This is a genomic window from Streptomyces sp. Je 1-332 (assembly GCF_040730185.1).
Lineage (GTDB): Bacteria > Actinomycetota > Actinomycetes > Streptomycetales > Streptomycetaceae > Streptomyces.
In genome coordinates, this window is sequence record NZ_CP160402.1 from 4,604,923 (window position 1) to 4,659,663 (window position 54,741).

A 54,741-nucleotide genomic window follows, 5' to 3' on the forward strand; every position below is an offset into this window, starting at 1 on the left:
CGTGCTCTTCGGCGCCATCGCCCTCGGGGGCTACGCCTTCGCCCGCGGCTACTTCCGCGGCCACGGCCTCACCCCGAAGAAGCTCGGACTCGCTGCGCTCGGCGGCGCGTTCATCGTCTTCAACTGGGTGTTCCTCTTCAAGGCGTACGAGGCGACCTCCATATCCCTGGCCACCGTCGTCTACCACACGCAGCCCTTCCTGCTCGTGCTGCTCAGCGCGGTCATCTTCCGCGAGCGGCTGACCAGGCATCAACTCCTGTGGCTCGCGACCGCCTTCGCGGGGCTCGTCCTCGTGTCCGGCGTGCGGCCCGGCGACCTCGGCTCGCTCACGGGTGTCGGATTCGCGCTCATCGCCGCCCTGCTCTACGGCCTCTCCACCCTCGTCACCAAGCGCGTCACCGGGGTCCGGCCGCACCTGATCGCTCTCGTCCAAGTACTCGTCGGCATACCGCTGTTGCTGCCCTTCGCCGACCTCGGCGCGATGAGCGGCACGGGCGCGGGCTGGGGCTGGCTCGTCGGGCTCGGTGTCATCCACACCGGGCTGATGTACGTCCTGATGTACGCGGCGTACGCCAAGCTGCCCACCGCCAAGATCGCCGTGCTCGCCTTCACCTACCCGGCGGTCGCGATGGTCGCCGACTGGGCCGTCTACGGGCACCACATCGGGCTCGTCCAGGCACTCGGCGTACCACTGATCGTCCTCGCGAGCCTGAAGGTCAACCGCGCCAAGTCGGCCCGAGCGCGAGTTAGTTCGCGTACTCCGCTGCCTGCTCCCGCACCAGCCGTACCGACTGGTCGATGAACAGCCGCACATGGGCGGGAAGCCGTTTGCCCGACCGCCACGCCAGCTGCGTGTGCAGCACGAACGGCGGCTCCCACGGCAGCGCGACGAGCACCCCCGAAGCCAGCTCGTCCCGCACCGCCATCCGCGGCAGCAGAGCCACCCCGAGGCCACCGGCGACCCCCCGCTTGGTGGCCTCGATCGTGCCGAACTCCATGAAGGGCGGCGGGGATCCGTTGCGCGTCCGGAGTTCGTCCTCGAACAGATCCCGGTAGGGACAGCCCGGCTCCGTGCCCACCAGCTGCACCGCCGCCAGATCACCCGTGACGAGCGACTGACCCCCGTGCGCGGCCAGCGGATGCGTCGGCGCGCAGACCAGGACCAGCGGCTCCTCGGCGAGGACCTCGGTCTCCAGGCCCGCGTGCTCGGTCTCCCGCTCCATCAGGAAACCGACGTCGTACGTCCCCGCCCGCAGCGCGTGGCGCGTCTCGTCGCCCAGCGTGGGGCGCAGGGAGAGCTGCACCTTCGGGTAACGGTGGTGGAAGAGTTCGAGCAGCGGGGGCAGGCGGTAGGACGTCAGGGACTCCATCGTGCCGACCGCGATGGCACCGCTCGGCTCCCCGGCGTCGACGACCGCGGACCGCGCCTCGTCCGCGAGCTCGATGATCTGCCGGGCGTAGGGGAGCAGGCGCTCGCCCGCCTCCGTGAGGCGGATACGGCTGCCGAGCCGGTCGAAGAGCTCGGCGTCGAGCGAGGACTCCAGGGAGCGGATCTGGCTCGTGACGCTGGACTGTGCGTACTTCAGCTCGGCCGCGGCCTGCGTGAAGCTGAGTACGGAGGCGACCTTCTCGAAGGTCGCGAGCAGCCGCAGTTCCATCATCGGACTCCCGTTCGCCAGGCCCTAGCTCTCCGTGCCCCGGTCCCGCTTCTTGTCGTCCGGGTCCTCGTCACCGAGGGACTTCAGGAACTCGGGGTTGTCGTCCGGCGCCACCCACTGTCCGCGCCCGCCGCGTCCGACGCGCGGGCCACCCCCGGCGGCGGGCGTCTTGCGCACCTTGCCGGTGGCGAACCAGGCGATCGGTCCGAGGAGAACCTCGCCGAAGAGCAGCACGATGATGACCCAGACCACCTTCGGCAGATGTCTGATCTCCTTCTCCGGAGTGTTCAGGACATCGATGAAGGCATAGATCCACACGGCCAGGACCAGCAGGAACGGCAGATACCTGAGCATGGTTGCGCGATTCCCCAAGCGACGAAGGAGGGGCGGCGTGCGGGCCCCGCTGTCCGGGCCAGGGTAGCCGGTGGCCGATACTGGGACGCATGGCTTATGACGATCTTCGCTCCCTGCTCCGTGCACTGGAGCGCGAGGGCGATCTCAAGCGCATCAAGGCAGAGGTCGATCCGTATCTGGAGGTCGGCGAGATCACCGACCGGGTGCAGAAGTCCGGCGGCCCCGCGCTCCTCTTCGAGAACGTCAAGGGCTCCTCGATGCCCCTCGCGATGAACGTGTACGGGACGGACCGCCGCCTCCTGAAGGCGCTGGACCTGAAGTCGTACGCGGAGATCAGCGACAAGATCGGCGGACTGCTCAAGCCGGAGTTGCCGCAGGGCTTCGTCGGCGTGCGCGAGGCGTTCGGGAAGCTCGGCGCGATGACGCACGTACCGCCGAAGAAGGTGAAGTCCGACAACGCGCCCGTGCAGGAGACCGTGCTCACCGGCGACGACGTCGACCTGGAGAAGCTGCCCGCGCTCTTCACCTGGCCCGAGGACGGCGGCTCCTTCTTCAACCTCGGCCTGACCCACACCAAGGACCCGGACACCGGGGTGCGCAACCTCGGCCTGTACCGCCTGCAGCGCCACGACAAGCGCACCATCGGCATGCACTGGCAGATCCACAAGGACAGCCGCAACCACTACCAAGTGGCCGCCCGCAGGGGCGAGAAGCTCCCCGTCGCGATCGCCTTCGGCTGTCCGCCCGCCGTCACGTACGCCTCCACCGCGCCGCTGCCCGGCGACATGGACGAGTACATGCTGGCAGGGTTCATCCAGGGCAAGCGCGTGGAGATGGTCGACTGCAAGACCGTGCCGCTCCAGGTCCCCGCGCACGCCGAGGTCGTCATCGAGGGCTGGCTGGAGCCGGGCGAGATGCTCCCCGAGGGCCCCTTCGGCGACCACACCGGCTTCTACACGCCGCAGGAGGACTTCCCCGCGCTGAGGATCGACTGCGTGACGATGCGGAAGCGTCCGCTGCTCCAGTCGATCGTGGTCGGCCGGCCGCCCACGGAGGACGGTCCGCTGGGCCGCGCCACCGAGCGCTTCTTCCTGCCGCTCCTCAAGGTGATCGTCCCGGACATCGTGGACTACCACCTGCCGGAGTCCGGCGGCTTCCACAACTGCGCGATCGTCTCGATCGACAAGAAGTACCCGAAGCACGCGCAGAAGGTCATGCACGCCATCTGGGGCGCCCACATGATGTCGCTGACCAAACTGATCGTGGTCGTGGACAAGGATTGCGACGTCCATGATCTGCACGAAGTGTCCTGGCGCGCGCTCGGCAACACCGACTACGCGCGCGACCTGACGGTGGCCGAAGGTCCCGTCGACCACCTCGACCACGCCTCCTACCAGCAGTTCTGGGGCGGCAAGGCGGGCATCGACGCGACGAAGAAGCTGCCCGAGGAGGGCTACACCCGGGACGGGGGCTGGCCGAACATGGTCGAGTCCGACCCGGAGACGGCGTCGAAGGTCGACCGCCGCTGGAAGGAGTACGGGCTCTAAAGATGAGTGCTGATTCAGCGACCCCGGAACTCTTCGGGCCCGAGCCCGCCCCGCCCGGCAAGGTCAAGGCGTTCCTGCGCCTCGTCATGATCGAGCACTCGGTCTTCGCGCTGCCCTTCGCCTACATCGCCGCGCTGACCGCGATGTTCCAGCTGGACGGGAACATCCACTGGGGCCGGCTGCTCCTCGTCACCGTCTGCATGGTCGGCCTGCGGACGTTCGCCATGGCGGCGAACCGCATCATCGACCGGGAGATCGACGCCCGTAACCCGAGGACCGCGCACCGCGAACTCGTCACGGGCGCGGTGTCGGTGAAGTCCGCCTGGACGGGCGCGCTGGTCGCGCTCGTGGTTTTCCTGGGCTCGGCCGCGCTGCTCAACCCGCTGTGCCTGGCGCTCGCGCCGGTCGCGGTGATCCCGATGGTGGTCTACCCCTACGGCAAGCGGTTCACGAACTTCCCGCAGGCGATCCTCGGCCTCGCCCAGGCCATCGGCCCGATCGGCGCCTGGCTCGCCGTCACCGGCGAGTGGTCCTGGCAGGCGGTCATCCTCGGCCTCGCGGTCGGGATCTGGATCGGCGGCTTCGACCTGATCTACGCCTGCCAGGACGTGCAGACGGACCGCGAGGTCGGCGTGATGTCGGTGCCCGCGCGCTTCGGCATCCCGGGCGCCATCTGGGGAGCGCGCGGCTGCCACCTGGTGACCACCGCGCTGTTCGTCTGGTACGCGGCGGACACCGGGGCGGGTGTCTTCTTCTGGCTGGGGCTCGCGGTGGTCGCCGGGGCGTTCGTCTACGAGCACAGCATCGTCAGGCCGCACGACCTCTCCCGGCTCAACCGCGCCTTCTTCCAGGTCAACGGCTTCATCGGCATCGCGCTCTTCGTCTGCGCGCTGCTCGATCTGCTGGTGCGCGGGCTGACCGTCTAGGCTCACGGTGTGAAGCCAGGAGATACACAGCGTAAGCCTTGGATCGTGGGGGTGTCGGGGGCCTCGGGGACCCCGTATGCCGCCGCAGTGCTGCGGGCGCTGCTCGCGGCCGGGGAGAGCGTGGACCTGGTGGTCTCGCGGGCCTCGCGGCTGACGATCCTCGACGAGACGGGCATCGCCTTCCGGGACGCGCACTGGCAGGAGGACCTGCGGGAGTGGCTCGGGCGCGGTGCCGACGGCAAGCCGGGGACCTTCGACGTGCCGGTGGACGACGTGCGGTACTGGGCGGCGGGCGATCTGGCCGCCGGTCCCTCGTCGGGGTCGTACGCGACGAAGGGGATGCTGATCGTGCCCGCTTCGACGGCGTGCGTGGCCGGGGTGGCGCTGGGGCTCTCGAAGGATCTGCTGCAGCGGTCGGCGAGCGTGACGCTCAAGGAAGGCCGCCGGCTCGTGGTCTGCGTACGCGAGACGCCGCTGAACGGACAGACGCTGAAGCACTTGGTGACGCTGGACGAGGCGGGCGCGATCGTGCTGCCCGCCTCTCCGGCGTTCTACGCGGGGGCGACGCACATCCAGGATCTGGTGGACTTCGTCGCCGGGCGGACGCTGGACGCGGCAGGGGTGCCGCATCAGCTGTACCGCCGTTGGAAGGGGGAGCTCGGTGGAGGCTCGGCCCCTTCGGGGGACTAGCGCTTCTTGGCGGCGCGCTTCGTGCTGCGCTCGGCCTTGGGCGCGGCGGGCTTGTGGGCACGCGAGCGGTTGGCCAGGTCCTGCAGCTCGCGCATCCGGGCGTAGGCCATCTCGATCGAGTACACGGGGTGACTCACTCCTGAAGTGTCGTTTTCGTCTGAAGAATCAACGCCGATCGGCGCAGATTCCGAAAGATTCACAGGGGCTAAGCCCTGTTGCACCTTAGATTCTACACATAGACTCGCGGTATCGCTGAATAATGAAAGGCATCGCACCTATGGACGCCGTGGACAGGCAGCTCATCCAGGCCCTGCGCGAGAACGGCAGGGCCTCGTACGCCGAACTCGGCCGGCTCGTCGGCCTCTCGGGACCGAGCGTCACGGACCGGATCAACCGCCTGGAGGCGGCGGGTGTCATCACCGGCTACCGCGCGACCGTGGACTCCGCGTCGCTCGGCCTCGGCGTCATCGCCCTCATCGGCATCTCCCTCTCGGACGCCGCCGACCACGAGGACGTCGCCCGGCGCTTGAAGGATCTGCACGAGATCGAGGACTGCTGGTTCATCGCGGGCGACGACTCGTACATGCTCAAGATCCGGGCCACGGACGTGGACGGCCTGGAGAAGACGATCCGCAGGCTGAGCGGCACCAAGGGCGTCTCCAGGACGCGTACGACGATCGTGCTCTCCACGAAGTGGGAGAACCGCGTCGGGGAGCTGCCCGAGGAGGAGTGACCTCCGGGGCGTACCGTGGGCGGAGGTTTGTGGTGGGTCGTAGGGAGAGGTAAGGGCGAGGGCATGGACGCAGGTCTCAAGCGCGAACTTGAGCAGAAGGTCCGGGACGGTGAGCGGCTGTCCCGCGAGGACGGCATCGCCCTCTACGAGTCGGACGATCTCGCCTGGCTCGGCGGCCTCGCCCACGAGGTGCGCACGCGCAAGAACGGCGACGTCGTGCACTTCAACGTCAACCGCCACCTCAACATGACGAACGTGTGCACCGCCTCGTGCGCGTACTGCTCGTTCCAGCGCAAGCCGGGCGAGAAGGACGCGTACACGATGCGCATCGAGGAGGCCGTCCGCCTCGCCAAGGCGATGGAGGGCGAGAACCTCACCGAGCTGCACATCGTCAACGGCCTGCACCCCAACCTGCCGTGGCGCTACTACCCGCGCTCGCTCAGCGAGCTCAAGAAGGCGCTCCCGGACGTCTCGCTGAAGGCGTTCACGGCCACGGAGATCCACCACTTCGAGACGATCTCGGGGATGTCGGCCTCCGACATCCTGGACGAGCTGATCGAGGCGGGCCTCGAATCGCTCACCGGCGGCGGCGCGGAGATCTTCGACTGGGAGGTCCGCCAGCACATCGTCGACCACCGCACCCACTGGGAGGACTGGTCGCGCATCCACCGCCTCGCGCACGAGAAGGGTCTCAAGACCCCGTGCACGATGCTGTACGGCCACATCGAGGAGCGCCGGCACCGGGTCGACCACGTACTGCGGCTGCGTGAACTCCAGGACGAGACCGGCGGGTTCCAGGTCTTCATCCCGCTGCGCTACCAGCACGACTTCGTGGACATGAAGGACGGCAAGGTCAGGAACCGCCTCCAGGCGCGCACGACCATGGCGTCGGGCGCCGAGGCCCTGAAGACCTTCGCGGTCTCGCGTCTCCTCTTCGACAACGTCCCGCACGTCAAGGTCTTCTGGGTCATGCACGGCCTGCAGACGACGCAGCTCGCGCTCCAGCACGGCGCGGACGACATGGACGGCTCGGTCGTCGAGTACAAGATCACGCACGACGCGGACAACTTCGGCACGCCGAACAAGCTGACGCGTGAGGACCTGCTCGACCTCATCCGCGAGGCGGGCTTCCGCCCCGTCGAGCGGAACACGCGCTACGAGTCGATCCGTGAGTACGAGGGTCCGGACCTGTCGCTCAGGGAGACGCCGCAGGCGATGCGGGTCTGAACCGCCGCTTTTTCCGCACGTGCGAGCCCCGGCCCCTTCGGCCGGGGCTCGCTTGCGTTGTCCGCGATGCGGAACGCGGTTGAGGCAGGTGGCGGTAATAGTTAATCTGCCTCTATGACGCTTACCTTCCGGCTGGACCCGGAGATCGATCCCGCCCTCCGTGACGGTGTCCTCGCGCTCTGGGCCGACGTGTCCAACGCCGGCGGGGCCGTCGGTTTCGTACCGCCCGTGACGGTCGACGACATCCGGCCCGAGTGGCTCAAGCGCCTGGCCCAGCTGAGCAAGGGCGAGACCCGGCTGCTCGTCGGGTACGACGAGGACGGCGCCGTCGCCGCGACCGCCTTCCTCGCCTACAACACGCACCGGCTGATGACGCACTGGATCTGGCTGTACGTGGTGATGGTGCACCCCAAGCACCAGGGCAAGGCATACGGGCGCGACCTGATGGCCGCCGCGGCCGACGCGGCGCGCGGCATCGACGGCATCCAGGCGATCCGGCTGACCTGCCGCGGCGGCACCGGCGTCGACCGGTTCTACGAGTCCTGCGGATACAAGGAGGTCGGGCGCGTGCCCGGCGCGATCCGCGTCGCCCCCGGTGACGACCGCGACGACATCACCATGCTTCTGCCGCTCGGCTGAGGATTCGCGCGAGGTTCCGTGCGGTTCCGTGAGGGCTCACCCCCTTGCTGGAGGCGCCCCCTCCCATGCTTCACTGGAGGGGCTCGTCCTACTCGGGCCTATTTCGGAACGGAAGAGTGGATTGACATGCTCCGCTACACGCTGATGCGCCTCGGGGTCTTCGTGGGCTGCTTTTTCGCGGTCTGGGGGCTTGTCTACATCGGGGCCCTGCCGAAGGGGCTCGGCGACTCCAACCTCCTGTGGGTCCTGCTGCTCGCCCTCGTCATCTCCGCACCCATCAGCTTCGTGGTGCTGCGTGGGGAGCGGGACCGGGCCTCGATCCAGGTCGTCGAGCGCGTGGAGCGCACCAAGGCCAACCTGGAGGCGAACCGCACCCAGGAGGACCTCGCCGACGACGCGGCCCGTGCGAAGTCATAGGCGTCCTGCAGCAGCGGACGTACGTGTCGTAAGTTTCGTCACAAAGCACCCAACCCCGGCAATGGAGCGGACGCTCCGGGCCGGGGTTTCTTGCGTTCCGGGGGTGACTCTGCCTCTGATTGGCCTCTTCTGACCCAAACAAGACCTTTGATGTTCTCAAAGTTCAAGTGTTAACGTGTTCGACATGAAGACAGCAGCCGCGCACCGCATCGCCATGAGCGTTCCGCTCGTGGCGCGCCTGCATGTCGATCTCTGCCGCTGCATGTCCGCGGCCTGTCGTTGCCGTCGTTGAAAAGCGCGAGCGACAAGCAACAAGTGACATCTGCACTGCAGCGGCGCCGTTACGGCCGTTCCCTCTGACCTCTCGCGGTCGCCGCTCCCTCACGTCCCCCTGCCATTACCCGGAGTGTGTCCGTGTCCGCGAACTCCCCCGTATCCCCGGCCGACAAGGCCGAGCAGCCGAAGTCCGGCTCCCGGATACCCAAGTTCCTCAAGCTGCCCTTCTGGGCCCAGATCCTCGGCGGTCTGGTCCTCGGTGTCCTGCTCGGCTGGCTGGCCCGCAGCCAGGACGTGTCCTGGCTCGTCACCACCCTGGACAAGGTCGGCAGCACCTTCATCGGGCTCCTGAAGCTGGCGGTCGCCCCGCTCGTCTTCTTCGCCATCCTGGTGTCGATCACCAACCTGCGTAAGGTCAACAACGCCGCACGGCTCGCCTCGCAGACGCTGGTCTGGTTCATGATCACGTCGCTGATCGCGGTCGTCATCGGCCTCGCGATCGGGCTCATCACGAACCCGGGCGCCGGCACCGGCCTCACCCCGAAGGACGGCGCCAAGCCGGACCAGGCGGGCTCCTGGATCGACTTCCTCACCGGGATCATCCCGACGGACGTCATCACGCCGTTCACCCAGCTCAACGTCCTTCAGATCGTCTTCATGGCCGCCGTCGCCGGTATCGCCGTACTGAAGATCGGGGACAAGGCGCAGCCGATCCTCGACCTGAGCGAGTCGGTCCTCGCCCTCCTCCAGAAGGCCCTGTGGTGGGTCATCAAGCTGTCGCCGATCGGCACCATCGGCCTCATCGGCTTCGCCATCGCCGACTACGGCTGGGACCTGATCAGCAAGTACGCGACGTTCACCGCCGACATCTACGTCGGCTGCGCCCTGGTCATGTTCGGCGTCTACCCGCTGCTGCTGTCCACGGTCGCCAAGGTCAACCCGCTCCAGTTCTTCAAGGGCGCCTGGCCCGCGATCCAGCTGGCCTTCGTCTCGCGCTCCTCGGTCGGCACGATGCCGGTCACCCAGAAGGTCACCGAGCGGCTCGGCGTGCCGAAGGAGTACACCTCCTTCGCGGTGCCGTTCGGCGCCACCACCAAGATGGACGGCTGCGCCGCGATCTACCCCGCGATCGCCGCGATCTTCGTCGCGCAGATCTTCGACGTGCAGATGGGCATCAAGGAGTACCTGCTCATCGCCTTCGTCTCGGTGGTGGGTTCCGCGGCGACCGCCGGTCTCACCGGCGCCACGGTCATGCTGACCCTGACCCTGTCGACGCTGGGCCTGCCGATGGAGGGCGTGGGCCTGCTGCTCGCCATCGACCCGGTCCTGGACATGATGCGTACGGCCACGAACGTGGCCGGGCAGGCGGCCGTGCCGGTGATCGTCGCCGCCCGCGAGAAGATCCTCGACCGTGAGGCCTACGAGAACGCGTCGGCTTCGCCGCTCGACGACTTCGACGGGTCCCTCGACGAGCCGCAGACGGTGCCTGCCGCCGCCTGACGTCCCCCGGCTCGCGTGACGTGCCCCCGTATCCGATGTCTGGATACGGGGGCACGTCACGTGCCGGGCGGGGGTGTTCCGGCTACTTCGGGTCGCGGTTGAACTGTGCCGTCGACCAGCGGTAGCCGAGCGCGATCAGGGCGAAGCACCAGGCGAGGGCGATCCACCAGTCGTTGCCGATCTCGGTGCCGAGCAGGAGGCCGCGCAGGGTTTCGATGGCCGGGGTGAAGGGCTGGTACTCGGCGATCGGCTGGAACCAGCCCGGCATCGAGCCGGCCGGGATGAAGGCGCTGGAGATGAGCGGCAGCAGGATCAGCGGCTGGGCGCTGTTGGCGGCTGCCTCGACGTTCGGGCTCGCGACGCCCATCCCGACCGCGATCCAGGTGAGCGCCACCGCGAACAGCGCGAGCAGCCCCAAGGCGGCAAGCCACTCCAGGGCCGTGGCGTCGGTGGACCGGAAGCCGATGGCCACGGCGACGGCGCCGACGAGGACCACGCTTGCGAGGCACTGCAGCACGCTGCCGGCGACGTAGCCGATCATCATGGAGCCGCGGTAGATCCGCATCGTGCGGAAGCGGGCGATGAGGCCCTCGGTCATGTCCATGGAGACGTACACCGCGGCCCCGATCACGGTGGAGCCGATGGTCATCATCAGGATGCCCGGGACGATGTAGGCGACGTAGTCGGAGCGGTCCGCGCCGCCGCCGCCGATGCCCGCGCTCATCACGTCGCCGAAGATGTAGACGAAGAGCAGCAGCATCATGATCGGCGCGAGCAGCAGGTTCAGGGTCGCGGACGGATAGCGCCACGCGTGCAGCAGGTTGCGGCGCAGCATCGTGTTCGAGTCGCGCACGGCGAGGGAGATGGCGCTCATCGGACGTTCTCCTTGGTCTGGGTGGGGACGCGGGTGTCGCTGCCGGTGAGGGCGAAGAAGACGTCGTCGAGGTCGGGGGTGTGGACGGTGAGTTCGTCGGCCTCGATGCCGGCGGAGTCCAGCCAGTCGAGGATGGAGCGCAGTTCGCGCTGGGTGCCGTCGCTGGGGAGTTGGAGGGTGAGGGCCTCGTCGTCGCGGGTCGCTTCGGTGAGGGTGCTGGTCGCGTGCTGGTACGCGGTCGGGTCCGAGAACCTCAGCCGTACGTGGCCGCCGGGGATGAGTCGCTTCAACTCCTCGGCGGTGCCTTCTGCTGCGATCTTGCCGTCGTTCAACACGGCGATGCGGTCGGCGAGTTCGTCGGCCTCTTCGAGGTACTGGGTGGTGAGAAAGACGGTCACCCCGTCGGAGACCAGCTCCCGGATGATGGCCCACATGTTGTGGCGGGAGCGGGGGTCGAGGCCGGTGGTGGGCTCGTCGAGGAAGATGATCAGCGGGTTGCCGACCAGGGTCATGGCGATGTCCAGGCGGCGCTTCATGCCGCCGGAGTAGGTGGAGGCGGGCTTCTTGGCGGCCTCGGTGAGATCGAACCGCTGAAGGAGTTCGGCGGCGACGCGGCGGCCTTCCCCTCGGGGCAGGTGGTGCAGGTCGGCCATGAGGAGCATGTTCTCCTCGCCGGTGATCAGGCCGTCCACGGCGGAGAACTGACCGGTGACACCGATCGCGGCGCGTACCCCGTCCGGGGAGGTGGCGATGTCGTGGCCCGCGACCTGGGCCTGGCCGCCGTCGGCCGTGATGAGCGTGGAGAGGATCTTCACGGCGGTGGTCTTGCCCGCGCCGTTCGGGCCGAGCAGCGCGAACACCGACCCTGCCGGGATGTGCAGATCGATGCCGTCGAGGACGACCTTGTCGCCGTACGACTTGCGCAGACCGAGGGTGGAGACGGCGGCGGGCGACTGCGGAGCACCACTCTGGCTGGATGTGGACATGACAGATGAAGGCATGGAGCCCTCCCGTTCGAGGGGGTGAAGTGGCTGGGGGAGCAGGCGAGTTGTGGCCGGGTCTGCCGGGAGAGGTGTCAGGCCTTCGCGCGGACGATGTCGATGTTTCCGTGGCGGGTGCGGGCGCGGACCTTCACGGTGTCCTCGGTCTCCTCCGGGCCCTCGGACGAGGTGAGCAAGTTGCGCACCTGGCCCTTGTCGGAGCTGACGTCGAGCCAGGCGGCCGTGCCGTTGCGGATGCCGACCTCGATGGCACCGTAGTCGGTCTCCAACTGGACGGTGCCGCGGACGGCTTCGGCGACGCGCAGGGCGCCGTGTGCGTTGGTCGCGGTGACCGAGCCCTCGGCGCGGGCGATCTCGATGGCGCCGTTGGCGCCGCTCACCCGCAGGTCGCCGGTCGCGGCGCCGACGGTGGTGGCGCCGTGCGAGTTCTTCAGCACGGCGGGACCGTCGACGAGACCGACGCGGATGCTGCCGGAGCTGGTCGTGACCTCCGCCGCGCCCTCGACGCGGTCGACGGTGATCGAGCCGTGGGAGACGGTCAGGTGGACCGGCCCGGTCGTGTCGAGGCGGACGTCTCCCCCCGAGGACTTCACGCGGACCTTGCCGAGCCTGCCCTCGCCGAGCACCTGGGTCCAGGAACCGCCCACCTCGACGTGTGAGCCCGTGGGCAGTTCGACCGTCACGTCGACGGCGCCGGTCGGGCCGATCACGAGGCGCTCCTTCGTCCTGATGTTCAGAACGCCGCTCGCGTACGTGACCTGGGTCTGCTCGGCGGCCCGTACGTCCTTGTTGCTCTTCGGGTTCTGGGCCGCGACCTCGACGAGGGTGTCGGGCCGGTCGCCGGCGGTGAACCGGATGGAACCGGCCCCTACGTGTGCCGCGACCGAGATCGCTTCGGGAGTGTCGAAAGAAGGCATGGCTGTCCCGTCCTCTTGGGTCCTTGGGTCCTCGGGGCGTCCCCGCTGGTGGGACGTGGTGTGGGTGAAGTGGTGGGAGAGGTGGAGGCGGGGGCGTGGCTAGCGCACCCAGCCCGTGATGCTCTGTCCGGCGGTCCTGGTCCTCTCCGGTGGAGGGGTCCGGGTCCCGCCGCCGTCGACCGCGGCCGACACGGCGCGGATCAGCCAGGCGTTGACCGAGAGGCCCTCGCGGGTGGCGGCCTCCTCGGTGCGGGCCTTGAGGTGGGCGGGCAGGCGCAGGTTCACCCGGGCGGTGCCGCCCTCGTCGCCTTCCGCGGGCACCTGCGTCCTGGGGGGTTCGTGGGCGGCGACCGGCTCCGCGGGGGCGCCGCTGTCGGTGGGCGGCAGTGTCACCACGAAGTCGGGGTCGAGCCCGCGCAGCCGTACGTCGACCGAGCCGGGGGCGAGGTCGCGGGTGATCTCGTCCATCGCGGCGGAGAGCACGTTGAGCATGGTCAGGCGGGTCGCCGACTCCAGCGGGGCGGTGAGGCGCTCGGCCAGCTCGCGGGCATCTTCCCCGCCGGTTTCGGCGGCCACCGCGAGTTCGCGGCGGAGGGAGTCGACGTACGGCGTGAGGTCCATGACGTCATCATGGCACCATAGTGGTGCCATATGCAAGGCCGGTGGCGCTGCTTGGCGCCGCATGGCGCTGCTTGGCGCCGCATGGCGCCGCATGGCGCCGCGTGGCGCCGTTTGGCGGTGCCACGGGGTGGGGGGCGGGGTGATCGTAGGCTGGGCTCTTCTGTGCACAGGGGTGTGGAAGGGGGGCCCGGTGGGTGACGCGGTGGGTGGCGCGGTGGGGAAGCGGCAGAAGCGGATGCCGAGGGCCGTGCGGGAGCAGCAGATGCTGGATGCCGCCGTACGGATCTTCGGGCAGCGGGGGTACCGGGCGGCCTCCATGGACGAGATCGCGGAGGTCGCGGGGGTATCGAAGCCGCTGGTGTATCTGTACCTGAACTCCAAGGAAGAGCTGTTCACGGCGTGCATCCGGCGGGAGGCCGCGGCGTTGGTCGCGGCGGTGCGGGGCGGGGTGAGTGGCGGCGGGGTGAGTGGCGGCGCGCCCGCCGACCGGCAGTTGTGGGCCGGCCTGCGGGCCTTCTTCACGCATACGGCGGAGCGGCCCGACGCGTGGGTGGTCCTGCATCAGCAGGCGCGGACGCAGGGGGAGCCGTTCGCTGCCGAAGTCACCGTGATGCGCGAGGAGATCGTGGCGTTCGTGACGTCACTGATCGCGGAGGCGGCACGGGAGGCGCACCGGAAGCCGGAGCTCGCGGATCGTGAAGTGGCGGGGCTCGCCCAGGCGTTGGTGGGGGCGGCGGAGTCCCTCGCCGGTTGGGCGAACGGGGACCCGTCGGTGTCGGCGAAGGAAGCCGCGGCGACGCTGATGAACTTCGCGTGGGCGGGGCTGGGGGAGCTGATGGAGGGGCGGAGGTGGCTGCCGTAGCGGGAGGGGGAAGGGGAGGGGTGCGGGAGGGGGGGATCAGCGGAGGGTTCCGCTGAGGTGGATCGCGCCGGTGGCCGGGTTGCGGAGCTGGAAGGCGGGGCCTTCGGCGGCGTAGGTGACGGTGCTGGGGAGCAGGACGGGTGCCCTGAACTCGACGGTGGCGTGGGCGGCTTCGGGGGCGGCTTCGGGGGTGGTTCCGGCTGATCCGAGCTCCGCGAGGCAGCGGGCCGCGGTCCACATGCCGTGGGCGATGGCGCGGGGGAAGCCGAGGAGGCGGGCGGTGAGGGGGTACAGGTGGATGGGGTTGCGGTCACCTGAGACGGCGCCGTAGCGGCGGCCGAGGTCGCGGGGGAGGGGCCACTCGCCGAGGGCGGGAAGCGGCTCGTCCTTGCTCGCGCGCGGGGTGGCCGGTGCGGTGGTGGTGCGATGCCGGGCCAGATAGGTGCTGCTGGAGGTCCATACGGCGGCGCCGTCGACGCGTGCCTCGGTGACGAGGGTGGCTTCGGTGCCACGGCGGTGGGGCGCCAACTGGCTTGCGTACACGCACAGTTCGAGGCTGTCGTCGGTGGTCAGGGCGCGGCGCTGGTCGATCTCGATGGAGGTGTGGACGAGGCCGAGGAGCGGGAGCGGAAAGGCGCGGGTGGTCATGAGCCGCATGGCCAGGGGGAAGGCGAGGACGTGGGGGTAGGTGAGGGGCAGGACGCGGTGCCCGTGGCCCGTCCCGGGGGTGGGGAACCCGCAGAGCCGCGAGTAGGCGTCGAGCCGCTCGACATCGGCCCGCAGCTCACTGACCGCGGGCCGCGAGTCGGGGAGCGGGGCGTCGAACGGGGCCCGCTTGAGGGGAGAGAGGATCGCACCGCGGAGGAGCTGGGGGGCGAGCATGGGGGGTCCTTTCGGCTTACGTACGACACCGCGGGCAATTGGGCGGGTGGGCGGGAAAGGCTTGTTCGGGGCGGGCAACGCCGCGGGGGGACAGCGCGGCACCGTTTCGCTGAGGGCTACGAACCGAGCAGACTCTGGCCGCAGACCCGTATCACCTGGCCGTTCACCGCCGTTGACGCCGGGGAGGACAGCCACGCCGTGGTTTCCGCCACGTCCACCGGGAGTCCCCCCTGCCCGAGGGAGTTCATCCTGCGGCCCGCCTCGCGGATGAAGAGAGGGACCGCCGCCGTCATCTTCGTCTCGATGAACCCGGGGGCCACCGCGTTCACCCGTACCCCGTACTCCGCGAACGCCCCCGGCGCGAGCCCCCGGACGAGCCCGATGATCCCCGCCTTGCTCGCGGCGTAGTTCGTCTGGCCCGCGTTCCCCGCGATCCCGGCGATCGACGCCGTGGCCACCACACTCCCACCCCGCTTCAACGTCCCGGACGTGAGCAACGCGTCCGTCGTACGCAGCACGCTCGTCAGGTTCACGTCCAGGACCGGGTCCCAGCGCTCCGCGGGCATGTTGGCCAGCCTGCGGTCCCTCGTGATCCCCGCGTTGTGGACGAGGATGTCCACACCGCCGGGCGCCAGCGCCGAAGCCATGCGCTCCCCGGCGTCGTCCGCCGTGATGTCCAGCGGCAGCGCGGTGCCGCCGAGCCGGTCGGCCACCCGTACCAAATCCGCCTGCGCGGACGGCACATCGAGTACGACCACCCGCGCACCCTCCCGCGCGAGCACCTCCGCCACCGCTTCGCCGATCCCCCGCGCCGCCCCGGTGACGAGTGCCGTGCGCCCGGACAGCGGGCGGTCCCAGTCGCACGCGGCCGGCTCCGCCTCCCCCACCTCGATCACCTGGCCGCTGACATACGCCGACCCCGGTGACAGCAGGAACCGCAAGCTCGACTCCGCCGCCACCGCCGACCGCGTGCGGACCAGCGTCGCCGTGCGGCCGCCGCCCAGCTCCTTGCCCAGGGAGCGTACGAAACCCTCCAACGCCTGTTGCGCCGCCGCCTGGTGGTGGTCCGAGGCCGAGACGGGGGCGCCGAGCACCACCACGCGGCCGTTCTCCGCCACCGAGCGCACCACGGGGTGCAGTTCCGCGTGCACGAGGGCGAGGGACGGGGTGTCGCGTATGCCCGTCGCGTCCAGTACCACCGCCGTCGGGCGTGCGGATTCCGGTACGAGTTCGAGGTTCGTCCGCTTCAGGACCGAGGTCAGGTCCGGCAGGGCGGACGCCTCGTCGCCCGCCCGTAGCGCCAGCAACTCGCCCTTCAGAGTGGGGTGTTCCTTGCTCCAGCGCCGCAGCGCCGACGGCTGCGGCAGGCCGAGCCTGCGGGTGAGGAAGCGGCCGGGTGCGGTGCCCGTGAAGTTCAGATAGCGGTCGGCCATTGTCCAACTCCCAGCTCGGTCGTAAATTTACTTCAGAGTAAGGTTACTCAAGGGTCAGGAGCTGGTCGAGACATGAAACTGCCCACCACCCGCCGCGTGGCGGTCATCGGCGGCAGCCGCATCCCCTTCGCGCGCTCCGACGGCCCGTACGCCACCGCGTCCAATCAGGAGATGCTGACCGCCGCGCTGGACGGGCTCGTGGAGCGGTACGGGCTTGAGGGCGATGGTGTGATCGGCGAGTTCGTTGCCGGCGCCGTCCTCAAGCACAGCCGGGACTTCAACCTCGCCCGCGAGACCGTCATCGGCTCGCGCCTCGCGCCCACGACACCCGCGTACGACATCCAGCAGGCCTGCGGCACCGGGCTGCAAGCCGTCATCGCCGCCGCCAACAAGATCACGCTGGGGCAGACGGAGTCCGCCGTCGCGGGCGGAGCCGACACCGCGAGCGACGCCCCGCTCGGCGTCAACGACTCCCTGCGGAAGATCCTCCTGTCCGCCCGCCGCGCGAAGTCGGCAGGCGGGCGGGTCAAGGCGCTCGCCCGCGTGCGGCCCTCGCACCTCGTGCCCGACATCCCGCGCAACGCGGAGCCCCGCACCGGGCTTTCGATGGGCGAGCACGCCGCCGTGACCGCCCAGGCGTGGGGCATCACGCGCGAGGCGCAGGACGAACTCGCCGCCGCCAGCCACCAGCGGCTCGCCGCGGCGTACGACAGAGGGTTCCTGGACGGGCTCGTCGTGCCGTTCCGTGGGCTCGACCGGGACCAGAACCTGCGGCCCGGGTCGAGCGTCGAGAAGCTGGCGAAGCTGCGGCCCGTCTTCGGCGTGCGGGGGCAGAACCCCACGATGACCGCCGGGAACTCCACCCCGCTGACCGATGGCGCCGCCGTCGCCCTGCTGGCCAGTGAGGAGTGGGCCGCGGGGCATGGGCTCGAACCGCTCGCCTACCTCAGCGCGTACGAGAGCGCCGCCGTCGACTTCGTCGGCGGTGATGTCGCGGGTGGCGACGACGGGCTGTTGATGGCGCCCGCGTACGCCGTGCCGCGCATGCTGGAGCGGGCGGGGCTCGGGCTCGCGGACTTCGACTTCGTCGAGATCCACGAGGCGTTCGCCTCGCAGGTGCTCGCCACGTTGGCCGCCTGGGAGAAGCGGGGGCTCGGCGTCGTGGACCGGGAGCGGCTCAACGTCGCCGGCTCCTCGCTCGCCACGGGCCATCCGTTCGCCGCCACCGGTGCGCGGATCGTCGCCACCTTGGCGAAGCTCCTCGCCGAGCGGGGCGGGCCCGGGCGCGGACTGATCTCCATCTGCGCCGCGGGCGGACAGGGGGTGACGGCGATCCTGGAGCGGGCGTGAGTCGCCTCTGCCGGCCGAAGTCCCTCCCCGTCCCCCTGACCCCCAAGGAGCCGCCACCCATGCCCCCCAGCCCCGTCACCCCTCCCCCCGCCCTCGTAGAGCCCCGCCTCCGTCACCTCGACGGCGTCGTACGCGAAGTTTCCGTGCCGGCGTTCGCGGACGCCGTTCGCAGTGGGTCCCTTGCCGACATCCCCTTCGACAACGCCCGTGAGGCACCCGCCGAGGCCGTGCTCTCGCGGAAGGGTGGCGACGGGCGGTGGCGGGATGTGTCCGCCGTGGAGTTCGCCGGGGAAGTCCTCGCCGTGGCCAAGGGGTTGATCGCCGAGGGGCTCGCCCCGGGGGACCGGCTCGCCATCATGGCGCGTACGACGTACGAGTGGACGCTGCTCGACTTCGCGGGGTGGGCGGCCGGGCTCGTGACCGTGCCCGTGTATCCGACCTCCTCCGCCTATCAGACCCGGTGGATACTCCAGGACTCCGGAGCGGTCGCGCTCGCCGTCGAGACCTCGGCGCTCGCCGCCTCGCTCGGGCCCGAGCGGGACCGGATGCCCGACCTGAAGCACCTGTGGACCTTCGAGAAGGGGGACCTGGGGCGGCTCGCCGAGCTGGGGCGCCAGGCGGGCGTCGCGGATGAGGAAGTGGCGCGCAGGCGAGCCGAGTTGGGGCCCGGCTCCGCGGCCACGCTCATCTACACCTCCGGCACCACCGGGCGGCCGAAAGGCTGCGTCCTGACCCACGGCAACTTCTTCGCCGAGGTCGACAACGCCATCGAACTCCTCCATCCCGTCTTCAAGTCCGTCAGCAAAGAGCCCGCGTCCACCTTGCTCTTCCTGCCGCTCTCCCATGTCTTCGGACGCATGGTCGCCGTCGGCTGTCTGCGCGCGCGGGTGCGGCTCGGGCACGCGCCCAGCATCCAGACCGAGGATCTGCTGGGGGACCTGGGCGGGTTCAAGCCCACCTTCCTGCTCGCCATCCCGTACGTCCTGGAGAAGGTCTTCAACACTGGGCGTGCCACCGCCGAGAAGATGGGGCGTGCCTCCTCCTTCGACCGCGCGGCCCGCATCGCCGTCCGGTACGGCGAGGCGGTCGAGGCGGAGCAGCACGGCACGGGTCCCGGGCCCGCCTTCGGGCTGCGCCTGGCCCGCGCGCTGTACGACCCGCTCGTCTACCGGAGGATCCGCGCGGCCCTCGGCGGCAAAGTGCGCTACGCGATCTGCGGCGGCTCACCGCTGGGGCGCCGCCTCGCCGCGTTCTACGCGGGCGCCGGCATTGAGATCTTCGAGGGGTACGGGCTGACCGAGACCACCGCGGCGGCGACCGTCACCCCGCCCCTGAAGCCGAAGCTCGGCACGGTGGGCTGGCCGCTGCCGGGCACGCGTGTGCGGATCGCGGACGACGGCGAGGTGCTGCTCGCCGGCGGGCAGGTCTTCGGCGGCTACTGGGACGGGCAGGCCGGGCGCGCGGTCCCGGTGCGGGGGGAGTGGTTCGCGACCGGGGACATCGGCGCCCTCGACGCCGACGGCTATCTGTCCATCACCGGCCGCAAGAAGGACATCCTCATCACCACCGGCGGCAAGAACGTGGCGCCCGCCCCGCTGGAGGACTGGCTGCGCGCCCACCCGCTGGTCGGCCAGTGCATGGTCGTCGGCGACGACCGGCCCTACATCACCGCCCTGCTCACCCTGGAGGCGGACGGCATCGCGCACTGGTGCCGCATGAAGAAGAAGGAGCTCCCGCAGCACACGGGCCTGGCCGCTCTGGTGGACGACCCCGATCTGCGCGAGACCCTGCAGCGCGCCGTCGACGAGGCCAACAAGCTCGTGTCCCGCGCCGAGTCCATCCGGCGGTTCGCCGTCCTGCCCGTGGACTTCACGGAGGAGAGCGGCCATCTGACCCCCTCCCTGAAGCTGAAGCGGGACGCCATCGAGCGCGACTTCGCGGCGGAGATCGAGGGGCTCTACGGACACACCCGGTAGCGGACACGCACGGTAGTCATCGTCACTCGCTGTCACCTGAACGGGCGGGGCCGCCGACCCGCGCTTAGGGTGAGCGAGGGGCAGACCCAGGGAGGTTGCCGTGCGTGGAGCCGTAGCACTCGCCGGCGTGACAGCGCTGGCCGTCATGGGGACAGGGGCCTGGTCGGCGGAGGCCAAGCCGTCGCCCGACCTCTCCCGGTTCTACGCGCAGAAGATCAAATGGGGACCCTGCGAGGACGACGGGGCGGGCCTGATGACCGAGCCCGGCGCCACCGCCGCCCCCAAGGACAAGAGCATCCAGTGCGGCAAGATCACCGTCCCCCTCGACTACGCGAAACCAGGACGCGGCACGCTCAAGCTGGCCATGGTCCGCATGAAGTCCAGCGGCGAACCCCGAGGGTCCCTCCTGCTGAACTTCGGGGGTCCCGGCGGCGCGGGCGTGTCCGGGCTGCTCAGCTCGCAGAAGGAGTTCGAGTATCTCGGCAAGGGATACGACGTGGTCTCCTTCGACCCCCGCGGCGTGGGCGAGAGCTCACCCGTCAGCTGCGGGGACGCCGGTGCCGAGGAGCCGGAGATGAAGGAGGACTCCGACGACCCCGGCGCCGTACTCGACGAGATGCGCAAGATCGCCGAGGAGTGCAAGAAGAACTCGGGCCCCGTCCTCCCCTACATAGGCACCGTCAACGTCTCGCGCGACCTGGACGTCATGCGCCAGGTGCTCGGCGACAAGAAGCTCAACTACCTCGGATTCTCGTACGGGACACGGCTCGGTGCCGTGTACACCGCCCAGTTCCCGAAGAACGTCGGACGGATGGTCCTCGACGGCGTGGACACGCTGACCGAGGATGTCGCGCAGCAGGCCCTCGTGAGCGCGGAGGGACGGCAGACCGCCCTCGACAACTTCATCAACTGGTGCACGGACAACGCGGGTTGCGTGCTCGGCACCGACTCGCGCGCGGCACGCGACAACATGTCGGAGCTGATCAAGGGCCTCGACACGTATCCGCTCCAGTCGTCGGACGGCGCGGAGTTCACCGGCCAGGACGTCGTCGACGTACTCGGTCAGGCGCTCTACAGCAGGCAGTCGTGGCCCGCGCTCTCGCAGGCACTCGGCGCGCTGCTGGCCGACGGGGACCCCAGGGCCCTGCTGCGGATGAGCGGGTCCTTGGCGCACCAGCATCCCGGCAGCGGGCTCGCGGGCGTGCGCGGACGGGCGCCCGAGGACGTTCCCGCCGACAACATGGCCGCCGCGCTCATGGCCGTGAACTGCGCGGACGACCCGGACCGGCCCGACGCCGACCACCTGGAGAAGGAGGTCGGCAAGCTCCAGGAGGAGTTCGAGTCGACGTCCGCGATCTTCGGGCAGTCGATGCTGACGCCGGTGCTCTTCTGCTACGGCCGACCCCCGGGCACCGACTACATCCGCGATGACGTACGCGACGTGCAGAGCCCCGACTTCCTCCTCGTCGGCACCCGGGGCGACCCGGCCACGCCGTACCGCTGGACCGAGGAGACCGCGGAGCGGCTCGGCTCGGCGGCGGTCGTCCTGGACAACAAGGGCGACGGGCACACCGGTTACGCCGGGTCGAAGTGCGTGCGGGACAAGGTGGACGGATTCCTGCTGTACGGGGAGATGCCGAGGACCGGCAGTTCCTGCGGGGCGGACGAGGAGGACTAGCGCCGCGAAATCGCGTGCGGGCCGGGCCCGGCCGCGACTACCGTCCCCCTCCATGCGCCGACAAGCCGAACAAGACGCCGCCAGCCCCGGCCCCAGCCCCAGCCTTAGCCCCAGCCCCGCGACCCCCGGCCCCGTGACTCCTGACGACCTGGACCGGGTCGTCCAGCTCGCCCTCGCGGCCCTCCGCGACGCGCCCCCGGCCGCCTGGGGCGGCAAGGCGGGGACGCTGGAGTGGGACTGCTGGGAGACCGTGGAGCACCTCGCCGACGATCTCTTCGCCTACGCCGCCCAACTCGGCCCGCGGCAGCCTCCCTTGACGGACGAGGTGCCCTTCGTCTGGGAGCCGCGCAGGCCCGGAGGCCCCGCCAACGCCATCCACGCGGACCGGGCGGCGGGCCCCGCCGGGCTGCTCCAGGTCCTTGAGGCGAGCGGGGCCCTGTTGATCGCCATGGTCCGCACCGCACCACCGGAGACCCGCTCCTACCACGGCTACGGGGTCTCCGACCCGGAGGGCTTCGCCGCGATGGGGGCCGTGGAAACCCTCGTCCACACGTACGACCTCGCTGCGGGCCTGGGCCTCGACTGGGCCCCGCCCGCCGACGTGTGCGCCCGCGTCCTCCACCGCCTGTTCCCCGACGCCCCCGCCGACGAAGAACCCTGGCCCACACTGCTGTGGGCGACGGGACGGGGAGAGCTGCCGGGGCGGGAGCGGCGCACGTCGTGGCGCTGGTACGGGGAGCCGCGGGGGTAGGGGCCTAATCCGTGGCGTTGGCGGTCTGCGCGAGGAAGGCGGACCAAGCGGCGGGCTTCACCGCGAAGTTGGGGCCTTCGGGGTTCTTGGAGTCGCGGACGTGGATGGCGTGCGGGCAGGGGGCCACCTCTACGCATTCGCCGCCTTCGCCACCGCTGTGGCTGGACTTGCGCCAGGCGTAAGCGACTTCGAGGCATTCGCCGCCGCCTCCGCTGCTGTGGCTGGACTTGAACCAGGTGAGTTCCTCGGTGCTCATAGTTCTCCCAGCATCTTCTCGATTAGGGCCAGCGAATCACGGGGCGTGAGAGCCTCCGATTGCAGGATCCCATAGCGGACGGCGAGCACACGCACTTCTTCCAGAACGGTGATCAAGCGCGGGTAGGTGTGGATCTCCATGTACGCGACTTGCTGCTGCTTCTTGGGCGTAAGGAGCGTGAAGGGGCCGTCCAGGCTTGGTTGTTCCTGACGGTCCAGCGGCATCACCTGTAGTTGTACCGTCCGCATCCCCCCGATACGCAGCAGCTTTCGCAACTGCTCCTCGTGCACGGCTTTCCCGCCGATCGGCCGCAACAGCACGCTCTCGTCCAGGATGAAGCTGAACGTCGGCGAGGGCCAGGGCTCGAAGATGTGCTGACGAGCAAGGCGGTCCGCCACCCGCTTCTCGATGGTTTCCTCGCTCAGCAGTGGCTTCCACTGGGTGAACATGGAGTGTGCGTACGCTTCGGTCTGGAGCAAGCCTGGCACGGACTGGTTGGTGTACACGTACAGCTGGACGGCCTGCGCCTCCAAGCTGGCGTAACCCCGGTACCACTCCGGATGCCGCGTACGAGACTTCTTCTGCGCCTCCCGTACGTCATCGATCGCCGCGATCAGCACCCCGTCGGCCCCCAGCAACGGGTCCGCCAGGTCGAGGAACTCCGGCTGCGGAGTGCGGACTCCGCGCTCCATCGCGGAGATCAGGTCCTCGCCGCAATGCGTACGCGCGGCGAGTTCCTTCTGGCTCAGGCCTGCCCGGATGCGCAGCACCTTGATCTGTTTGCCGACGGCCCGGAAGAGATGGGCCGTGCCGTCCTCCTCGGCGGGCCGCTCCGGGCGCCGCTCTTCAGGTTCCGTGTTCGCCATGCCCCGTACCGCCTTCGCGTGCGTCCCAATGGTCACGGCCGACGACCCGACAGACAGCACAGGGCAGCCGTACAGCTACGCTCCGTCGCGGCGTCGTACCTGGTCAGCGTAGAACGAACCGACCACGCTCAGTGACATGGAATCCCAAATCTCCACCCCCCAAATGCAGTTCGCGCAGCGGCTGAGCGCCACCCGCAGAGGTGCCCGCCTCGCCCGCCGCCTCGCCGCCCACCAGCTGGAAGCCTGGGGCATTCCGCACGGCAGTGAACTCTCCGACGCGGCAGCGCACATCACCGCCGAGCTGGCGGCCAACGCCGTCACGCACGGCCACGTACCCGGAAGGGACTTCGAGCTCCGGCTCTTCTACGCGGAGTCGGAACGCACGCTGCGTATCGAAGTGTCGGACGCTCGCGGCGACCGCATCCCGCAGCTGCGCCCGCCGGACCCCGAGGCGGAGACGGGCCGGGGGCTGCGGTTGGTCGAGGCGACGGGCGCGTCGTGGGGCGTCGCGGAGCGGCGGGTCGGCAAGACGGTCTGGGCCGAGCTGCGGATGCTCGGCCGCTGGGGCACCCGACCGGACCGGGCACAGGAAGTCGGGTCAGGCAGGGTGGGACCTGCCTAGCGTGAACGTGTGAAAGGGAAGGAGTCCGGCGTGCTTGAGCGGCTCAACCAGGCCATGGAGCAGATCGAGGCCCGCCTCGATCAGCGGATCGAGGTGGCGGAGCTGGCGCGGGCGGCGGTGACGTCGGAGTACCACTTCCGGCGGATGTTCTCCGCGCTGGCGGGGATGCCGCTGTCGGAGTACATCCGGCGCAGGCGGCTGACCGTGGCGGGCGCCGAGGTGCTTGCCGGGGAGCGGTCGCTCCTGGACGTGGCCGTGCGGTACGGCTACTCGTCGGGCGAGGCGTTCGCGCGGGCGTTCCGTCAGATGCACGGGGTGGGGCCCGGCGAGGCGCGGCGGGACGGCGCGACGCTGCGGTCCCAGCCCCGGATGTCCTTCCGCCTCGTCGTGGAAGGGAGCAGCAGTATGCGGTACCGGGTCGTGGACAGGGACGAGTTCCGGGTGGTCGGCAGGAAGGCGCGCGTTCCGCTCGTGCACGAGGGTGTGAACCCTGCCATCGCCGAGTTCATCCGGGGGCTCGGGCGGGAGACGCTGCGGCGCATCGAGGGCCTGTCGGAGCAGGACGGGGAGGGGCCGGAAGGGATCGTCTCGGTGAGCGACGACCTGGACGCGAGCCGCGCCGAGGGGACCGAACTCGACTACTGGCACGGCGTGGTGACGAGTGCGGCCGTGCCCGACGACATGGAGGTCCTTGCCGTCCCCGCCGGGGCGTGGGCCGTCTTCGAGAGCGCGGGGCCGTTCCCGCAGACGCTCCAGTACCTCTGGCGGGACGTGTTCACGCAGTGGTTCCCGTCGAATCCGTACCGGAGCAGACCGGGGCCCGAGATCCTGCGGACCCGCCTTTCGGACGACGGGACGCGGGCGGACGCGGAGCTGTGGATTCCGGTGGAGCGGACGGCGGCCTGAGCGGGTGGCGGCCTGAGCGGAGGGTGGTGTGGCGGGCGGCTGCCCGCCACACCACCGCTCACCACCTCGACTACTGGCAGTTGCCCCGCGCGGGCTTGCCCGCGAAGCGGTCCGCCAGCCACTTCGCCGCCAGTGGTGACTGGGTGATCACCCCGGAGACGTGCTCGCCCAGCGGGACCGTGTGCCACTCCACGTTGGCGCCCTTGGCGCACCAGTCCTTGCGGACCTGCTTGCCCACGCCGTACGGGATCAGCTCGTCGGCGAGCGCGTGGTACTGGTAGACCGGCGCGGCCGGAGCCCGTGTGCCGACCGTCGACTCGCGCAGTCGCTGCTGCCAGTCCGGCTGGTCGAGGGGGTTCTTCACCGTCATGGCGGAGATCTTCTTGAAGGCGCCGAGCACGGCCCCGTCCGCCACGCAGCTGTTGCGCAGCGCGCCGATCAGCTTCTTGCCCGCCGGGTTCAGATAGGACTCCAGGTTCAGCTCGGGGAAGGCGGCGTTCTGGCCGATCGCCGCCATGAAGATCAGGCCCGAGCCGTACGAACCGTCGTTGAAGTCCGCGACCCTCCGCAGGTCGCCGGGGACGCCACCGGTCGCCGTGCCCTTGACCTTCAGGTCGGGCGCGTACGAACCGTGCAGCTCGGCCGCCCAGCTGGAGGCCTGCCCGCCCTGCGAGTAACCCATGATGCCGACCGGGGTGTCCTCGCCGAGCCCCGCATCCGGGAGCCGGATCGCGGCACGGGCGGCGTCGAGCATGGCCTGCCCCTCGGCCTTGCCGACCGTGTAGGTGTGGTCGCCGGGGGTGCCGAGGCCTTCGTAGTCCGTCACGGCCACCGCCCAGCCGCGCAGGGTGAGTTGCTGGATGAGGTTGGCTTCGACGGCCGTCCCCTTGGGGAAGCCGGCGCTCGGGGCACAGTGGTCACCCATGCCGATCGTCCCGACGGCGTACGTGATGAGGGGGCGGGGTCCCTTCTTGCCGTCCTGCGGCACGATGACCGTGCCGGTGACGGTGTTCGGCTCGCCCTTCGCCGTCGTCGACCGGTAGTTGATCTTCCAGGCCTTGGTGTTGGTCGGCTGGCCGGGGAGGGGATGGAAGCTGCTGGGTGCGGAGCTGACGACGTCGCCGGGGGCGTCGGCCTCGGCCGGTGCGGCCTGCGCCGTCACCGGGGTGACGACCGAGAGGCCGAGCGCGGCCACCACGGCCAGGGCTCGTGCACTGGTTCGTGCGCTGGTTCTTGCGCGGGTACGGACGGGCATGCGGCTCTCCCAACTGCTGTCACTGGCTGGGGTGTTCAGGCGACGACCGTAGTGACTCGCGGGTAAGTCCGGCGCTGGCGGGAGCGCTCAGCTTTGTTGACCCCGGTTCTCATAGCGGCAGGCGTGCTCGTAGCGGTAGGCGCCCGGCGTCGTCCCCGTCCATCGCCGGAACGCCCGGTGGAAGGCCGTGTCCTCGGAGAAGCCGAGCCGCGCGGCGAGGTCGGCGATGGGCTCCGCGCCCTCGGCGAGCCCCGCGATCGCCGCGTCACGCCGTACGGCGTCCTTCAACTGCTGGTACGAGGTTGACTCCTGGGCCAGGCGGCGGCGCAGCGTCGCGGGGCTCACCGCGAGGCGGGCGGCGATCTCGCCCAGGGAGGGCAGCCGGGGGGAGGTGCGCAGCGCGCGGGCGAGGGCGCGGCGTACCTGCTCGGCGACCGTCGTCCCGTACTCGCGCCGGGAGAGGAGATCGAACGGCGCGCGGTTCAGCATCCCGTCGAGAGCCGCCTCGTCCCGGATCAGCGGAGCGCTCAGCCAGTGCTCGTCGAACCCCGCGCCCGTGCGCGCCGCGCCGAAGCGGACCGGGCAGCCGAAGAGAAGGCCGTACTCGTCCCTGTGCGGGGGCGGCGGATGCCCGAACTCGGCCCAGTGGAGGGGGATGCGGCGCCCTATCAGCCAGCTGCACAGGCGGTGCCAGATGATGACGAGGCACTCGGCGAGGAAGAAGTCACGTTCGAGGTCGTTGCGTACGGCGAAGACGGCGCTGCCCGTCTCGCGGCGCTCAAGGGTGAGGTCGGGCCCGCCCGGGAACAGCCCGTAGAAGGTGACGCCCCGCTCCATGGCGGCGCCGAGGTCACGGCAGCCGAGGGACGCGTGGCACATCATGGCGAAGGTGCCCGGCCTGCTCACGGCCGCGCCGAGGCCGAGGAACTCGTCGCCGGTGGCGCGGTACAGCTCCCGGAAGAGGCGGGCGAACTGGACCTCGGTGATGCGGGCCCGGTCGTCGCCGAGGAGCAGCGGCGGAATCTGGGCGGTGCGGAGCAGCGGGACGGTGTCGATCCCGTACCGCCGGGCGCCGTGCAGCATGGCGCGGACGTGGTGGACGGTGATGGTCCGGCTGGGCATGGGGTTTCCATCCCCCGCCGGGCGCCTTCTCGAACTCGGCGGGGCCGCGGGCCGCGTATTGGCTGTCAGACTCCGGCCATACCCGCGAGCACCCCGAAGGCGACGGGCAGGAGGAAGGCGAGGTAGCCGTACGCGGGCCGCCCCTTGTTCGCCCCCTTGCTCACCCGGCGCAGGAAGGTCGCGAGCCCCGCGGTGACGATGCCGAACGTCACCGCGTAGAGCAGGGTGTCGGACGACATCCCGCTCCAGCCTTCGGAGAACAGCAGCGTCAGCGTCATCGTGCCGCCGAACAGCGCGGCACCGGCGACCGCGTCACCGCCGGTGAACACCAGCATCCGCTCACCGCCGTGCCGCTCCTTGCGCCAGGCCTGGAAGACGAGGACGGCGACCAGGACGAGCTGGATGGCCACGGCCACCACGAACGAAGCCTTGAAAGTGGTCTCCATGCCCCCATGGTCCCCCACGTCCTCCCATGCCCTCCTACAGCCCCTCTGAGCTTCCGGGCCAACTCCGCTGACGTTTCCCGTCATCCCGGTAGGGGCCGCCCTGTCCCTAGCGTCGTACGCATGCAGCCGACGGAGCGCCCCGAGACCCTCGCCGTCCTCACCGAGTGGGCGGCCGACCGCCACGGCAAGCAGCCCGCCCTCCGGTTCAAGTCCGGAGGCGGGGCGTGGGAGGAGGTCTCGTACGAGCAACTGCGCGCACGGGTACGGGAGGTCGGGAGTGAGCTGATCGCGCTCGGCGTCCGCCCGGACGACCGCGTGGCCATCCTGGCCGAGACCCGCCCCGAGTGGACCTACGCCCACTTCGCGGTCTTCGCGGCGGGCGCGGTCGTCGTCCCCGTCTACCCGACGGCGGGGGACGAGGAGGTCGAGTGGGTCATCGGGGACTCCGGCACCTCGGTGGTGATCTGCGAGAACACCGCACAGGCGGCGAAGATCGAACGCCTGCGGCCACGGCTGCCGGGCGTACGGCACGTGCTGCTCATGACGGAGTTCGCGGTGGGGGAGCGGGTGACCGGCGGGCAGCAGGGCGCCGAACCAGCGGCCCTGGAAGCCCTGTTGGATCGCGCCGGGGCCCGCACCCCCGCCGACCTGGCCACCATCATCTACACCTCCGGCACCACCGGCCTGCCCAAGGGCTGCCTCCTCACCCACGGCAATTTGGGCGCCGTGCAGTCCGCCACGCTCCCGCTGATCCAGGGCGGACCGGGCGACTCCACGTACCTCTACCTCCCGCTCGCCCATCTCCTCGCCCAGCTCATCGAGTTCACGACGCTCATCCAGGGCGGCGAACTCTGCTTCTTCGGCGGGAAGATCGAGAACGTCGTCGGCGAGCTGGCCGAGGCGCGGCCCACGCATCTGCCGTCCGTGCCCCGCCTCTTCGAGAAGGTGTACTCCGTGGTCCTCTCCCTCGCGGAGTCCCAGGAGGGAGGCCGCGAGCGGTTCGAGGAGGCGGTACGCATCGGTGTCCTCGCGGCGGACGGAGCCCTGCCGCCCGCGCTCCAGGACGCGTACGAGGCAGCCGACAAGGCCCTCTACGGGCTGGTCCGGCAGGCGCTGGGAGGGCGTGTCCGGTGGGCACTGACCGGCGGCGCACCCATCGCGCCGCACGTCATCGACTTCCTGCGGGCCTGCGGAATCGCGGTCTACGAGGGCTACGGGATGACCGAGTCGGCCGGAGTCATCAGCCTCAACCACCCCGGCGCCGTTCGTTATGGCACGGTCGGCCGCCCCGTCGAGGGCTGCGAGGTCCGCATCGCGGAGGACGGCGAGATCCTGGCCCGGGGCGAGATGGTCTTCCCCGGCTACCACGCCGACCCGGACGCGACCCGCGATGCCCTGGACGAGGAGGGCTGGCTGCACACCGGCGACCTGGGCGCCGTCGATGCCGACGGCTACCTCAGTGTCACCGGCCGCAAGAAGGACCTGATCATCACCTCCGGCGGCAAGAACCTCACCCCGTCCCTCAGTGAACTGGCCGTCCAGCGCTCGCGGTTCGTGTCGCGTGCGGTGATGGTGGGCGACAAGCGTCCCTACCCGGTGGCCCTGATCACCCTGGACGCGGAGGAGGTCACCGCCTGGGCGGGCCGCGAGGGCGTGACGCTGGTGGACCCGCCCTCCCGGGACCCGCGCGTCCGCGCCCTCGTCCGGGAGGTGGTGGACGAGGTGAACGCGGGCGTCTCGCACCCGGCCCGCATCCGCGATTTCGCCCTGCTTGACGAGGACTTCACGGTGGAGGACGGCCTGCTGACACCGAGCCTGAAGGTGCGCAGGCGGGCGGTGACGGAGCGGTACGCGGGGTTGGTGGACGGGCTGTACGAGAAGGGCGCCGAGGGGGCGGCGGCTACGCCACGCCGGCCAGGCGCAACAGCGCGGTAGTCGCCGCCGCGCCGACCACCACCACGGCGAAGGGCGCCTTGCGCCAGGCAAGAACCCCACCGACCAGCACCCCGATGGGCCGCGCCCACCCGGGGAACCCGTGCCCCTCGGTGAGAGCACCGGTGGCCAACAGCGCAACGAGCAGGACGGTCGCCCCAACGGTCAGCAACTCCTGCACACGTGCCGGCAGTTCAACCCGCCCGTGCATCAGGGGCCCAGCGAGACGGAAGGCGTACGTCCCGGCTGCGAGGACGAGAACGCAGGCGAGGTAGGCGTTCATGGGGTGCTCCTTTCGGGGAGGCGGGCGGGGCGCGCGGGGCGTCCGGGGCCGCGGCGGGCCGCCAGCAGGCCCAGTAGGGCGAGCAGGACCGGCACCCCGGCGGGCAGCCACGGTGCGGTGGCGACCGCGATCACGGCACCGGCGGCCGCGGCCCGCCGCGTCATGCTGTCGGCGCGCAACGCGGGGAGCACCAGGGCGAGGAGCACCGCGGGGAAGGCGGCGTCGAGCCCGAAGCGCGCGGTGTCGCCGATGACGGACCCGGCGAGCGCCCCGCCGAGGACGCTGACGTTCCATACGGCGAACAGGCCGAGCCCGGATATCCAGAACGCGGCCTTGCGCCGCTTCTGATCCGGCTGGGCGAGCACGAAGGCCGCGGTCTCGTCGGTGATCAGGTGCGCGCCGAACAGCCGCGCGACCCAGGATCGGCCCAGGCTGTCGGCGACGGCGAGGCTGAACGCGGCCGTGCGGGAGTTCAGGAGGAGGCCGGTGGCCGCCGCGGCCACCGGACCGCCGCCCGCGACGAGGATGCCGATCGCGCTGAACTGGGCGGAGCCCGCGTACACGAGCAGGGACATCAGGACCGGCACCCAGACGGGCAGACCGCCGGCGACGGCGATCGCGCCGAAGGAGACACCGACGACGGCGTCGGCGAGCCAGACGAGGGCGATGTCGCGCAGGACGCCGCGGGGAAGGTGGGAGAGGCGTACGAAGCCGTCGTTCGTTCGCTGGGGTGGGCTGTCTGTTCGGTGTGGCGAACGCATACGTCGTAGGATGGGCGAGGGGAGTGTCGTTCGTCAAGACGAACGATCGACCCGCTATAGCGAACGCCGAGTATCTCGAAGGGGCGGCGGCCATGGGCATGACTGATGGCAGAGAAGCCGGAGGGGCCGACGGGGCCGACGGGGCCGGTGGGGCCGACGCGGCCGGAGGTGCCGGCGCCGCGCGATCCCGCCTGCCGCGCGAATGGGTCGCGGCTGCGCTGCGCAGGGAGCGGGCCAGGGCGGGGCTCTCCCTCTCCGAGCTGGCCAAGCGCGCGGGGGTGGCGAAGTCGACGCTGTCCCAGCTGGAGGCGGCCACGGGCAACCCCGGCATCGAGACGCTGTGGGCCCTCGCGGTGGGACTTGGCGTGCCCTTCAGCGTCCTGGTGGAGTCGCCCGCGCCGGAGGTGACGGTGATCCGGGCCGGCCAGGGCCCGACGATGCATGCCGAACGCGCCTCGTACGCGGGGACGTTGCTGTCGGCGGGGCCCACGGGTGTGCGGCGCGACATCTACCACGGAGCGATGGAACCGGGCTCCGCCCGGGAGTCCGACCCGCACATCCCCGGCTCGATGGAGCACCTGATCGTCAGCACGGGCCGCCTACTGGCGGGCCCCCGCGACGAAACGGTGGAACTGTCCGCGGGTGACTACATGTCATACAGAGGCGACGTCCCCCACCTGTACGAGGCCCTGACCCCAGGCACGACATTCGTACTGATCATGCAACACAACTAGACAACGGGCCCCTGCCCCGAAGGGACCGCGCCCGGCGAAGGCGCCCCAAAGGGGCGCGGGGAACGGCGCGCCCAGCCACAGCGGACCCGCAGCGAAGAAACACGGGCAGGGGCCGCCCAAGGCCCAGGGGCCAGAAAAAGGCAGGAGCCCCGCCTCCCACAAGCGCGGGAGGAAGGGCTCCTTGGGTACTGCTATCCATGTCCGGATCAAGTCACCGGAACTGTCACACGCCCCATTCACATGGGGCGCCCCACTACATGGGGGTGACGTTCTCCGCCTGCGGACCCTTCGGGCCCTGCGTGACGTCGAAGCTCACGGCCTGGTTCTCCTCGAGGGAGCGGAAGCCGTTTGCGTTGATCGCGGAGTAGTGGACGAAGACGTCGGGGCCTCCGCCTTCCTGGGCGATGAATCCAAAGCCCTTTTCGGCGTTGAACCACTTCACGGTTCCGGTAGCCATAAGCCCTCCTTGGGCCAAAGGGTTGCCCTGCTCCAGAACCTGCGATTGTTGAAACAACTGCATAAGTCTGAAAACGACGAGAGCCCGCGGGTCACATGCTCCGCAGGCTCTGTACTGCAAGGGAAACCAAACTGCAACTTGCGGCGAGCTTAGCACGCAGGCAGCCGAAAGCAATAGGGGGCAAGATCACGTCACCCGGATGTTTGACGGACCCCCCAGAGGGGTTGACGGACCAGGTCCGAAGCTCTTGACAAGGACGGGATCGGGGCCCCGCTTTCTGCACCGTACCGCAAGGGGGCTAGCCTCCCCGATGTGGACAATTCTCCCGTTGACACCCTCACCGGGGAGGGTGCAGATCAACTCCCCGGCCATCACCGCACCCCCCGGCCGCGCGTCGGTCACATTCAGTTCCTGAACTGCATGCCGCTGTACTGGGGGCTCGCGCGGACCGGAACGCTGCTCGACTTCGAGCTCACGAAGGACACCCCCGAGAAGCTCAGTGAGCAGCTGGTGCGGGGCGACCTCGATATCGCGCCCGTGACGCTCGTCGAGTTCCTCAAGAACGCCGACGACCTCGTCGCCTTCCCCGACCTCGCCGTCGGCTGCGACGGCCCGGTGATGTCCTGCGTGATCGTCTCGCAGGTGCCGCTGGACCAGCTGGACGGCGCCAGGGTCGCGCTCGGCTCGACCTCGCGCACCTCCGTACGCCTGGCGCAGCTGCTGCTCGCCGAGCGCCATGGCGTACGCCCCGACTACTACACCTGCCCGCCCGACCTCGGCGTGATGATGCAGGAGGCCGACGCCGCCGTGCTCATCGGGGACGCGGCGCTGCGGGCCAACCTGATCGACGGGCCGCGGCTGGGTCTGGACGTGTACGACCTGGGCCAGATGTGGAAGGACTGGACGGGCCTGCCGTTCGTCTTCGCGGTCTGGGCGGCGCGCAAGGACTACGCGGCGCGCGAGCCGGCCGTGGTGCGCGAGGTGCACAAGGCGTTCCTCGCCTCGCGCGACCTCTCCCTGGAGGAGGTCGGCAAGGTCTCCGAACAGGCCGCCCGCTGGGAGACCTTCGACGCGGGGGTCCTCGAGCAGTACTTCACGACGCTCGACTTCCGCTTCGGGAGCGCCCAGTTGGAGGGCGTGGCGGAGTTCGCGCGCCGCGTGGGCGAGACGACCGGCTTCCCCGCGGACGTACGGGTGGAGCTGCTGGGATCGCAGCGGTAGTACGCACGTAACCAGGTACGGCGGGTACGCGGTGGCAGCTGCGTATGCCGAGTCCGTCGGGCGTACCGGCGGACTACCCTGAGCTGCAGACAGTGCGCGCGGTCGACGCGGCTGCGGCTGCGGCTTCGACCGCGGCCGCAGCCGCAGCCTCATGAACCGCGCGCGTGTGGCGCGTTCGGGGGAGGCCTTCGTCATGCACCCGCTCGATCCCGGTGAACCGACCACCATCGGGCCCTACCGCCTGCTCGGCCGACTGGGCTCGGGCGGCATGGGCCGGGTCTACCTGGGGCGCAGCTCGGGCGGCCGTACGGTCGCGGTGAAGGTCGTCCACCCGCACTTCGCGCTCGACGAGGAGTTCCGCGCCCGCTTCCGGCGCGAGGTGGACGCGGCGCGGCGGGTGGGCGGCGACTGGACGGCGCCGGTGCTCGACGCGGACCCGGAGGCGCCGGTGCCCTGGGTGGCGACGGGGTACGCGGCGGGACCTTCCCTGGCGGACGCGGTACGTGACCTTTCCCCTCTCCCCACCCATTCCGTACGTGTTCTGGTGGCGGGTCTCGCCGAGGCGCTGACACACGTGCACGGGCTCGGACTCGTCCACCGTGACATCAAGCCGTCGAACGTCATGCTGACGATGGACGGACCACGGCTGATCGACTTCGGCATCGCACGGGCGACGGACGGCACGGCCTCGCTCACATCGACCGGTGTCTCCGTCGGCTCGCCCGGCTACATGTCGCCGGAGCAGATCCTCGGCCGGGGGGTCGCCGGTTCGGCGGACGTCTTCTCGCTAGGGGCGGTCCTGGTCTACGCGGCGACGGGTTCGGCGCCCTTCCCGGGCGACTCGTCGGCCTCGCTGCTCTACAAGGTCGTACACGAAGAGCCGGAACTGGGCGCGCTGGCCGGCGAGTTGCGTGGCCTCGCCCTGGAGTGCCTGTCCAAGGAGGCGGGGGAGCGCCCGAAGCCGGAGGAGATCGCGAGGCGACTCGCTCCCACCGGGGCGGACGGCCTGGTGGCGGCGGGGTGGCTGCCGGGTCCGCTGGTGGAGCGGGTCAGCAGGAGCGCGGTGCGGCTCCTGGACCTGGAAACGCACGGGGCCGGGGCACACGGGTCCGGCGCCGGGGCAGCGGAACAGCCGTCGGGCCCGCTGCCGTTCGGCAGCTCGATGGTGGGCGGGGCGACGAGCGGCCAGGCTCCGGTACGGGACGCGCCGCGGAGCAGCGGTTCCTTCGGCCCCCCGGACCCGTCGTACGCGCCAGTGCCTTCCTCTCCTCCCCCCGCGTACGTCCCCACCCAGACATCAGCACCTTCCTCCGCGCCCCCCGGCAGGATGACGGTCTCGGTCGCCGCGACTTCGACGCCCGGCGGCCCCGACGGCCGGGGCCGCAAAGTCAGTTGCACGCTGGTCCTGGGGGTCGCGGGGGCGCTGGCGGCGGTGACGGTCGGCTCGGTCTTCGTCTTCGGCCTGCTGCCCGGGAACAGCGACAACCCGAGCGACGCGGGCCACCCACCAGCGGCGAGCGAACAGCCACCCGCCGGGGCCGCCGGCAAGGTCCCCGCCTCCTACCGCGGCACGTGGGAGGGCCAGGCATCCGCGGCCAACGGCGCCGTCCCGATGGGCAAGTTCAGACTCAAGGTCGAACAGGGCAAGATCGGCGAACGCTTCGCGGTGATGACGCAGACGGACCAACTGGGCGGCAAGTGCGCGGTGGACCTGGCCCTGAAGTCGGTGTCGGAGAAGGAGATCGTGGCGCGGGGGAAGGGCCAGGCGGACAGCGGCGCACAGTGCACGAAGAACACACACACGGTACGGCTACGCCCCCAGGGGGAGGCCTTGCAGTACCTCTCGCAAAACGCGGAGTCAGGCAACCCAGAGGCCACGATGACGCGCCTGAACTAACGGGCGGCGACTCACGCATGCCACCCAAAGGGGACGGCCCGGTTCAAGTCGCACTGAACCGGGCCGATCCCGTGGAACTGCCGTCTGGAACGCGGTTTTACTTGTTCGCGTTGGCGAGCTCGATGTCCAGGTCCTCGTATGCCTTGCGGGCCTTGGTGAGGAACTCGGACATGCCCTGGAGGCCCTCAAGGGTCTTCTTCGCGCCCTTGGTGAACTCCTTGAAGGACTTCTCGAAGGCCGCCGAGCCCTTCTGGGTGGTGTAACCGTTCTCCACCAGGAGGTCGATGCGGCTGTCGATCGCGTCAAGCTCGCGCTTGAAGTCGTCCATGTCCTTCAGAAGCTTGCCGGCTTCCTTGTCCATCTCGGCATATGTGAGATCGGTGTCCTTCTTGGCCATCGGGCACTCCCTTTTCCGACTTGCCGCAGGGCCAACCCCCGTGGCTCCCGTGTTCGCTGATGCGGAAGATCTGATCGTCAGCGTGGCACAGAAGCTTACGGCGGACGTGCGGGGGGTGCACAGTCCTCTGGGGCGTGAGGGCTTCGTGAGGGCGTGCACAAAGGTGGTTGCGGGTGGGAAGTGCGGGACGGATAGGGTGCGCTGACACCATGGACAGTGGTCCGTGCTCCGGCCGGGGCGGACCTCGGTTCGACGAGGAGGACGAGCGTGCGCCTGACCCTGACCGTCGTCGATCCCATGAGGGGCATGAGCTCCGATGTGGTGCTCGATGTCGACCCCGAGTCTGTTGTCGGGGACATCGCGCGTGAGTTGGGGCGACATGTCGGGTATGTCGATGAAGGGCCGCAGGCGCAGGTCATCGCCATCGGTAATGGACGCGGTGCAATCGGCGGGGCCGGGCTGCCGAACGACGGCGCGCCTGCCGTCTTCGTCGACGGGTATGCCGTCGACCCCCAGGCGACGGTGGTCGGATCCCCGTTGCGTGAGGGGGCTGTCGTCAGCCTGCATGATCCCGCCGGGTGCGTTCCCGGAGAGCCGGCCGGTCTGGTCGAGCTGCGCGTCGCGAGCGGGCCCGCCGCCGGAGCCGTGCACCGGCTCGGGGTCGGACGCTACGAGATCGGCAGGGGTGCGGCGTCGTACGTACGCGTCGATGACCCCGAACTCGCGGACCGGGCCGTCGCGTTGTCGGTCAATGTGAACGGGATATGCCAGGTCGCCATACACGGGGACAAAGAGGGTGTCACTCTCGACGGTCAAGAACTCGACGGCGATGAGTGGCCGGTCGGCGGGCAGCTGGCCATCGGCAACACGCTGCTCGAACTCCACCGTTACTCGCCGCCCGACGCCGCGCTCAAGTGGTCCGATGACGGCGCCGGACTCGACTACAACCGACCGCCGCGGCTGCGTCCCTCCGACCGGCAGACCACCTTCCGGTTGCCCCAGTCGCCTCGCGACTTCGAGGCCCGGCCGCTGCCGTGGCTCATGGCCTTCATGCCGCTGGTCGCCGCCGTCGTCTCCGCCTGGGTCTTCGGGCGCTGGCAGTTCCTGATCATCGCCGCCCTGAGCCCGATCATGCTCTTCGGCAACTACTTCATGGACAAGAAGCACGGCCGGCAGTCGCACGCGAAGCAGGTGAAGGAGTACAAGGAGCAGAAGGCGCGCATCGAGCAGGATGCGCGGGAAGCTCTCGTCACCGAGCGTCTCGACCGGATCCAGGCCGTTCCGGACCCCGCGCTCGTACTCGCTCTGGCCACCGGCCCCCGCAGTCGGCTGTGGGAGCGCAGGCGGGCCGACGCCGACCACCTAGTGCTGCGCCTCGGCACCGGCCGGCTGCCGTCCGAGGTCGTGCTCGACGACCCGGAGCAGGACGAACACCGGCGTCAGGTCACGTGGAAGATCGACGACGTCCCGGTGGCCCTGCCGCTGCGGGACGTCGGGGTGGTGGGTATCGCCGGTCCCGACGACACGGCACGGGCACTGGGCCGCTGGGCCGTCGCCCAGACCGCGACGCTGCACAGCCCGATGGACGTGCTGTTCTACGTCCTCACGGAGAACTCGGCGCAGGAGAGCTGGGACTGGGTGCGCTGGCTGCCCCATTCCCGCCCCGTCGGTGACCACGCCAATGTCCTGATCGGCGTCGACTCGGAGACCGTGGGCGCCCGCATCGGCGAGCTGACGCAGATCCTCGACGCCCGCCAGAAGGCCAAGAAGGAAGGCGGCCAGCGGGACGCCACCTCGTTCGGCGACCCCGACATCGTCATCATGTGGGACGGGTCGAGGCGGCTGCGGTCGATGCCCGGTGTGGTGCGGCTCCTGCGCGAAGGACCCACGGTCGCGATGTTCTCGCTCTGCATCGACGCCGAGGAGCGATTCCTGCCCGGCGAGTGCCAGGCCGTCGTCGTCGCCGAGCCGCGTCCGGTCTCCGACGCCGAGAAGGGCGCCGGGAAGGGCACGGGGACCACTTCCGATCGGCGCAGAGGCAAGCGGCCCACGAGTGCGGCGCCCGCGGCCCCTCCCGGTGGGTTCCCCTCCTTCGGCGCCTGGGATCACTCCGGGTCCGCCGCGGCCGACGCCGACAACAGCTCGGGCCTGCGGCTGCGCGTCCACCAGACCGGCGCCAGGGTCATCAGCGACGTACGGCCGGACTTCGTCGCGCCCGCCTGGTGTGCCCGGCTCGCCCGCTCCCTCTCCCCACTGCGGGACATCAGCGGCGAGACCGAGGATTCCGCGCTGCCCGCGTCCAGCCGTCTGCTCGATGTCCTTCAACTGGAGCCGCCGACCGGTGACGCCATCACGGCGCGCTGGCGCATGGGCGGTCAGTCGACGATGGCAGTCATCGGAGAGTCGTACGACGGCCCGTTCGGCATCGACATGCGGCGGGACGGACCACACGGGTTGATCGCGGGTACGACCGGCTCCGGTAAGTCGGAGCTGCTCCAGACCATCGTGGCCGCGCTCGCGGTGGCCAACACCCCGGAGTCCATGACCTTCGTCCTGATCGACTACAAGGGCGGCTCGGCGTTCAAGGACTGTGTGAAGCTGCCGCACACGGTCGGCATGGTCACCGACCTCGACGCGCACCTTGTCGAGCGCGCCCTCGAGTCGTTGGGCGCCGAACTCAAGCGGCGCGAGCACATCCTGGCCGCGGCCGACGCCAAGGACATCGAGGACTACCAGGACCTCGTACGCCGCGACCCTTCGCACGCGCCGGTGCCCCGACTCCTCATCGTCATCGACGAGTTCGCGTCCATGGTGCGTGACCTGCCGGACTTCGTCGCCGGCCTGGTCAACATCGCTCAGCGAGGCCGGTCCCTCGGCATTCACCTCCTGCTCGCCACGCAGCGGCCCAGCGGTGTCGTCTCGCCCGAGATCCGGGCCAACACCAACTTGCGCATCGCGCTGCGCGTGACCGACGGCGGTGAGTCCAGCGACGTCATCGACTCTCCCGAGGCCGGGCACATCGCGAAGAGCACGCCAGGACGGGCGTACGTCCGACTCGGACACGCCTCCCTGATCCCCTTCCAGTCGGGACGTGTCGGTGGTCGCAGGCCCGGGGCGGCAGACCCGCAGGCTCTGGCCCCCTGGTCGAGCCCGTTGCAGTGGCAGGACCTCGGCAGGCCCGCGCTCGTGAAGCCCAAGAGCGAGGCCCGCGAGGACGAGGAGATCACCGACCTCAAGGTGCTGGTCGACGCCGTACGCGAGGCCAACGACACGATGCGCATTCCGGCTCAGCACAGCCCCTGGCTGCCCGCGCTCGGTGACACCCTGCTCCTCGACGAGATCCCGCCGGCGCAGGGCGCGGGGGCGCTGGCCCCGGCCCCGTACGGCATCGCGGATCTGCCATCCGAGCAGGCGCGCATCCCGGTGGCGGTGGACTTCGCCACCTTCGGTCACCTTCTCATCGGCGGTGCGCCCCGCAGCGGACGCTCCCAGGTGCTGCGGACCATCGCGGGCTCCCTGGCCCGCACGCACTCCACCGCCGACGTGCACCTGTACGGCATCGACTGCGGCAACGGCGCGCTCAACGCCCTGTCCCGGCTGCCGCACTGCGGCGCGGTCGTCAGCCGCTCGCAGACGGAGCGTGCCATCCGCCTCATCAACAGACTGAGCGCCGAACTCACGCGCCGCCAGGACGTGTTCGCGGAGAAGGGGTTCGCGGACATCGGTGAGCAGCGGGCCGCCGTGCCGGAGGACGAACGGCTGCCGCACCTCGTGATCCTGCTCGACCGCTGGGAGGGCTGGCTTCCGGGCCTCGGTGAGTACGACCACGGTGTGCTGACGGACGAGATCATGGCCATGATGCGGGAGGGTGCGAGCGTCGGCATCCATCTGATCATGACGGGTGACCGGCAGATCCTCTCGGGCCGGATCTCCTCGCTCACCGAGGACAAGTACGCCCTGAGGCTCTCCGACCGCGCGGACTTCTCGATGCTGGACATCAACGCGCGCAAGCTGCCGGACGAGATCGCCGCCGGCCGTGCCTTCCAGAACGGAACCGCGACCGAGACCCAGTTCGCGCTGCTGAGCGAAGACGTCACGGGCCAGGGACAGGCGGCGGCCCTCACCGCCATCGGCGAGGCGGCGGCCGAGCGGGATGCCGACGTCCCGCGTGCCCGCAGGCCCTTCAGGGTCGACGTGCTCCCGTCCCGCATCTCCTTCGACGACGCGTGGCGCCTTCGGGACGCCTCGCTCCCGGCCTCGCCCCTGTGGGCCCTGGTGGGCGTCGGAGGCGACGAACTGACGGGACTGGGCACCGATTTGGGCCAGGGGATGCCGGCCTTTGTCATCGGCGGCCCCGCCAAGTCGGGCCGAAGCACCGTCCTGATGAACTTCGCCCGTTCCTACTTGGGGCAGGGCGTGCGCCTGGTGATCGCCGCTCCGCGACAGTCGCCGCTGCGTGAACTGGACGGACGCGAGGGCGTCTTGAAGGTGTTCGCGGAGGACGACATCGAGGAGGACGACCTCAAGGAGGCGCTGGCGACGGCGACGCGCGAGGAGCCGATCGTGGTGCTCGTCGACGACGCCGAGTCGCTGGACGACTGTGACGCGGAGGACGTGTTCAAGCGCATCGTCCAGCGGGGCGGCGAGGAGGGTCTCGCCGTCGTCATCGCCGGTGACGAGGAGGAGATCTGCGGCGGCTTCTCCGGCTGGCAGGTCGACGCGAAGAAGGCGCGGCGCGGCATTCTGCTGTCCCCGCAGGACAGTTCCGCGGGCGACCTGATCGGCATCCGCACGACGCGCAGCACGGTCGGCGGCCCGATCACTCCGGGCAGCGGCCTGCTGCACCTCGGGGACGGGGAGACGCGGACGGTTACTACGCCTATGCCGGTGTAGGGACAGGCCCTCCTCGTCGGCTTCGCAGAACACCTTGATACGTCGTTAGGCTATCCGGTACCACGTGCTATGAGAGGGCTGGGAGCGGGCATCCCGGGCCCTCTCATCGCCACGTGTGGGTATAAACCGGTCAGGAAATCGGACGGGGGAGGGGGTCCCGTGGCGGACCACACCAAGGCTGACATCGCTCTTATCAAGCAGGCATCGCGAGATATGGGCAAGATTCACAACGAGTTCGAGCGCAACGGCAACCCCGCGGACGAATACGGGAGCGCCGTGGGCCATGGCCCCTTGAAAGATGCGTTCTCGGACTTTGGGGACACTTGGAAGAAAACCAGGAAGAAGCTCATGAAGGAGCTTGAGAAGCTGGCCGAGTTCACTTCGATCGCCGCCAAGGAGTACGAGAAAATCGACCACAAGCTGGCCGAGGCGATCCGAGCTGCCAAGGCGGAAGAGAAGGGCAAGAAGTGAGCAGGACGGACAGCGACTGGCCGCCCCTCTGGCATGACGACCCCACCCCGGGGGACCCCGAGGAAGTAGCCGAGCTGGGGCGCAAGCTCCGCAAGATGGCCAAGATGATCGACGAGCAGTCCCGCGTCATCAAGGCCCTTGGTTCCGTGGAGGGGTGGGACAGCGACGCGGGGCGCGCTTTCCATGACATGGCGGGCGGTACGGGGGACAAGCTGAAGAAGTCCTTCGAGCGCTACGACGAGGCCGCCAAGGCCCTCGGCGAGCAGGTGCGGGAAGGCGGGTCGAATGAGTTCGCCGGTGAAATGCGCAGAGCGCAGCGCAAGGCGGACAAGGCGCTGAGCGACTATCGCGAAGCCAAAGGGGACTTCGACCTCGCGGAGCGCGAGGTCCAGAAGTACGACTTGAAGTACCCCACCCATAACGTTCCCGCTGGGGAAAAGGAAGATTACGAGCGCTGGAAGGAGAAGAAGGCCGACGCGCTGCTTCGCATCGGCGGCGCTCGGAAACTGGTGAAGGATGCCAGGGAGATATATGACGACGCGGGCGACAAGGCCGCTCGGCATATCAGGGATGTCGTGCATCATGACGACGTCCGGGACCCGGGGGGCTTTATGAATCTCCTCGCAGACTGGGCTGACGGACTCTCGAACATCGCCGCCGTCCTGTCCGTGCTCGCGGTGATCTGTGCCTTCGTTCCGCCGCTTCAGGCGCTCGTTCCCATCCTCGCGGGCCTTGCCGTAGCCGCCAGTGCTGCCGCGCTGGCGGGCCATGCGTATGACATGACGGTGCGCGGAGGGAAGGTCAGCTGGATGAAGTTGGGCGCCGATGCACTGGGGGTGATGCCTGGTATGGGCGTCTTTAAGGGGTTCACGGCCCTCAAAGGCCTCAAGGGACTGTCAAAGATCAAGGGCCTCGGCACTTTCAGTGCAGGCGCTGCCTACCGCGGTGTCGGGCACACATTCCTGAACGGTATTTCTGTCACCGTGGCCAACAAGGTCCTAAGGAGAGGACCCGAGGAACTCCTCGACGGGAAGAAGGTCACAGCAGTTGTCAAGGGGTTGGGCCTCGCAAGCGCCTTGAACCGGATGCGCAACGGGGAGAACGGCGAGAGGACCGGATACCAGGAGCCGAAGCCGGCTCAGCCCATGCCCGAGCCTTCTCCTAGTCCTCAGCCTTCGCCTGCACCCAGTGCCTCCCCGAAGCCGTTCAATGCGGCCTTGGCGGCTTAGGAAGTGCCCGATGACTTTGCGACCGAGAGCAGGTTCCACAGTTGACTACCGACACTATTGAAGACAGCCGGAGCAGCCTCTTGGGAGGCGACGGCATAGATGTTCGCTGGGTCATGCCTGAAGGGTTTCTTGAGCTCCCGTTCGAGGCGGACGACCTGGATGAACTCGCAGACAAACTGATGGAGTTGGCTAAACGGTCACTACCGGGCGGCAGTGAGGAAGTACAGCGCGAGTGGGCTGCCATGTGCGGGGCGAACTATGACGAATTCATCGAGGCGGGAGTTCAGTACGCCGGTTTTGTCGTGACGGAGGTCGACGGTGTTCGCTGTACGGCCACTGTGAACGTCAGCCTCATGGACCTGGACGAAAGGGCCGGGACCAAACCGGCGGGCTTCATCGCCACCACCATGCGACACCTGGATATAGGGCAGGTGGACGAGGTGAAGCTGCCCTGTGGTCCGGCAGTGACCTGCATCGGTGCTCGGCACGCCAGCGTGGACGGCAGCCTCACGGACTCAGGGGAGGACGAGCCCATTTGGACGTCGTTCATCCAGGTCCAGATTCCGCTCAGTAATCAGACCGTGTTGGTGTTGGAGATGGGAACGCCGACCGCCGAAGGATGGGACACCTTCTCAGCCATGTTCGCCGGTGTAGTGAAGAGCGTCCGGTTCTTCGACGAGCACGGGTTGCCTCTGGTGATGCCAGGGTGAACGAATCGCCAAGGGCCGCAGCTTCGCCACCCGCTGCGGTCCCCAAGGACTACCGCTTGCTGGTTCCCCGCGAGTGGTACCGCGTCGACCTCACGCAAGACCGCTGGCGTAGCCAGCTAAAGACCTTTGTGGACGGTCAGGTGCTTGGGCGCGGTGTCTCCCCGGACCTGGCGCGGAACGTTTGGGTCACTCTGCGCAACACCGCGGAGGCCGGTCGGGCGCATGGCGCCATGGAGTTCTTTCTCCTGACGACCTCGCCGGACGGTGGCCTGCCCGCCTCACTGCTGGTCTCCCTGGTGCCATTGGGTGAAACGCCTGCCGACCCACAAAGGTACGCGACGTGGCTCGAAGCGAGAGAGCCCGAAGGTAGTGTCGGGAGACAGGTGTCCGTTGTGGAGCTTGCTGCGGGCACCGCCGTGCGCGTGCTGGGCACCACAACTCTGGACGTCCATGTCCATATGCCGGGCGGGGCCGGCTACTTGGTGCTCTCCTTCTCGGCACCCCTCACGGGGATGGCTGGCCCCATGGGGCAGTTGTGCGATGCCATGGCAGGCTCGCTGCGGTGGGTGCTGTGACGGTGCCCACCCGTTCCTGAACGGAGCGGCAGCCACAGAACTGCTCAGAACCTGTCCTTCTCCGGCAGGTCGAGTTCAGCGGCGTCGGCATGGAAATTCGCGGCGAAGGGGTACGGCCCGTAGTGCGGGTAGAAGGTCGGCACGTCGCCGCCGTTCTCTGCCGCGATGTGCGCGATCTTCCGGTACGCGGCTGCCCTGGCCCGCACTTTCTGGCGGGGGCGGTTACCCCACTGCCGGATCAACATCATGACGAAGTACCCAAGCGTGAGGACGACGACGAGTCCGGCCCCTGCATAGAAGAGGGACTGGTTCCTGGTGGACTCCCAGTACCGGACGTAGGCACCCCAGTAGAGGACGAGCCCGAAGGGGATCAATCCTGCGGGAAGTCCGGCTTTCGCTCCGGCGCTGTAGAGTTGTTTGTCATCAATGTGGCGAAGGCGAAGCATCTTCAGGACTGCCTCGTCGTCGAAGAAGTCGAACTGCAGCCTGCGGCCCTCGGATTCGGCGGCTTCCCGGGCAGCTGGTACTGCGGCGATGACGTCACCGGGAATCATCTTCCTGATGATTCCTTCACGTGCCCTGTACTCCCACGGACCGGGCTCACGATCTTGTTCGTCCGACATGTGGCTTTCTGCTCCTTTTGCAGGGTGATCAGCGGCGCTTTCTCCGGCGCGGTGGGATCTGTCCACCGACGCTAGCGATTGATGGACTGGATTTCCTTGACCGTTACGTCCTGCTCAAAAGTGGACAAGCCATCCGGTAGCGCCGGCTGTTGCGCGGGGCCGTCAGGGTCGGCGGAGTCGGTCCAGGTCACCTTCCAGGTGATCTGAGCCTGCAGCGGGTAGGAGCCGTCGCCCGAGGATTTCTGGTAGGCGATGTTGCAGCCGGCCTTGGATGTGTCCACCTTGTAGCCCGATTTGGCCTTGGTGAGGTCGTAGTTGCAGGTCTTGGGATCGGCGAAGCCCGTGCCCGCGTCCACGCGCAGGGCGACAGGAGTCGCGACCGTGGTGGCGTTGAGGTTGACGCCGAGGTGGTTGAAGCTGGCAGTGACCCACACCCGCTCGAGGGGGGCGCCGAACTTGACGTGCGTAGGCAGGTTCACGAACTGGTTACCGGCGGCCGGACGAAGCGTGACCGGAGGCGCGGGGAGCTTCGTCTCGGCGTAGGCGAGGCCCGCGAGAGCGAGAGGGGAGATGGCGTCCTGGGGAGGATCTCCCTCCTCGACCCACTGCACGCCCTTGATCGTGGTGCACTTCTCCATGTCACCGAGCTTGACGTTGCCCGACTTGAGCTGATCCACGGCGTAGGTCCGGTACCACCAGGCGCCCTCGTCGCCTTCGTGGAAGTCCTTTCCATCGTTCCAGCTGGGAAGGGTCTTTCCCGTGTTGGGATCAATGGGGGCGGTCTTCTTCTGTTCTTCCTTGTACTGCTTCGGTGTGAACTTGGGTTGAGTCCAGCACAAGGGTGGCTCCCACGGCCCTTCGCTCTGGGCTATGTAGTCAGCCCCTGAGTCGCCCTTGAAGTTGGTCTCGAACTGCACATTCGCGCCGATGGCGCCGTCGCCGGACGTACCGCCACCGCCGGGTGGCTTACCCGAGCTCCCGGTGCCGTCGCCTGCGCTCGCTGTTCCCGCGTAACCAAGGGTCAACAGGGCTGCGATGCCTGATGCGGCGGTGGTGCGAGCCAGCCGGTTCACTGGCACTCCTTCGCCGCGGTCTCGCCGCGGAAGGATTGCACCAGCCAGGTGTTGTGCTCGGTCTTCCTGAGCGTTGCGGTATTGCGGATGAAGTCCTCCGGGCTTGGCTTCACCTTCAAGGCCTTGCCCGACTTGATGTCCTTCGCGAACGCCTTGGTCCGGTCTTCGCAGTAGGTGACGATCGCGCGGTCGTCGGTGTTCTGCTCGACCTTTCGGTCGTAATACCGGTACGTTCCGGTGATGGTGCGGCCTTCTGACTTGGACTTCTTGATCTCGCCGACGTAAAACTCCCGCGCCTCGTCGGCGTAATAGCGGGTCAGGTAGCGTGAATTGGGATCCAGGTCCACGTAGAGCCGCTGCCGGGCCATAAGCCCCTCGGCTTGCTCCTTGAGGATCTGGTCCTTCGCCTTGTCGCCCGTCTGATTCGGTTCGATCTCGACCTTGATGTCGTCGGGGAGGCCGAAGTCGGAGACCTTGGCAGGGGGAGTGGCGGATGCCGTGGGGCTCGAGGTGCTTGCGCTCTCCTCCTTGCCCGCCCCCTCGATCTTGTCGCCCGGATCGGATCCGCTGCCGCAGCCGGCCAGGAGAAGGGTTGCGGCGATTGCGGCGGTGACGGGCAGGTGGGGGGTGCGGCGTTTCAAGTCGGCTCCCGGTGGGGCGAGGGGTATTCCAACAGGCCACGGTATCCGCCGGGTTCTTCGTTTCGCCAAGGTGATAACGGGACAAGCCACGCAATTTCGATGGACTGTCATCCCGTCGTTACGTGCAGTCCGAGACGGTGAACTCCTCAGCTGGTTTTGCGGCCGGAGGGGGCGGGGTCGCTGCAGCTGCCCGTCCGGAAGGCCGTCGCGTCGGCCCGGAGGGGGTCTTCACCGGCCGCGCCGAGCGTGCCGCAGAGCTCGTGGGGGTATTGACCTGGGCCAGGACCGCCCTACCGTCTAGGTGAGGTCAGGAGAGTGGAATTGCCGGGGTCGTCGGTGGGCCCGGGTCGGTATCCCCACTTGTCGATTAGTGAACGGGGGCTGTTGGAGATGTCGGATCTCACGGTCGATATCGAATTGCTGACTGCGTCAGAGAAGCAACTTGCCATCATTCAGGGCGAGTTCAAGGGGATTGGGGACTGGAAGAAGGAGATTCAGGCGGCCCTCGGGGCGGACCGCATGGCCGGCGCGATGGGCAAGTTCGTCGACAACTGGGACAGGCACCGCAAGGAGCTCGTCGGGGAGATCGACAAGGTCGGCGGATTTGTCAGCAGTTGTCGGAAAAACTTCGAGAAGCTCGACAAGCAACTTGAGGAGTCGGCCCGCGAGGCGCGACGGGAAAAGAAGGAGAAGTAACCATGGCCCGTCCCGTGGACTGGAAGCCTCTCGCGGCCGTCGACCCCGTACCCGGTGATCCCAAGGAGATCCGGGAAGAAGTCGAGCACATGAAGAACGTCGCGAAGAAGCTGCGCGACCAGGCGGACAAGCTTGAGAAGATCGCGAAGAAGGAAGGCCTGAAGGGGAAATATTCCGAGACCCTGACGGAAGGGGCCGGAGATCTCGCCAAGAAGCTCGATCAGGCCGCCGGTCGCTACGAGACGGTCAAGACGCACCTGTCCGGCTGGGCGGACGACCTTCAGGCAGCTCAGACGAAGGCCGGGACCGCCCTGGACCTGGCCCCCAGCGACGAGGAACAGGCCAAGAAGGACCTGAAGAAGGCCAAGCAGGACTACGACGACGCGGCTGACCACCACGCGGGGCTGATCGAGAAGGCCATCGACGACGATGCGCTGACCGACAGCTGGTGGGACAACGTCAAGGACTGGGTCGACAAGAACGCCGGCTGGCTGAAGGTCGTCATCGAGATCGCCAGCTACGTGGCGACAGCCCTGGCGATCGCGGCCATCTTCGTCTCCGGCATCGGTATCGGTATCGTCCTGGCTGCGGGAATCGCGGTCCTTGTGGCGAGAGTTGGCATGGCCGCCGCGGGCCAGGGCTCTTGGGCGGACGTCGCCCTCGACGTGTTCGCACTGGCCACGATGGGCCTCGGCCGTGGCGCCGTGACCGGGCTGAAGGCCGGCCAGGCCGCCACCCGGCTGGCCGCCGGGCAGGGCGCGAAGAAGGCTGCCACCAGCGCCGCGAAGAACGGCATGAACAAGGTGTACGGGCAGGCGGGACGCACCCTGGCGGCCAAGGGCGCGACCAAGGGACAGCGGAAGGCGGCGCGGGAGGCCATCGAGAACGCGAACAAGCTGGCCGGCAAGGCGGGTGACGGCGCGGAGATGCTGGCCAAGAAGGCACCATTGCCGAAGGTCAGCAAGATGGACATCATCAAGGCGGGCGGAGACAAGGACGCGGCCGTGGCGTACAAGGACATCATGAAGACGCGGGCGGCCTATGCGGCTGATGACGGCGTGCACGCGGCCAGTCAGGGAGCCGAGGACTATCTGCGGCACAGCCAGCAGGTCTTCGCCGCGGGTCAGGGCATCGACCTGGGCGGCAAGGCCCTTGGCGCCAGCGACACCGTGGACAAGCCGTACTTCGAGCCGTTCCAGGATTACAAGAACGAGTACACGGCCGAAGTCGGATCCACCTGGTGAGCCGGAGGAAGCGCCTGGAGCCCGGCGAACGCTACTTCGCCGCGCTGGCCCGCAGCCGCGAGGAGGAGGAGCGTGCGGCGGAGGAGCAGGCGAGTGCTTACGCCAGGGACGTCGGCGTGGTGCGCGTGATCGCTCTGGTGCCCCCGCTGCTGTTCTGCGCGGCCATGATCACAGGTGCTGTCTCGGACGATGTCGCGCATGTTGTTCTGCGGTTTGTGCTGGGCCCCGTGAGTACGGTCGCCACGGCCTTCGTGATCGGCCTGATCCTCAAGTACGAACGCTCGCCTCAGCGGGACTTTGGCGTCCCGATGGTGGTCTTCGGCGGCTCTCTCCTCAACTGCCTGGCGGGATTCGCCACCGGGTCGATCGTCTACGTACTGATCCCGCTGGCAGCGCCGCTTACTCAGTGGGCGTTGCCGAAACTCCGTATCCTGCGAGAGAGAACAGCGCCCGTGAAGATCGACCGCCGGCCGAAGGCCGACCATGACTGACCGCCGTGTGGCCCCTCGCGGCTACCAGCTGATCCTGCCGCCCGAGTGGGCCCGCATCCCGATGCGAACGGGCACGGACGAGGCGATACGGGGCATCGTCGACGACGCCTTCGCCACGCTTCCCGCGGACGCACCGCAGGACAGGATCGGGCCGTACCGGCGCGAGCTGGTGCGCCGCCTGAAGGACGCCGTCAAGGAAGCGCGCAAGGCTGAGGCACTCGACCTCTACCTGCCGCTTGAGCGCATGCACGGCATCGTCGTCGCCGCCTCCATCGTGGTGTCGGAGATGCGGTTCCCCGACGAGGTCGCCAGCGACCCCTCGGCGGTGGCCCGGCGCCTCCTCGAAGCTCCCGGTCGTGCGGGGACAACCAGCTCCGTCGAGGTGGACCACGCTCCTGGAGTACGTACCGAACGGACCACGAAGGCCGATCAGGACGGTTCGGAGCTCGCGTCCCGAAGGGTCGACTATGTGATCCCGGTGCCGGACGACCCCGGACGGTGGGTGAGTGTGGTGTTCTCCACGGTCGGCGCGGGGCAGCCGGATGATGAGCTGGCCGACCTTTTCGTGGAACTGTTCGACGCGATGATGAGTACCTTCCGATGGAGCCGCTCGTGAGCTGGCCGCACGTGGACTACGACCCGGACCTGTGGATGCAGGTTCCCAACTCCTGGGAGGGGACGCCGTGGAAGGGCCCCAAGGAGTGGAGCCGTCACATGTCCGAGGCGGCATGGGGCGACAGCGGATCGGAGGCGACTCGCAAGGACCTCAAGGGCCTGGCCGCCACGCTGCGCGCCTGCGCGGAACAGTTCCCGCAGAGCCACCCCGGATTCGACGTCTACCTCCACCTGCCCGACCCTCGGTTCATGCCGCTGCCCGTGTACGTGGCCTCCATCGAATCGGACGGCGAGCGTGAGGAGACCTTGCGGGCCCTGGTGACCACGGACGACGCGGACCTTGTCGAGGAGCCGATCGTGGAAGACTTCGGCACCGGACTCCTCGGCACCGGTCTGCGGTCCCTGCGCTATACGCAGACCGGCGCGGAGCGCACCATTGTCGCGGGTGTGCGGTATGCGTGGCGGGCGGAGGAGGCCGGCTGCGATGTCGTCGTCATCGTGGCCGCCCCGGACCCACGCCGTGTGCTCGGAGCCATGGAGGACCTCGACGCCTTCGCCGCCCGGATCAGCGTGGCCTGAACGCGTACGCGCCGCCGGCCGCCGTGGCCTTTCGCACCTTAGCCCTTCTCGGCCGACACACCGTGCTCCCGGGCAGGTCGATGTGGCTCTGCTGCGACTGGGCTCCGTCGCCTCAGCGGTTGATGGACTGGATTTCCTCGACCGTGATGTTCTGCGTGGTGCCGAAGGCGCCGGCGGGCAGGTCTCCCCCCGGGACGCCCGTGCCCTTCCAGGTGACCTTCCAAGTGACGGTTGCCTTCAGCTCGTATGTTCCGTCGCCGGACGAGCGGAGGTAGGTCACGCCGCACGGTGGGATCTTTTCGGCGTTGCCCCGGGCGTAAGGGACGCCGATACTGCCGTCCTTGTTGATCGCGCACTCTCCCGAAGCGGGGTGGCTCTGCGCATCCTTCGTGCCGGGCTCGATCTTGAGCGATAGCGGTTCGGCGGTGGTCGTGGCCTCGATGTTCTGGCCGCCCGCGTTGAGGGACGCGGTCACTGACACGGGCTTGAACTTCGCCTTGTCGAGCCAGGCCCAGGTGTGGAGGTTCACCTTCGTGACGTTCTCGGGGGCGAGAGCGACCTTGGTACCGGGGATCTTGATCCGTGCGTAGGCGAGTTCGGCGAGGATCTCGGGCGTCACCGCGTTCTCGACCACCGGGGGTTCCCCGTTGTCGACCCAGAAGGGGGGCTTCTTGCAGGCGAAGATGTCGCCGCCCTCCTCGTAGGGCAGGGCGGCACGGTCCCAGAACATGCCCTTGCCCCTTTTGTCCATGTTGTAGTTCTTGTAGGGGTGGCCTTCGACGTAATGCTTCTCGAATTCGGCGACCGCTTCACCGAGCCCACTGGCGTGGGGGAGGTTCTTGGTCTTCATGTGGTCAGCTTTGAGCTGTTCCGGCGTGTACTTGGGTTCGTACCAGCACGGGGGCGGGGACCAGTCGGACGACTTCACCGTCATGGGGCCGCTGGACGGGCCGCTGCCGTTGCGGGAGAGGTCGAACCGGACTACGGACTCGATCTCTTCGTCGTTCCTGTCTCCGGACTGCTCGACGCTTCCTTCCGAGCCGCCGCCGGGCCCGTCTGCGAAGGCGGTGCTGGGCACGATCGAGATTCCTGTGGCTGCGAGAACCAACACAACGTTCCGCAGAGGCATCCTCACGGCTGGCACTGGTCTGCTCCTCTTTCCGACGAGACGGCAGTGGTCTTCCACACGCCCTTAGTGCTCTTCTTGAGGCTGGCGTCGTAGAAGACGTAGGACTTTTTCGTCACCGGAGTTTTATCTGGCTTGCCGGTCTTGCGGTCCTTCCCGAACCACTTGCTCTCGTCGCCGCAATAGGTGAGCCGGGCGGACCCATCGGCCCGGAACTGCACATTGCGGTCGTAGAACCGCACCGTGCCGGTGACGGAGTAACCGTCGTCCACCACGGACTTGATCCACTGGATGGCGCTGGCCGCGGCGTCGCCCTCCGAGTAGAACTGGACCGCTTCGGAACTGGGTTCGCCCTTGATGATGGCGGAGTCGATAGCGCGGTGCCGTTCCGCGTTGTCCGCGAGCACGGCATCCTTCTTCGCGTCACCTGTCTTGGCGTCCTCGAACTTGAGGATGTCGTCCTTCGGCAGCGTGATCTTCGGGCGATCGATGCCGGCGTCGGCCGGAGCGCTGGGGGACGCGGACTCCTTTGCACCGCCCTGGTCGGCGCCGGCGATCTTGTCGTTGTCCTTGGCGCCGTCGTCCCCGCTGCCGCAGGCCGTCAGGAGCAAGGCTGCGGTCGCGGCGAGCGCGGCAGTGACAGGCATGGTGCGGCGGTTCACGGTCGGCTCCCGGTGGGGCGAGGGGTCTCCAAAGGGCCGACGTTAACTGTGGGGTTGTTGGTTCCGCCAGGGCCGCTAGCCTGACAAGTCGCCTCATTTCGACGAACTGTCATCGTGTCGTGACTCACGATCGCCGAATCGGCCTCAGCTGCTCAACTCAGCTTCTTCTCCTGCGATTTGACGACCGCAGGAAAGATCTTTGCGTTGCCGGTGCGCGCCTGCAGGTAGGCGTTGCCGTCTATCGCGAAGTAGATGGCGATGGTGTCGCCGTGACGGGTGGCCTGGGTGCGCACGGTGTGCGAGTCGCCCTGGTACTTGGTCGTGGCCCTGAAAGACAGGGACTCATCGGCTCCGGGTGTGGGCGCGGCCCCTGTGGTCTCGGAGGCGAGTGACTCGTACACGTTGGAGGCCTTGTCCCCCTTCGCCGTGAAGCCGCCGGCACAGGCGCTGACCGCCTTGGTCATGTCAGCCATGGCGTCCTGTGCCTCGCCGGGCGCGTACGTGGCGAGGGTGATGTAGGTGAAGGCGCCGGTGAACTCCTTCTCCTCGGCGACGCGGAGGTAGCTGTCCTGCGGGGCGCCGACGGGAAACTGGCCCATCGCATAACCGAGCGGGGCACAGACGGACTTGTCGACCTTGACGTTGTCCCTCGACTTCGCGAAGGCGTAGTCGTCGGCGGGCTCCACGATGGCGTGAGCGGGCACTTCGTTCTTGGTCAGGGAGAGCTGCGCGGCCGATTTGGCGGGCTTCTTCTCCGCGGGAGGCGCTGAGGACTCTGCTGCCGCATTGTCGGAATCGCCACCCTTGCTGCCCTTGCCGTCATCCCCGCCTCCGCAGGCGGTGAGGACCAAGGCCGCGGTTGCGGCGAGCGCGGTGACGAGAGGCATGGCGCGGCGGTTCACAGTCGGCTCCCGGTGGGGTGGGGGGGGTGTCTTCGGCGAGCCGACGCTATATGTGGGGGGTGGAGTGGCGGAAGACCCGGACCGCGTGGTGGCTACCGAGGGGGTGCCGCTCGCTGTGGCGCGGACGGTCCGGCCCCGGTGATCACATTGCCGGTCGCGGGGGCCGAGGCATGTCGAAGCGCAGGGCGACCGAGACTGCCAGGGGCAGCGATTGACCGTACTGGAGTGGATCGTCCGTGTGCCGGGGGCTGGGTGTGTGGGTGCGGGCGGCGTCTGCGGGAGAGCGTGTGACTGCCCGGGAGGCCCGCCTAGGGTGGATTGCATGTACATATCGCCCCGCGCACTCGAAGGTGGCCGGCGACACCGGCTGGCCGTCGGCACGATGTTGTTTCTCTGCATGTCGCTCGTGGGGGTCGGACTTTCGGTCTCGGCCGTGAACGGTGCCGTTGGGGAACTCGCACGCGCCGGGCTCGTGGCCGGTGCCGTGTCGATGTTCGCCGTTGCCTGGTGGTGTGCCCGGTACTGGTACGCCGCCTTCTGTCAGGGGCGGCGTGCGGAACCGGTGCCGGATCCCAATCCGTGGCCGTGGGTGCTGCCTTGGGCGGTCGCCGTCGTGGCGCTCTTCGTCACCGGGATACGGCAGTTGGCGAGCGGGGACGACGGGGGCTGGTTCTCGCTGGGGGTCGGGACCTTTATGACGATGCCGTTGATCGTCGGTGGGGTGGCGGGGCTGTGGGGGATGGTTCGGGCGTCCCGGTGGCGGACCCAGGGGCCGGCGGCCTCTTCCGGGCACGCCGAGCCGGTGCGGCCGCGTCGTGACTGGGGCCCGATCGGCTGAGTGGCGTTTGTGTCCGCGCCGCCGCCGCGCTGTCGTCGCACGCCGCGATATGCAGCTGGTCCCGGCGGCCCAATGCGGGTGGCACGTCGGGTTCCGGAGGGCGGCGGCTGAGGGCGTTGGTATCGAACGCACCTATCGGCACCGTGGGCTCTCTATGGGGTTTCCTGGTCGTAGTGCTGCGCTGGGAATCTAAGAGGCGTGTAGGCGTGACTGTCCATCAACCACGCTGTAGAGCCCTATAGCGTCGTGCGCGCCCGCCAAGCGATGGCCCCCTCTTCGTCCACCAGCTCGGAGGGCTCAATTGTTCTCAGGTAGCGACCTGAGGAGTTGTTCGACCTCTTGTTTCACGTAGCGTGAAAGGCCGTGCAGTCCTGCAAGTACCTCTTTGAGCTCGCGTGCAAGGTCGGGATCAGCGGCCCAGACTTCTGGCTTTCTTGAGACGACCGCGTACAACAGGTCGTCATCGAACCATCCTCCCGCTGCCTGTTGCGGCGCGGTTTCGCGCAGAATCTCGACGGCAAGTGGCAGAAGCCAGGAAAGCCCCTCGTCCTGAGTGATCAGGCGGGCCAACTCGTGCGGCTCCAATGCCCCGATGGGGCGGTGCCGCAGCTCGTGCACGTTCTGGACCATGGGGGTCGCGTCGGTGGGCGGTTCAGGCCAGCGCCGACCCTCCAGTTGCTCAAGCGAGCAATCGCGGTCAGGAGGCTTGGACATCATCGGGTCCTCTCATAGTGCTGGCCGAAACGGCGTGAAAACAGTGACACTGTAGTGTGACCACGATCTTCGAAGTACGGATCAACGTCATCCGTGGCCAATGGAGTTAAGGAAGCGGTTCAGCCGCTCAAGTTCCACGATGGTGTCCTTGCGTTTCCTGCTCAGCACCTCCCTGCCGCGTGCAGTTATTGTCGCAGGTGGGGTTCTGTAGTTCCTTTGTCAGGAGCTTCCGGATTCCCTCCAAGCCGTTCCGAGCCTGCTTCAGGTCGCTTGATGTGGCCGAGTGCGTCTGTGATCGCGGCCGGATGGCCGGCCCTGCTGTAGCTGAACTGACTCACGGCGCCAGCCGGATCCGTGACGCTGGTGAGATTGCCGCGCTCGTCATACTCCCGCTGCCACAGGCTCTGATCCTCCTCCGCGACCGATGTCGGTAGTCCGAGTTCGTTGTACGTGGCGGTCGTGCCCGGCCGGCCGGGCGGGTCCCCGACACCACCAGCCCATCCTCGTCATATCGAGATCGGGTGGTGTGCCCGAGCGGATCGACGAACGCGTGAGTTGGCCTTCGTCATCCCACTCCTGAGTGGTGACGTGGCCCAGCGGATCGGTCTCGCGGATCAGGCGGTGGGAGTCGTTGTGTTCGTAGACACGGATGTGACCGAGGGAATCCGTCACACGGGTGGTGTGCGTGGTCTCCTCGAACGTGAGGATGGAGGCCAGGGCGTTGCCGGTGCCGCCGGTGGCTGTGACTCGGCCCTGGTCGTCGTAGCGATACCAGTACGTGGAGCCGTTGCGGTCGGCCCAGGACGTGATGCGGCCCGCGTCGTCGTATGTGTAACGCATGGGCAGCCCCGAGGAGTTGAACTCTTCGGTCAGGCGGCCTGTCTCGTCGTAGCCGAAGGTCAGCAGGGTGGTGCCGAGCTGGTCGGGGGCGGCGTGGCCCCGCCGCCTAGGTGCAGTCGTCGCACGTCGCGATGTGCACCTGGTGCCGCCGACCCAACGAGCTTTGTGGGGCCGGTGGTTGCGTCCCAAGAGCCGCAATCCCCGCCAGCTCCGGCAGCCCCGAGCCGAGTCGCGACCAACTCCCCGCGGCTGCGTACGCATCAAGGGCTCGCCCAAGCCCCGGAGCCGAGGAGCCCGCACCCCTTATATCCGCTGGGCCACGAAGAACTCGAATCGGTGCTCCCACTCGCTG

The 54,741-nt window shown here is 68.9% G+C and carries 58 protein-coding genes and 1 pseudogene (1 of these 59 only partly in view); 31 read left to right on the plus strand and 28 right to left on the minus strand.

Going from position 1 to position 54,741, the window contains the following annotated elements:
* Positions 1–802, plus strand: partial view of a DMT family transporter gene (locus ABXJ52_RS20890; RefSeq protein ID WP_367044140.1) — the 3' portion only. The gene continues 116 nt to the left of window position 1, outside the view; the window shows 802 of its 918 coding nt (coding positions 117–918); the start codon falls outside the window, past its left edge; the stop codon is at positions 800–802.
* Here ABXJ52_RS20890 and ABXJ52_RS20895 read toward each other — a convergent pair.
* The gene (locus tag ABXJ52_RS20895) at positions 747–1,658 is read right to left on the minus strand and encodes a LysR family transcriptional regulator (protein ID WP_367049150.1); all 912 of its coding nucleotides are present in this window, start codon (positions 1,656–1,658) and stop codon (positions 747–749) included. The genes ABXJ52_RS20890 and ABXJ52_RS20895 overlap by 56 nt on opposite strands.
* A 24-nt stretch (positions 1,659–1,682) precedes the next feature.
* The gene (locus ABXJ52_RS20900) at positions 1,683–2,012 is read right to left on the minus strand and encodes a PLD nuclease N-terminal domain-containing protein (protein ID WP_367044142.1); all 330 of its coding nucleotides are present in this window, start codon (positions 2,010–2,012) and stop codon (positions 1,683–1,685) included.
* An 89-nt stretch (positions 2,013–2,101) separates the two neighbouring features.
* On the opposite strand from ABXJ52_RS20900, the gene ABXJ52_RS20905 reads away from it, so the two are divergent.
* From ABXJ52_RS20905 to ABXJ52_RS20915, 3 genes are read left to right on the plus strand one after another with little or no spacing between them, the layout of a single operon-like run.
* The gene (locus tag ABXJ52_RS20905) at positions 2,102–3,559 is read left to right on the plus strand and encodes a menaquinone biosynthesis decarboxylase (RefSeq protein ID WP_367044143.1); all 1,458 of its coding nucleotides are present in this window, start codon (positions 2,102–2,104) and stop codon (positions 3,557–3,559) included.
* 2 nt (positions 3,560–3,561) lie between these two features.
* Positions 3,562–4,485: a menaquinone biosynthesis prenyltransferase MqnP gene (gene mqnP / locus ABXJ52_RS20910; RefSeq protein ID WP_367044144.1), complete on the plus strand. Its 924-nt coding sequence runs from the start codon at positions 3,562–3,564 to the stop codon at positions 4,483–4,485.
* A 9-nt stretch (positions 4,486–4,494) separates the two neighbouring features.
* Positions 4,495–5,175: a UbiX family flavin prenyltransferase gene (locus ABXJ52_RS20915; RefSeq protein WP_367044145.1), complete on the plus strand. Its 681-nt coding sequence runs from the start codon at positions 4,495–4,497 to the stop codon at positions 5,173–5,175.
* On the opposite strand, the gene ABXJ52_RS20920 is transcribed toward ABXJ52_RS20915, so the two are convergent.
* Entirely contained in the window at positions 5,172–5,312 is a 141-nt protein-coding gene (locus ABXJ52_RS20920) for a hypothetical protein (RefSeq protein ID WP_367049492.1), read from the minus strand. The two genes, ABXJ52_RS20915 and ABXJ52_RS20920, sit on opposite strands and share 4 nt — an antisense overlap.
* 140 nt (positions 5,313–5,452) lie before the next feature.
* On the opposite strand from ABXJ52_RS20920, the gene ABXJ52_RS20925 reads away from it, so the two are divergent.
* From ABXJ52_RS20925 to ABXJ52_RS20945, 5 genes are all read left to right on the plus strand, one after another.
* Positions 5,453–5,908 (plus strand): Lrp/AsnC family transcriptional regulator, encoded by a 456-nt coding sequence (locus tag ABXJ52_RS20925; protein WP_365828967.1) that lies wholly within the window; start codon positions 5,453–5,455, stop codon positions 5,906–5,908.
* A gap of 63 nt (positions 5,909–5,971) precedes the next feature.
* The gene (gene mqnE, locus ABXJ52_RS20930) at positions 5,972–7,135 is read left to right on the plus strand and encodes an aminofutalosine synthase MqnE (RefSeq protein WP_367044146.1); all 1,164 of its coding nucleotides are present in this window, start codon (positions 5,972–5,974) and stop codon (positions 7,133–7,135) included.
* 114 nt (positions 7,136–7,249) lie between these two features.
* The gene (locus tag ABXJ52_RS20935; RefSeq protein WP_367044147.1) at positions 7,250–7,774 is read left to right on the plus strand and encodes a GNAT family N-acetyltransferase; all 525 of its coding nucleotides are present in this window, start codon (positions 7,250–7,252) and stop codon (positions 7,772–7,774) included.
* Between the two features lie 126 nt (positions 7,775–7,900).
* Complete coding sequence (locus tag ABXJ52_RS20940) at positions 7,901–8,191, plus strand: DUF4229 domain-containing protein (RefSeq protein ID WP_367044148.1); 291 nt, start codon at positions 7,901–7,903, stop codon at positions 8,189–8,191.
* Between the two features lie 414 nt (positions 8,192–8,605).
* Positions 8,606–9,967 (plus strand): dicarboxylate/amino acid:cation symporter, encoded by a 1,362-nt coding sequence (locus ABXJ52_RS20945; RefSeq protein WP_367044149.1) that lies wholly within the window; start codon positions 8,606–8,608, stop codon positions 9,965–9,967.
* Between the two features lie 82 nt (positions 9,968–10,049).
* Here the strand turns inward: ABXJ52_RS20945 and ABXJ52_RS20950 are convergent, their stop codons facing one another.
* From ABXJ52_RS20950 to ABXJ52_RS20965, 4 genes are all read right to left on the minus strand, one after another.
* Positions 10,050–10,841: an ABC transporter permease gene (locus ABXJ52_RS20950; protein WP_367044151.1), complete on the minus strand. Its 792-nt coding sequence runs from the start codon at positions 10,839–10,841 to the stop codon at positions 10,050–10,052.
* Positions 10,838–11,842: an ATP-binding cassette domain-containing protein gene (locus tag ABXJ52_RS20955; RefSeq protein ID WP_367044152.1), complete on the minus strand. Its 1,005-nt coding sequence runs from the start codon at positions 11,840–11,842 to the stop codon at positions 10,838–10,840. The genes ABXJ52_RS20950 and ABXJ52_RS20955 overlap by 4 nt, the downstream gene beginning before the upstream one ends.
* 74 nt (positions 11,843–11,916) lie before the next feature.
* Positions 11,917–12,759 (minus strand): DUF4097 family beta strand repeat-containing protein, encoded by an 843-nt coding sequence (locus tag ABXJ52_RS20960; RefSeq protein WP_367044153.1) that lies wholly within the window; start codon positions 12,757–12,759, stop codon positions 11,917–11,919.
* Between the two features lie 99 nt (positions 12,760–12,858).
* Positions 12,859–13,380 (minus strand): hypothetical protein, encoded by a 522-nt coding sequence (locus ABXJ52_RS20965; protein ID WP_367044155.1) that lies wholly within the window; start codon positions 13,378–13,380, stop codon positions 12,859–12,861.
* A gap of 235 nt (positions 13,381–13,615) precedes the next feature.
* On the opposite strand from ABXJ52_RS20965, the gene ABXJ52_RS20970 reads away from it, so the two are divergent.
* Positions 13,616–14,242 (plus strand): TetR/AcrR family transcriptional regulator, encoded by a 627-nt coding sequence (locus tag ABXJ52_RS20970; RefSeq protein ID WP_367049152.1) that lies wholly within the window; start codon positions 13,616–13,618, stop codon positions 14,240–14,242.
* A 36-nt stretch (positions 14,243–14,278) separates the two neighbouring features.
* On the opposite strand, the gene ABXJ52_RS20975 is transcribed toward ABXJ52_RS20970, so the two are convergent.
* The gene (locus ABXJ52_RS20975) at positions 14,279–15,124 is read right to left on the minus strand and encodes a MaoC/PaaZ C-terminal domain-containing protein (protein WP_367044156.1); all 846 of its coding nucleotides are present in this window, start codon (positions 15,122–15,124) and stop codon (positions 14,279–14,281) included.
* A 116-nt stretch (positions 15,125–15,240) separates the two neighbouring features.
* A complete protein-coding gene (locus ABXJ52_RS20980) occupies positions 15,241–16,557 on the minus strand; it encodes a 3-oxoacyl-ACP reductase (protein WP_367044158.1) in 1,317 nt (438 codons plus the stop codon).
* Positions 16,558–16,629: 72 nt separating this feature from the next.
* Here ABXJ52_RS20980 and ABXJ52_RS20985 point away from each other — a divergent pair, with 72 nt between their 5' ends.
* The 4 genes from ABXJ52_RS20985 to ABXJ52_RS21000 all read left to right on the plus strand — a co-directional run bounded on the left by ABXJ52_RS20985 (position 16,630) and on the right by ABXJ52_RS21000 (position 22,312).
* Complete coding sequence (locus tag ABXJ52_RS20985; protein ID WP_367044159.1) at positions 16,630–17,907, plus strand: acetyl-CoA C-acetyltransferase; 1,278 nt, start codon at positions 16,630–16,632, stop codon at positions 17,905–17,907.
* Between the two features lie 59 nt (positions 17,908–17,966).
* Positions 17,967–19,883: an AMP-binding protein gene (locus ABXJ52_RS20990; protein WP_367044160.1), complete on the plus strand. Its 1,917-nt coding sequence runs from the start codon at positions 17,967–17,969 to the stop codon at positions 19,881–19,883.
* A gap of 145 nt (positions 19,884–20,028) precedes the next feature.
* The gene (locus ABXJ52_RS20995) at positions 20,029–21,561 is read left to right on the plus strand and encodes an alpha/beta hydrolase (RefSeq protein WP_367049154.1); all 1,533 of its coding nucleotides are present in this window, start codon (positions 20,029–20,031) and stop codon (positions 21,559–21,561) included.
* 133 nt (positions 21,562–21,694) lie between these two features.
* Positions 21,695–22,312, plus strand: coding sequence for a maleylpyruvate isomerase N-terminal domain-containing protein (locus tag ABXJ52_RS21000; RefSeq protein ID WP_367044161.1), 618 nt, complete (start codon positions 21,695–21,697; stop codon positions 22,310–22,312).
* A 4-nt stretch (positions 22,313–22,316) separates the two neighbouring features.
* On the opposite strand, the gene ABXJ52_RS21005 is transcribed toward ABXJ52_RS21000, so the two are convergent.
* Positions 22,317–22,568, minus strand: coding sequence for a DUF397 domain-containing protein (locus ABXJ52_RS21005; RefSeq protein WP_367044162.1), 252 nt, complete (start codon positions 22,566–22,568; stop codon positions 22,317–22,319).
* Positions 22,565–23,434: a helix-turn-helix transcriptional regulator gene (locus tag ABXJ52_RS21010; RefSeq protein WP_367044163.1), complete on the minus strand. Its 870-nt coding sequence runs from the start codon at positions 23,432–23,434 to the stop codon at positions 22,565–22,567. Before ABXJ52_RS21010 ends, ABXJ52_RS21005 begins: the two co-directional genes overlap by 4 nt.
* A 136-nt stretch (positions 23,435–23,570) precedes the next feature.
* Here ABXJ52_RS21010 and ABXJ52_RS21015 point away from each other — a divergent pair, with 136 nt between their 5' ends.
* Positions 23,571–24,056: an ATP-binding protein gene (locus tag ABXJ52_RS21015; RefSeq protein ID WP_367044164.1), complete on the plus strand. Its 486-nt coding sequence runs from the start codon at positions 23,571–23,573 to the stop codon at positions 24,054–24,056.
* A gap of 30 nt (positions 24,057–24,086) precedes the next feature.
* The gene (locus tag ABXJ52_RS21020; protein WP_367044166.1) at positions 24,087–24,962 is read left to right on the plus strand and encodes a GyrI-like domain-containing protein; all 876 of its coding nucleotides are present in this window, start codon (positions 24,087–24,089) and stop codon (positions 24,960–24,962) included.
* A 70-nt stretch (positions 24,963–25,032) separates the two neighbouring features.
* Here ABXJ52_RS21020 and ABXJ52_RS21025 read toward each other — a convergent pair whose 3' ends face one another.
* The 3 genes from ABXJ52_RS21025 to ABXJ52_RS21035 form a co-directional block, all read right to left on the minus strand.
* Positions 25,033–26,217 carry a lipase family protein gene (locus tag ABXJ52_RS21025; protein ID WP_367044167.1) on the minus strand — a complete coding sequence of 395 codons (1,185 nt, stop codon included), beginning with the start codon at positions 26,215–26,217 and terminating at the stop codon, positions 25,033–25,035.
* A gap of 87 nt (positions 26,218–26,304) precedes the next feature.
* Positions 26,305–27,339 carry an AraC family transcriptional regulator gene (locus tag ABXJ52_RS21030; protein WP_367044168.1) on the minus strand — a complete coding sequence of 345 codons (1,035 nt, stop codon included), beginning with the start codon at positions 27,337–27,339 and terminating at the stop codon, positions 26,305–26,307.
* A gap of 65 nt (positions 27,340–27,404) precedes the next feature.
* Positions 27,405–27,785: a hypothetical protein gene (locus ABXJ52_RS21035; protein WP_367044169.1), complete on the minus strand. Its 381-nt coding sequence runs from the start codon at positions 27,783–27,785 to the stop codon at positions 27,405–27,407.
* 120 nt (positions 27,786–27,905) lie between these two features.
* Between ABXJ52_RS21035 and ABXJ52_RS21040 the strand changes: the two genes are divergently transcribed.
* Positions 27,906–29,720, plus strand: a complete 1,815-nt coding sequence (locus ABXJ52_RS21040) for an AMP-dependent synthetase/ligase (RefSeq protein WP_367044170.1) — start codon at positions 27,906–27,908, stop codon at positions 29,718–29,720.
* Here the strand turns inward: ABXJ52_RS21040 and ABXJ52_RS21045 are convergent.
* Both ABXJ52_RS21045 and ABXJ52_RS21050 read right to left on the minus strand, forming a co-directional pair.
* Positions 29,686–30,000, minus strand: a complete 315-nt coding sequence (locus ABXJ52_RS21045; protein WP_367044171.1) for an AzlD domain-containing protein — start codon at positions 29,998–30,000, stop codon at positions 29,686–29,688. The genes ABXJ52_RS21040 and ABXJ52_RS21045 overlap by 35 nt on opposite strands.
* The gene (locus ABXJ52_RS21050) at positions 29,997–30,761 is read right to left on the minus strand and encodes an AzlC family ABC transporter permease (RefSeq protein WP_367044172.1); all 765 of its coding nucleotides are present in this window, start codon (positions 30,759–30,761) and stop codon (positions 29,997–29,999) included. The genes ABXJ52_RS21045 and ABXJ52_RS21050 overlap by 4 nt, the downstream gene beginning before the upstream one ends.
* A gap of 98 nt (positions 30,762–30,859) precedes the next feature.
* Between ABXJ52_RS21050 and ABXJ52_RS21055 the strand changes: the two genes are divergently transcribed.
* Positions 30,860–31,495, plus strand: a complete 636-nt coding sequence (locus ABXJ52_RS21055) for a helix-turn-helix domain-containing protein (RefSeq protein WP_367044173.1) — start codon at positions 30,860–30,862, stop codon at positions 31,493–31,495.
* Between the two features lie 253 nt (positions 31,496–31,748).
* Here ABXJ52_RS21055 and ABXJ52_RS21060 read toward each other — a convergent pair whose 3' ends face one another.
* Positions 31,749–31,952 (minus strand): cold-shock protein, encoded by a 204-nt coding sequence (locus ABXJ52_RS21060; protein ID WP_006138897.1) that lies wholly within the window; start codon positions 31,950–31,952, stop codon positions 31,749–31,751.
* Positions 31,953–32,354: 402 nt separating this feature from the next.
* Here ABXJ52_RS21060 and ABXJ52_RS21065 point away from each other — a divergent pair, with 402 nt between their 5' ends.
* Positions 32,355–33,173 carry a menaquinone biosynthesis protein gene (locus ABXJ52_RS21065; RefSeq protein WP_367049156.1) on the plus strand — a complete coding sequence of 273 codons (819 nt, stop codon included), beginning with the start codon at positions 32,355–32,357 and terminating at the stop codon, positions 33,171–33,173.
* A 193-nt stretch (positions 33,174–33,366) separates the two neighbouring features.
* Positions 33,367–35,070 carry a serine/threonine-protein kinase gene (locus tag ABXJ52_RS21070; protein ID WP_367044174.1) on the plus strand — a complete coding sequence of 568 codons (1,704 nt, stop codon included), beginning with the start codon at positions 33,367–33,369 and terminating at the stop codon, positions 35,068–35,070.
* Positions 35,071–35,167: 97 nt separating this feature from the next.
* Here the strand turns inward: ABXJ52_RS21070 and ABXJ52_RS21075 are convergent, their stop codons facing one another.
* Positions 35,168–35,467: a WXG100 family type VII secretion target gene (locus ABXJ52_RS21075; protein WP_367044175.1), complete on the minus strand. Its 300-nt coding sequence runs from the start codon at positions 35,465–35,467 to the stop codon at positions 35,168–35,170.
* A 267-nt stretch (positions 35,468–35,734) separates the two neighbouring features.
* Between ABXJ52_RS21075 and ABXJ52_RS21080 the strand changes: the two genes are divergently transcribed.
* The 5 genes from ABXJ52_RS21080 to ABXJ52_RS21100 all read left to right on the plus strand — a co-directional run bounded on the left by ABXJ52_RS21080 (position 35,735) and on the right by ABXJ52_RS21100 (position 43,345).
* Positions 35,735–40,360 (plus strand): FtsK/SpoIIIE domain-containing protein, encoded by a 4,626-nt coding sequence (locus ABXJ52_RS21080; RefSeq protein WP_367044176.1) that lies wholly within the window; start codon positions 35,735–35,737, stop codon positions 40,358–40,360.
* Positions 40,361–40,519: 159 nt separating this feature from the next.
* Complete coding sequence (locus ABXJ52_RS21085; RefSeq protein ID WP_367044177.1) at positions 40,520–40,831, plus strand: type VII secretion target; 312 nt, start codon at positions 40,520–40,522, stop codon at positions 40,829–40,831.
* Positions 40,828–42,060 carry a putative T7SS-secreted protein gene (locus tag ABXJ52_RS21090; protein WP_367044178.1) on the plus strand — a complete coding sequence of 411 codons (1,233 nt, stop codon included), beginning with the start codon at positions 40,828–40,830 and terminating at the stop codon, positions 42,058–42,060. Before ABXJ52_RS21085 ends, ABXJ52_RS21090 begins: the two co-directional genes overlap by 4 nt.
* A gap of 41 nt (positions 42,061–42,101) precedes the next feature.
* On the plus strand, positions 42,102–42,770 hold the full coding sequence (locus ABXJ52_RS21095) for a hypothetical protein (RefSeq protein WP_367044180.1): 669 nt from the start codon (positions 42,102–42,104) through the stop codon (positions 42,768–42,770).
* A gap of 56 nt (positions 42,771–42,826) precedes the next feature.
* Positions 42,827–43,345, plus strand: coding sequence for a hypothetical protein (locus tag ABXJ52_RS21100; RefSeq protein ID WP_367044181.1), 519 nt, complete (start codon positions 42,827–42,829; stop codon positions 43,343–43,345).
* Between the two features lie 44 nt (positions 43,346–43,389).
* Here the strand turns inward: ABXJ52_RS21100 and ABXJ52_RS21105 are convergent, their stop codons facing one another.
* From ABXJ52_RS21105 to ABXJ52_RS21115, 3 genes are all read right to left on the minus strand, one after another.
* Positions 43,390–43,968: a hypothetical protein gene (locus ABXJ52_RS21105; RefSeq protein WP_367044182.1), complete on the minus strand. Its 579-nt coding sequence runs from the start codon at positions 43,966–43,968 to the stop codon at positions 43,390–43,392.
* Positions 43,969–44,039: 71 nt separating this feature from the next.
* Positions 44,040–45,041: a hypothetical protein gene (locus tag ABXJ52_RS21110; RefSeq protein ID WP_367044183.1), complete on the minus strand. Its 1,002-nt coding sequence runs from the start codon at positions 45,039–45,041 to the stop codon at positions 44,040–44,042.
* Positions 45,038–45,682: a hypothetical protein gene (locus tag ABXJ52_RS21115; RefSeq protein ID WP_367044184.1), complete on the minus strand. Its 645-nt coding sequence runs from the start codon at positions 45,680–45,682 to the stop codon at positions 45,038–45,040. Before ABXJ52_RS21115 ends, ABXJ52_RS21110 begins: the two co-directional genes overlap by 4 nt.
* A gap of 390 nt (positions 45,683–46,072) precedes the next feature.
* Between ABXJ52_RS21115 and ABXJ52_RS21120 the strand changes: the two genes are divergently transcribed.
* From ABXJ52_RS21120 to ABXJ52_RS21140, 5 genes are read left to right on the plus strand one after another with little or no spacing between them, the layout of a single operon-like run.
* A complete protein-coding gene (locus ABXJ52_RS21120; RefSeq protein ID WP_367044185.1) occupies positions 46,073–46,378 on the plus strand; it encodes a hypothetical protein in 306 nt (101 codons plus the stop codon).
* A 2-nt stretch (positions 46,379–46,380) separates the two neighbouring features.
* The gene (locus ABXJ52_RS21125) at positions 46,381–47,622 is read left to right on the plus strand and encodes a putative T7SS-secreted protein (RefSeq protein ID WP_367044186.1); all 1,242 of its coding nucleotides are present in this window, start codon (positions 46,381–46,383) and stop codon (positions 47,620–47,622) included.
* A complete protein-coding gene (locus ABXJ52_RS21130; RefSeq protein ID WP_367044188.1) occupies positions 47,619–48,113 on the plus strand; it encodes a hypothetical protein in 495 nt (164 codons plus the stop codon). The genes ABXJ52_RS21125 and ABXJ52_RS21130 overlap by 4 nt, the downstream gene beginning before the upstream one ends.
* Positions 48,106–48,729 (plus strand): hypothetical protein, encoded by a 624-nt coding sequence (locus ABXJ52_RS21135; protein ID WP_367044189.1) that lies wholly within the window; start codon positions 48,106–48,108, stop codon positions 48,727–48,729. Before ABXJ52_RS21130 ends, ABXJ52_RS21135 begins: the two co-directional genes overlap by 8 nt.
* Complete coding sequence (locus tag ABXJ52_RS21140; RefSeq protein WP_367044190.1) at positions 48,726–49,307, plus strand: hypothetical protein; 582 nt, start codon at positions 48,726–48,728, stop codon at positions 49,305–49,307. Before ABXJ52_RS21135 ends, ABXJ52_RS21140 begins: the two co-directional genes overlap by 4 nt.
* A gap of 112 nt (positions 49,308–49,419) precedes the next feature.
* Here the strand turns inward: ABXJ52_RS21140 and ABXJ52_RS21145 are convergent, their stop codons facing one another.
* The 3 genes from ABXJ52_RS21145 to ABXJ52_RS21155 form a co-directional block, all read right to left on the minus strand.
* The gene (locus ABXJ52_RS21145) at positions 49,420–50,385 is read right to left on the minus strand and encodes a hypothetical protein (protein WP_367044191.1); all 966 of its coding nucleotides are present in this window, start codon (positions 50,383–50,385) and stop codon (positions 49,420–49,422) included.
* Positions 50,386–50,438: 53 nt separating this feature from the next.
* Positions 50,439–51,080, minus strand: coding sequence for a hypothetical protein (locus ABXJ52_RS21150; protein ID WP_367044192.1), 642 nt, complete (start codon positions 51,078–51,080; stop codon positions 50,439–50,441).
* A 167-nt stretch (positions 51,081–51,247) separates the two neighbouring features.
* Entirely contained in the window at positions 51,248–51,982 is a 735-nt protein-coding gene (locus ABXJ52_RS21155) for a hypothetical protein (protein ID WP_367044193.1), read from the minus strand.
* Between the two features lie 448 nt (positions 51,983–52,430).
* Between ABXJ52_RS21155 and ABXJ52_RS21160 the strand changes: the two genes are divergently transcribed.
* Positions 52,431–52,835, plus strand: coding sequence for a hypothetical protein (locus ABXJ52_RS21160; protein ID WP_367044194.1), 405 nt, complete (start codon positions 52,431–52,433; stop codon positions 52,833–52,835).
* Between the two features lie 297 nt (positions 52,836–53,132).
* Here the strand turns inward: ABXJ52_RS21160 and ABXJ52_RS21165 are convergent, their stop codons facing one another.
* The 4 genes and pseudogenes from ABXJ52_RS21165 to ABXJ52_RS21180 form a co-directional block, all read right to left on the minus strand.
* Positions 53,133–53,549: a contact-dependent growth inhibition system immunity protein gene (locus tag ABXJ52_RS21165; protein ID WP_367044195.1), complete on the minus strand. Its 417-nt coding sequence runs from the start codon at positions 53,547–53,549 to the stop codon at positions 53,133–53,135.
* A gap of 185 nt (positions 53,550–53,734) precedes the next feature.
* Positions 53,735–53,950 (minus strand): RHS repeat domain-containing protein, encoded by a 216-nt coding sequence (locus tag ABXJ52_RS21170; RefSeq protein WP_367049158.1) that lies wholly within the window; start codon positions 53,948–53,950, stop codon positions 53,735–53,737.
* Positions 53,884–54,042, minus strand: coding sequence for a hypothetical protein (locus ABXJ52_RS21175; protein WP_367044197.1), 159 nt, complete (start codon positions 54,040–54,042; stop codon positions 53,884–53,886). Before ABXJ52_RS21175 ends, ABXJ52_RS21170 begins: the two co-directional genes overlap by 67 nt.
* A 92-nt stretch (positions 54,043–54,134) precedes the next feature.
* A pseudogene (locus ABXJ52_RS21180) lies at positions 54,135–54,650 on the minus strand (RHS repeat domain-containing protein); the annotation flags it as partial.
* Positions 54,651–54,741: the final 91 nt, after the last annotated feature.

Coding starts and splice junctions, on each gene's coding strand:
- ABXJ52_RS20895 (WP_367049150.1), bottom strand. CDS start 1,658: ATGGAACTGCGGCTGCTCGCGACCTTCGAGAAGGTCGCCTCCGTACTC.
- ABXJ52_RS20900 (WP_367044142.1), bottom strand. CDS start 2,012: ATGCTCAGGTATCTGCCGTTCCTGCTGGTCCTGGCCGTGTGGATCTAT.
- ABXJ52_RS20905 (WP_367044143.1), top strand. CDS start 2,102: ATGGCTTATGACGATCTTCGCTCCCTGCTCCGTGCACTGGAGCGCGAG.
- mqnP (WP_367044144.1), top strand. CDS start 3,562: ATGAGTGCTGATTCAGCGACCCCGGAACTCTTCGGGCCCGAGCCCGCC.
- ABXJ52_RS20925 (WP_365828967.1), top strand. CDS start 5,453: ATGGACGCCGTGGACAGGCAGCTCATCCAGGCCCTGCGCGAGAACGGC.
- mqnE (WP_367044146.1), top strand. CDS start 5,972: ATGGACGCAGGTCTCAAGCGCGAACTTGAGCAGAAGGTCCGGGACGGT.
- ABXJ52_RS20935 (WP_367044147.1), top strand. CDS start 7,250: ATGACGCTTACCTTCCGGCTGGACCCGGAGATCGATCCCGCCCTCCGT.
- ABXJ52_RS20940 (WP_367044148.1), top strand. CDS start 7,901: ATGCTCCGCTACACGCTGATGCGCCTCGGGGTCTTCGTGGGCTGCTTT.
- ABXJ52_RS20950 (WP_367044151.1), bottom strand. CDS start 10,841: ATGAGCGCCATCTCCCTCGCCGTGCGCGACTCGAACACGATGCTGCGC.
- ABXJ52_RS20955 (WP_367044152.1), bottom strand. CDS start 11,842: ATGCCTTCATCTGTCATGTCCACATCCAGCCAGAGTGGTGCTCCGCAG.
- ABXJ52_RS20960 (WP_367044153.1), bottom strand. CDS start 12,759: ATGCCTTCTTTCGACACTCCCGAAGCGATCTCGGTCGCGGCACACGTA.
- ABXJ52_RS20965 (WP_367044155.1), bottom strand. CDS start 13,380: ATGGACCTCACGCCGTACGTCGACTCCCTCCGCCGCGAACTCGCGGTG.
- ABXJ52_RS20970 (WP_367049152.1), top strand. CDS start 13,616: ATGCCGAGGGCCGTGCGGGAGCAGCAGATGCTGGATGCCGCCGTACGG.
- ABXJ52_RS20975 (WP_367044156.1), bottom strand. CDS start 15,124: ATGCTCGCCCCCCAGCTCCTCCGCGGTGCGATCCTCTCTCCCCTCAAG.
- ABXJ52_RS20980 (WP_367044158.1), bottom strand. CDS start 16,557: ATGGCCGACCGCTATCTGAACTTCACGGGCACCGCACCCGGCCGCTTC.
- ABXJ52_RS20985 (WP_367044159.1), top strand. CDS start 16,630: ATGAAACTGCCCACCACCCGCCGCGTGGCGGTCATCGGCGGCAGCCGC.
- ABXJ52_RS20990 (WP_367044160.1), top strand. CDS start 17,967: ATGCCCCCCAGCCCCGTCACCCCTCCCCCCGCCCTCGTAGAGCCCCGC.
- ABXJ52_RS20995 (WP_367049154.1), top strand. CDS start 20,029: ATGGGGACAGGGGCCTGGTCGGCGGAGGCCAAGCCGTCGCCCGACCTC.
- ABXJ52_RS21005 (WP_367044162.1), bottom strand. CDS start 22,568: ATGAGCACCGAGGAACTCACCTGGTTCAAGTCCAGCCACAGCAGCGGA.
- ABXJ52_RS21010 (WP_367044163.1), bottom strand. CDS start 23,434: ATGGCGAACACGGAACCTGAAGAGCGGCGCCCGGAGCGGCCCGCCGAG.
- ABXJ52_RS21015 (WP_367044164.1), top strand. CDS start 23,571: ATGGAATCCCAAATCTCCACCCCCCAAATGCAGTTCGCGCAGCGGCTG.
- ABXJ52_RS21025 (WP_367044167.1), bottom strand. CDS start 26,217: ATGCCCGTCCGTACCCGCGCAAGAACCAGCGCACGAACCAGTGCACGA.
- ABXJ52_RS21030 (WP_367044168.1), bottom strand. CDS start 27,339: ATGCCCAGCCGGACCATCACCGTCCACCACGTCCGCGCCATGCTGCAC.
- ABXJ52_RS21035 (WP_367044169.1), bottom strand. CDS start 27,785: ATGGAGACCACTTTCAAGGCTTCGTTCGTGGTGGCCGTGGCCATCCAG.
- ABXJ52_RS21040 (WP_367044170.1), top strand. CDS start 27,906: ATGCAGCCGACGGAGCGCCCCGAGACCCTCGCCGTCCTCACCGAGTGG.
- ABXJ52_RS21045 (WP_367044171.1), bottom strand. CDS start 30,000: ATGAACGCCTACCTCGCCTGCGTTCTCGTCCTCGCAGCCGGGACGTAC.
- ABXJ52_RS21050 (WP_367044172.1), bottom strand. CDS start 30,761: ATGCGTTCGCCACACCGAACAGACAGCCCACCCCAGCGAACGAACGAC.
- ABXJ52_RS21055 (WP_367044173.1), top strand. CDS start 30,860: ATGACTGATGGCAGAGAAGCCGGAGGGGCCGACGGGGCCGACGGGGCC.
- ABXJ52_RS21060 (WP_006138897.1), bottom strand. CDS start 31,952: ATGGCTACCGGAACCGTGAAGTGGTTCAACGCCGAAAAGGGCTTTGGA.
- ABXJ52_RS21070 (WP_367044174.1), top strand. CDS start 33,367: ATGCACCCGCTCGATCCCGGTGAACCGACCACCATCGGGCCCTACCGC.
- ABXJ52_RS21075 (WP_367044175.1), bottom strand. CDS start 35,467: ATGGCCAAGAAGGACACCGATCTCACATATGCCGAGATGGACAAGGAA.
- ABXJ52_RS21105 (WP_367044182.1), bottom strand. CDS start 43,968: ATGTCGGACGAACAAGATCGTGAGCCCGGTCCGTGGGAGTACAGGGCA.
- ABXJ52_RS21120 (WP_367044185.1), top strand. CDS start 46,073: ATGTCGGATCTCACGGTCGATATCGAATTGCTGACTGCGTCAGAGAAG.
- ABXJ52_RS21125 (WP_367044186.1), top strand. CDS start 46,381: ATGGCCCGTCCCGTGGACTGGAAGCCTCTCGCGGCCGTCGACCCCGTA.
- ABXJ52_RS21135 (WP_367044189.1), top strand. CDS start 48,106: ATGACTGACCGCCGTGTGGCCCCTCGCGGCTACCAGCTGATCCTGCCG.
- ABXJ52_RS21150 (WP_367044192.1), bottom strand. CDS start 51,080: ATGCCTGTCACTGCCGCGCTCGCCGCGACCGCAGCCTTGCTCCTGACG.
- ABXJ52_RS21155 (WP_367044193.1), bottom strand. CDS start 51,982: ATGCCTCTCGTCACCGCGCTCGCCGCAACCGCGGCCTTGGTCCTCACC.
- ABXJ52_RS21165 (WP_367044195.1), bottom strand. CDS start 53,549: ATGTCCAAGCCTCCTGACCGCGATTGCTCGCTTGAGCAACTGGAGGGT.